Below are 57671 nucleotides of genomic sequence, written 5' to 3' on the forward strand. Positions count from 1 at the left end.
GAAAAGCAATATTTCAAAGCTTCACAGAAAACTAAGGTCATATAATTAAACCCTTTTAACCTCACAAAAAATTTAAGGGTTACGCCCCTTAAATTATTTGTGAGGCGAGCAAGCGATAGCGCGCTTAGATTTAAAGCAAAATCTCAATTTCCCCTGTCCATTTTCTTGACATAGTATCAGACCGATAAAAGGATTCCGACAAATATACCCAATTTCCCAAACAATCCAAAACCGTAACCATAAAAAATAATTGAACAGATTACCGATTGCATTAAATAGTTTGTGAGCGATAATTTTCCGATTGGAGCAAAATAATAGTTCATTTGCGTTTGATAGCGGCAATATAGCCATGCAAATAAGGCAATATAACCAATCGCTAACACATATGTCCCTATCGAATAAATAAATAAGCTATACGGCGTGTCAAAAATAATGATTCCCTTTAGCAAGAACCCGACTGGTACAAGCAGCGCCACTTTTTTATATGTCCCAGTGCTATTTTCTAGCTGTAATAATGCGCCACTTTTCGCCATGCCCATCCCGAACAATATAAATGGACCTACTGCAAGAAAACTTATGCCAACATAGAAAAGCCAGCCAATTGGTAGGATAAATAATAGTGTAAAGCCACCCTCTACAATAAATTCACCTAATCGTTGCGTCAGTATTTCTGCATATGTACCATCCTGATAAATCATGATTTCCGCTGCCGTTAAAGGCTTTACGAGCTGTATAAAACTGCTGCCAAGTAAGGCTCCTACACAGAGGATTACTATCAAAATGAAGCCCCAGACAAAATACGTTTTCACATGGCGCTTTAAGAAAAATATTAATAAAATGAAAAGAGTCGAACCATATGTTAATAAAACGTCTCCTTCCCATACAAGTGCAATATGTATAGCCCCTAATACGGATAAGCCAACTGCCCGTCGAAACTAACTACATTTTAAAAAGAGTGTGTTTTTAATATAAATATTTCTTAAGAAATTAGTCTTGAAATAGTCAGAAGAAATCAGATTACTGTAAATTCATAGATTAGATTGTTAATTTATTGGTATATAAAACAATTTATTGCAATAATTATGAAACTATTCTTCATTACATTCGTATAGTAATAATGACATAAAAGAAGGTGAGAAATTGACAGTAGAACGTGTGGAACTGATGGACGCATTAAGGGGATTTTCGCTAATCGGAATTTTAATAGCAAATATGCTTTATTTCCAATTTGGTTCATCAGGAGTAGAAATTATAGAATCGGCGAATGGGCTTAATAAAGTGAGTTATTATTTTGTGAAAATTGTTGTGGAAGGGTCATTTTATCCGATTTTTGGTTTTGTATTTGGTTATGTTTTGATAAAAATGATTGAATCACGAGAGGCTTCGGGAGTAAAGTCGATTTATCCCCCACCAATCTGAAATTATTTCTTTGACTAGATCAAGATACTTTCTATTTCTCTCTTATGCTTATTCCTTAGAGAAAAGGAGATTATATGAGAGGAACAATATGAAAACATGTTAATCGTTGATATTACTCATTTGGACTACCTAAAAATTGCCCTTTGCAAAGATTTCAAACTTGTGCCTTAGTCTAAGCCACTTCATTGATTGAACATAGCCTATAGTATATCAATTGAAGGGAGCTAAAAAATGGTAAATCCAATGCGTTTTAATGAAGGACGCCGATTTTCTCCAGGTATGAGGCCATTTTTTCCAGGTGTAAACCCGTTTTTTCCAGTAGGGAGCCCATTTTTTCCAGGTATTAACCCGTTTTTCCCAGTAGGAAGCCCATTTTTTCCGGGTATTAACCCGTTTTTCCCAGTAGGGAGCCCATTTTTTCCGGGTATTAACCCGTTTTTCCCAGGTATGAGGCCATTTTCCCCTGGTTTTGGGAATCAAAGGTTTCCACGTTTCCCTAGATAGCTATCTCTATCCTTTAACCAATTATATAAAGGTACTGGGAGTTATTTAAATGATGTTCTTAACACTAAAGAAAAAAGCATCCTCAAAAGAGAACACTTTTATATTGTTTGCCATTAAATTACTCGCTGAATTTAGTAAGTCTTAGAAACCTTTTTCACTTAATCTTGGAACTACATGATTTTTTAGATGCGCTAGAGAAAATAGGGAAAATCGATATCATTGTTATTAACCACACTATCTGCATTTTCTTGAGGGCTATGCTCCTTTAAATAAAGGTCTGAGGCAACGTGATACCTATTCAAGAACATTGCCTCTGCTTTTTCATAGCTTCCAAATGCAATCGTCTCTCGTTTAGCGCCTCTTTTTCTAGCTATCTCAAAATCTGTTTGTACAAAAATCTTATAATCCCAAAGTGATACTAGCTCTTTTTTTAATACAAACGTTCCATCAATAATGAATATGGAATGTTTATTTGCAATCTGCTGTTCAGGATTAACATACTCATCTTTTTCTAAATCTAGTGATATTGTTTGATAATAAAGATTACCTGTCGGCCCTAAAGGAGTTAAAAGTTTCTCTTTAAATGCTTGATAATCATGAGCATCCTCATAGTACCCTACAGCTGAATCATTGCCTTTTCTGTATCGAAGGGCTCTAGGGTTATGAAAATTATCAATACTCGTCCGTATTACTTCCTTGTTATTTGAACGAAGTTCTAGTGCTAGTTCGTTTGCCAGTGTTGTTTTACCAGATGCTGTGATACCACTTACGGCTACTCTTATGGGATGATTTAGATTTAATTTTAAGATTCTATTAGCTAATTCATTAATAATTTCACTTCTTCTCATATATGGACCTCACCATTCTAGGTATTGTTTTAATTCACATTTATTATATCTGTCTCACATATTATTTCCAACTTATTCGTTGTATCGCCTATTTTACCTTTCGTTGTTAACTGATGATGTCAATTCTCTTAAATTAACCGTGAATGCCGATGATTCACTGTTAGTAATTTATTCTAACAATTGTGGTGCCAGTTGTTTCTGCGAAAAACGTATTAGAAAATAATCTAAATATGGTGAGTTTTATCAGAAAGACCCAGAACATAACTATGTATGTTGTAAAAAAGAAAATAGCGAATATTGTACGCCCAGTTTGATCAAATATAATACTAGAAAAATTAAATATCAGTTTTAACTATCATTCCTTGCGCCATACACATCCAACAAACTTTAATCTATACTGGTACAAATGCAAAAAATAAGGACATAGCAGATCAGGAAGATTGCTATGTCCATTTAGCTCAAAAGATGGTAAGAGATGCTGCAGCTATTTTTGATTCCATCGTAAAAACACTATAAATTGCTTACATAATTTTAAAGTTGTGGAAATTTCCGCCGCTCTGATATAAACACACACAATTAAAATTCGTAATTAAACGTTGTTATATCAACGTTACTTCGAATCATCCATCTTCAACACAGCAGCCATAAACGCTTTCTAATTCATAATCGAATTTTATTATATTTTCTTAACTTCTAAAAACTCTCATAAACTATGAATTTATAAGGTTTCTCTAACTTATTTTGCATTAATTCAAATTTTCACAAAACAAAGTAATTTTTTATCTTTCGTAAGCAAAATGTCAGCAAGATATTATTTTTTATTAATTGTACAAGCATTGTTACTGATAATTAAAATTCGATGCTTTTTACTCGCGTTATGATATCGATTTTTTTCCACCCAATCTGAACTTCGCCCCAATTGTAAAACAACGTTGTACAATTGGAGGTGCAGTTCATTTTGGAGTGGTCTTTTAGTGTATTCAATTAGCCGCTGTTGAATTTTTCTTGTATACCTTGATGTCTTTTTTAAAGGTCATTTTTCCTGTTTGCCCGGGTGCTCAAGCCCTTTGAAAGTTTAAATAATATTCCCATTTAATTCATTTTGTGAACGAATTAAATTATGTTCAAGGTATATGATTCATCCTCTAATCTTTGGTAATTTCGCAACCATTTAAGTTTAAAAAACTAAATGTCTTGTATGAAGGATATTTCGGCCTTTCTGCTAAATTGAAATTATTTTTCTGGTTTACAGATTTTACCCTTAAGTTCAACTATTACTTCTTGAATGGTCTTTATGTTTTTACAAATAGATAGAATTATTACAACCTCTAAACAAGTATTAATATTAAAAGTTGAAGGAATTATATGTGCTCTACAATCAACATTGGTTATTTCACATTTAATGTCGGTTTCATCTGGGGCACATATGACCACTGTTTCTATTTCTGAAAAAGGAAAAATTCGTTTAAAACATAATTCCTCTTTTTGATTAATAAATTCAACGCAAACATAACCTTCTGTTAAAATATCTACTCTTTTTAGCAAAATTATATTTCCCAAATCGTTTACAAATTGGATATTTTCTCTCTTATCTGAACATGTCAATTCTTTACAGGTAACTAAACATTTCCCCAAAAAAGAGTTGCCATGACAATCTGATAAATAACATTTCGTCTTCTTTATATCCTTAAATAAATTTAAATTACATTCATCATTTGGGTAAAAATGAAGCATTATTTTCAAATCTCCACAACAACTACCCTCATCGTCATTTTTTCTATTACATTGAACTTCTATCGACTCAAGGTGTTTAAATGTGGCTGAAAATGAGCCTCCTTCGAATATTTCTGCTTGTTTTTCTCCATTCACAAATACAGATAATCTTTTCACATTTCCCATATTAAAATTTATGCAGATGGAGCCTCCAATTTGTTTAATCCCGTAGGATGACCACAAAGTAGATTTTTCTCCATACGGTATACAAAAATCACAACAAATAAAATCGTCAAATCGATTTTTGTTCCTCATTTTTATAATTTCCTTTAATTTTATAACAGTAGATTTACATATCCAATCAAATACTCGTGGTACTTTGACACAATGATTTTCGTGGTCTTTATTTAAATGCATCTTCTTTAGTCCCTTTCTTAAATGGATACTTTTTATATCCTATGTCTTCGCTTTTAAGAAGGAAACAAATGTGTTCAGATTTAAACTAATCCTTTCGTACTTAATCAAGTATTCTAAAAAATTACAATTTGCTATCCCTCTAAAAAATCTCTCCATTCTTCAACTACAGGAGTCCAAACAATTATAAAGATATAGCATTAAATATAATGAAAGTTCATATTATGATAGGTTGGAGGTGAAATGATTTAATGTGTCAAAATTCAATTTCAAATGGATCTTTCAGTTGTTGTGACTCTAAAAATTTTGTACAGGATCAAGTCTGTAATACTTTCACAGTTGCTGGTGACGATGTAGCAGGGGCAGAAATTATTTATGCTACAAATTCAAATGAAGTTATTTATTCATCTGGATTTATAAAAAACATCGGTAACTTTCCCATTACTGTACAATTTGTAAAAGGGGCAGACCCTGTTAATGGAACAGGTGGTACTATTGTAAGACAATCGGTTGTCCCAATTGGAGGAGCCTTTACTTTTACTATCTCACGTTTTGATACAATCCGGGCATTTGCCACTGGAGCTACACCAGCTCTTCCAGCTGCTGGAGAATTTTGTATTACTCCTCGTTATGAAATTGGTTAAAAGAATTAGTAAACATAAAACAATTATTTTGACTAGGGTCACTTCCAACAATGTGACCCTTCAATGTTTTTTCAACCCAGTGTTCAATAACTACTCAGCCTGATGAATAAATTTCTTAGCTCATCTAAGTTACAATACTTCTGTTGAATATCTGATACTTTCTAAGTTTAAATACAATTGAATTAATCACTAATTTCTCTGCATGATTACCTCGTATTAATAATTTTTTTCTTTTCATTTTTTTAAAGTGAAGCATATGATGCAATAATGGACTTATCTAGAAGGAGGGATGGAAAATAAATAACAGTAAATGGAATTCGAGTCAACCAAATGATTCCCTTGAGATTTATGCAGCCAAGTTGGCCTATGTAGGCTTAGCTATTACTACACTAGGAAATGGAATTCAAACAATAGCTGCTGGTCTAACGTTAGAGGCTTTAAGAAAATCCAATACCTCAAATTCTCAAAATGACATGGATCAATCCATGCAGAAAGATAATATGCAAAAACAGATCAATTATCTTATTAACGAATTAAAACAAGTAAAAAAAATTATCAACTAATGTACATACAATATTTCTACAGCTTAACTGACATACAAGAAATAATTACACATGGTCTAACTATCATTAATGAAGCTTTATGAAGTATTAATTTAGGTGAGATGCAAAGTAACTATTTTTTAATGATTGACCTGCAACCAAAAATGACCAAACTTCAAATGAAATTAGATAAAATAAGTTTTTAAAGTCTTTAGAAACAGAAAGTGATCCTTTTTTTACAGAGTTTTAATATTTTAAATCTACTTCAAAGGCAATACACTTGATAAACATGACTTTGACGTCATATAAATAGTAATGTAAAGCTAAATCTTTACTCCTCCAAAATCCTTTCTAAGGGTCACTCCGCCTAAGTGACCCTGTTTTATATCATTTTCACCTCTTACTGAAACTCTTTCGAAAAACCTCGAACTTTTCATCAACTTCAATATATATTTTGAAACTTTTCATTACTTAAAAACGTAAATGAAACTAATATTAAGGAGGTTATTATCTTGTACGAACATAAATTCGTGAAAATTCAATTATCTTCATTCAAACTAGCTCCTGAGGAAGATTATCATAAAGTTGTTTATGATTATGAAAAAGAAGGTTGGGAGTTAGTACAAATTTTTGCGCCAGGAACAAAAGGTACCGGCTTTCCTTCTTTTTTTGAACTAATATTTAAACGTAAGAAAGATTAGGGGAATAAGGTTTCACTACCTTATTCCTTCTCTTTATTACACACTTTCTTTCGTATGTGTTTGCGGCTTATTATGGCAAGATATTGATTTTAACGAAAGTACACTCACAGTTGAGCGTGCAATGGTGAATTCTAAGGGGAAATGGATACTCGATTCAACAAGAACGAAATCAAGTGAACGAACTATTCCACTTGGTCCAACAATTATTAAATTGCTAAAAGAGCATCATTTTTGGATTAAGAAAAATAAATTATTTTATGGACCAAATTATATTGATAGTAATCATGTTTGTGTAAAAGAAAGTGGCGAACTTCTTACGCCCAGTAGCATGAAATATAACACAAGAAAATTACAAGAATCACTCGAAATCCCGTTTAACTTCCATTCATTACGACTTACGCACGCCACAATGTTAATGGAAAACGGAGCAAAAATAAAAGACATCTAGGCTCTTCTTGGTCATAGCCGATCCGTAATTACTATCGACACTTATCCGCACCACACAGAAAAGATGCAAAAAGAATCCGTCGATATTTTCGAACAAGCACTGGATGATATTCAATAAAAACTTGCCGATCAGTTGTCACTGATCGGCAAGTTTTTTTGCAAGCAAAATCGTTTCGCTGGCAAAACAGGTGTTGGATTTTCTTTCCAATCGCTCAACCCGTTGATATGCCTACTATTTGCTATCGTCCATCTTCAATACCGCCATAAACGCTTCTTGTGGGACTTCGACTGAGCCTACTTGTTTCATACGTTTTTTACCTTCTTTTTGTTTATCAAGAAGTTTACGTTTACGAGAAATATCCCCACCGTAACATTTTGCTAAAACGTTTTTACGAATGGCTTTAATCGTAGAACGTGCTACAATTTTTTGTCCAATTGCTGCTTGAATTGGTACTTCAAATTGTTGGCGTGGGATTAATTCTTTTAATTTTTCAACGATGACTTTACCACGATCGTACGCAAAATCACGGTGAACGATAAAGCTCAGTGCATCAACTTGCTCTGCGTTTAATAAAATATCCATCTTCACAAGTTTTGAAGGCTGATAGCCAATAAGTTCATAATCGAATGAAGCGTAGCCTTTTGTATTCGATTTTAAATAGTCAAAGAAATCATAAACGATTTCTGATAAAGGCATTTCATAAATAATGCTCACACGTGATGTATCAATATAATCCATTGTCATGAAATTACCACGCTTCAATTGACATAGCTCCATAACAGCACCTACATAATCGTTCGGTACCATAATTGTTGCTTTTACATATGGCTCTTCCACTCGGTCAATTTTTTGAGGATCTGGCATAAATGAAGGGTTATCAACGTTAATTGATGTACCATCCGTCATATGCACATGATAAATAACGGAAGGTGCTGTTGTTATAAGATCAATGTTAAATTCACGCTCAATACGCTCTTGAATAATTTCCATATGGAGAAGCCCTAAGAAGCCACAACGGAAACCGAAGCCAAGTGCTTGTGATGTCTCTGGTTCATATTGTAATGCAGAGTCATTAAGCTCTAGTTTTTCTAATGCTTCACGTAAATCATTATATTTAGCTGTATCGATAGGGTATAAACCACAATAAACCATTGGATTTAAACGGCGATAACCAGCTAATGGTTCAGCGGCTGGACGATTAGCAAATGTAACTGTATCCCCTACTCGAGTATCGCCCACATTTTTAATGGAAGCTGTTAAATAACCTACGTCACCAACTGTTAACTCATCCTGTGACACAACCTTTGGTGTATGTACCCCAACTTCCACTACTTCAAAGTCTGCTCCTGTCGCCATCATACGAATCTTATCGCCAGCTTTGACAGTACCATTGACCACTCTAATAGAAATGATAACACCTTTGTATGCATCATAAACTGAGTCAAATATAAGGGCTTGTAGCGGTGCGTCGGGATCACCCGTTGGTGCAGGTACCTTTTCTACAATCTGCTCTAAAATATCCTCAATACCGATTCCCGCTTTGGCAGAAGCTAATACCGCTTCAGATGCATCTAAACCGATTACATCTTCCACTTCTTGACGTACGCGTTCTGGATCTGCTGCTGGTAAATCAATTTTATTGATAACTGGTAAAATTTCTAGATCATTATCAAGTGCTAAATAAACGTTTGCTAGTGTTTGTGCTTCAATACCTTGCGCTGCGTCCACAACTAAAATGGCACCCTCACAAGCAGCTAAACTACGTGATACCTCATATGTGAAATCGACGTGTCCTGGAGTGTCGATTAAATGGAATGTATACACTTCGCCATCTTTCGCTTCGTACTTTAATTGGACTGCATTTAATTTAATCGTAATGCCTCGCTCACGCTCTAAATCCATTGAGTCAAGGAGCTGTGCTTTCATTTCGCGGGAAGTTAATGATTTCGTTTGCTCTAAAATACGGTCAGCAAGCGTTGATTTCCCGTGGTCAATATGTGCAATAATAGAGAAATTTCGTATATTCTCTTGTCGTTTTAAACGTGCTTCTCGGTTCATCTTTTCCACTCCTAATTAAACTATAATGCATTATACTATGAACGTTATGCAAAGTACAACAACAGATAGAAGGCAAATCCCATCATATCAACACTTTATAGGTTTTATCGTATTTTTGAACTGTGCGAGGTAATGCTAAACTTGGGGCGAATTGAGGCTAAAAAATATTGCTTGTCAGCATGTAGTTTGGATTAGATAATCTTGAAAATGTAATGTAAATTAACTAAGAAAGTCCTTTAACATTACAAGCTCATAATACTTAAAGGTTAAAGGACCCGCTGAGAAAACGATGCACATTAAAAAGAAGAGGCTGTCGGGAAAGAATAAATTCTCGATAGCCCTATTCTTTTATAGTATATATTTACTGTAAATATGTTCTTTTATTGGGTCTCATCAAAATGCCATTCTTCTTATCACAAAAGAATTATCGTAAAAAGACTTTCTGACACCTCTACAGCTTAAGACTTAATTAACCATCATATTCGATTATATTTTTAAAATACAATATTTCACAAAGATATTAACTATTTTGTTTCAAAGGCTTATTGTAATATACCATATTTATTTTTTATTCGATCTAGTTTTTCTCTGATCGGTTTAGCAAGCATTAGAAGAAAAATCACATTAGAAATAGCGTAGATTATCATAAAGGGGACTGCTGAAGTTAGTGCCAGTGCGTAGGCTTCCCAGCTGAAAACACCGTACATGGATATTGTTCCCCAAATGTCCATACCAAACGAAAAGAAGATACCTGCAAAAATACCAAACAAAATAAGGGGAATTTTTTTATGCATCATACCCGTTTTACCTAATAATCCAGCAATAAAACCTATCATTCCCCACATAAACATTTGAAACGGTGTCCAAGGGCCTTGTCCAAAAAACATATTCGAAACTAATGCAGACATTGCCCCTGTTAAAAATCCTGCTTCCGCTCCAAGTGAAAACCCGGTAATAGCTGTAATAGCTGCCACAGGCTTAAAGCCAGGAGTAACAACAAATAAGGCACGACCTGCCACTGAAATAGCTGACATCACTGCTATTACTAAAATTTCGCGTGGCTGTGGCTTCCTACGCTCAAATGACAGGAAGAATGGGACACAAGCTAAAATCATAATAACAATTGAAATAAAATAATATTTTCGATCAGCAAATATTGTAATACCAGCATATAAAGTAAGTGGAATTAAAACTAGGATGACAATAAGTGACATAATTAAATGAATGTTTCTTTGCATAGAAATACTACATCCTCACATGTAATGGCATTGCTTAATAGATCTCTTGATATTCGATGCGCAGCAGTTGTATAAAAATTGTTACCACTATAAAATGCACGGGGCTCTCCCTCAGATACGATACTACCATCGAAAAATAGGGCACATCTATTGCTGTATTGTGCAGAAAATTCAATATCATGTGTCACCATAATAATTGTCATACCTTTAGCTTGTAAATCTTTTAATATTACTGCGAGTTCTTCCTTTGCATGTGCATCAAGACCTTTTGTCGGTTCATCTAACAGCAAAATTTTAGGCTCTATTAATAAAAGCTTTGCAAGTGCTAGCTTTTGCTGCTCACCACCACTTAAATCATACGGGTGTCGATTGAATAAATGAGTTAAATTAAACAATTGAACAGTTTCTTGGATTTTTGCTTCTGATACCTTATGTAAATGAGCCATATCATCTAGCTCTTGACGCACCGTTTTTTGTACAAATAATGTTTTCGGATTCTGTGGTAATAATGTTAAATATTGTTGATATAATTGTTTATTACTGTAGCTTTTTATTGGCTTACTAAATAAAAATACTTTGCCATGATAAGGCTTTTGTAATCCAGATAAAATAGCAAGAACTGTGGATTTTCCAGTGCCATTTCCACCGATTATCGTTATAAATTCCTGCTCCTTCACCTGCAAATTAAAATGATGGACAATATCCATACCGTTCTTTTCATAACGAAAAGCAATATCCTTTGCCTCTAAAACAATATCTGTTTTAGTTTGAGATTTTGTAGTAAGTGTATGCGAAGAAGAAAAGTTATATTGCTGATTACTAAGCCAGCGTTGTCCCTCACGAATAGTAAGAGGAATCGGTCCTATACCGTTCAGTTGGTGGTAAATTTTCGTAGCTGTTGGTAGTGCCGTAATCATGGCGTGATTTGCTGGTAAAGTCTTTAAAATTTCCTTAGGCGGACCATCAAATAATATACTGCCCTCATCCATAATAAGTACACGATCTGCAAGTGTGAGTACTTCCTCGAGACGATGCTCAATTAAAATAATCGTAATACCTAATTCTTTATTTAAACGATGCAGTGTTTGAATGAACTCCAATGCCGCTATTGGATCTAATTGCGATGTTGGCTCATCTAGCAACAGCAATTTTGGTTGCATCACCATAATAGATGCTAAATTTAATAATTGCTTTTGACCACCAGAAAGCTCGGTTGTTTTATGATGAAACCATTTTTGAATACCGAAGAAATTGGCCATTTCTGCAACCTTGCGTCGAATTATTGGTGAATCTATCCCTAGGCTTTCTAGTCCAAAAGCTAGCTCATGCCATACTTTATCTGTAACAATTTGGTTATCAGGATTTTGAAATACATAACCAATGTCTGCAGCAGCAACTTCAGCATTTAGCTGCTCCAAGTCACAGTCTTTGTAGAAAATAGTACCTGTCATCTCTCCATGTGGACGCAATTCTCGCTTGAAATGGCGCAGTAATGTACTTTTTCCACAGCCTGATTGTCCTATTAGTACTATAAACTCACCTTGATGAATATTGAGATTAATATTTTTTAATATTGGATTTACTTCATTAGGATAAGTAAAGCTTATATTGTTGATTTTAACGATCGCCATTTTAACGCCCCCCTGATTTCGATTGCTAATGGAATAGAGAGTAGGATGAAATAGCTGCTATAAAAAAGAATGCTTACGATATCCCATTTAACCGCTCCAAAAGTTGGATAAAAATAAAATGTTGTTGTGCCCATAAAACTCGCAGCTAAATTACTCAGAAAAAGCAATATAATGATAGCTAAAACGTAGCCGTCCCGACGCTCAAAAATAAAAAGAGAAAAGGTGGTTCGCTTTTTAACACCGTAGCCACGAGCTTTCATAGAATCGGCCGTATCAATGGCATTATCCAATGCCCAAGTAATCAAAATAGATAAAATACGCACTGTACATTTGATACGATGCCATAATGAGCCAGATGTATAATCCATTCCGATTACCTTTTGCGCTTGAACAATTTGTGCAAGCTGATGCTTAAAGCGCGGAACTAAACGTAATGAAATCGACAATGTTAGCGATAATGCTGGTGACACTTTTCCAAACAAATAAATAAACTTATCTGATGTCATCATGACATTATAGCAGCTAAACCATAGCATAATAGCTACAATCATTGTGGCTATTGCGATTCCGTACATAATTGCCTCTACAGTAAGCGCATTGCCATTTATATAAAGCAATACAAGCTGCCCGTTATGACTAATCAATGGATTAATAATCGCCATTAAGAAAAACAGAGGTACATATAGCTTCCAGTCTTTTAAAAAATGCTGTCTGCGTAATGCTATATTTAAGCTTAACGCTGAAAAAATGGTAATAGCTAAATAGACTGGGTGCATAAAAAACATGGATAGACCGATAGCAGCAACAAAAAACGAAAAAAGTACAGTAGGGTGAAACGTTTCAAATGCCTTCATTAGTTACCATCCCAATAATGTCCTAAGTCACGACCTAAATCGACTGTATAGTTCCATTCAATGACATCGCCATCTTTTAATACATATTGGCTACAGCCATAATTCGGATAAACACCGTTTACTTTATACATCCAACCACTTAATTCACCAGCACTAAATTCATACAAATGATTAATCCCCTCAACATAAACACTGTTATAAATATTTTCGTTGGCTCCTTGATATTCCATTTGAATTTTATGCTCCTTCGTTGCACGCTGCAGCACATCCCAAACAGTTTCCTTCTCTGATAGCAGCTCGTATTTTGTTGCCTTTAAAATAATCCCGTTCTTCGGTACATATTTTTCGCTTTGTAAGGAGGGGTCTAACTTATCCCAATGCTTTAGTAATGTATCAACACGTATCGCAATTGTTACAGTACGTTTTAGAGGTGCTGGCTGTTGCTGCTTTTCGGTTTTTGGAACTGTATTTGTTGTTTGTTTATCATCAGCTTGCTTAGGTGTTGTTTTTTCAGTTTTTGAACTTGGTGATTTAGTGACTTCTTGCTTTTTCTCATCTTCTTGTTTTGGTTTTTGCTTTACTTCATTTGTTTCTTGCTGTGTTTTTTGCTCTTCTATTGTTTGCTGGAGCTCTTTGTCATTTTCCTTGAGTAGAGCCTTGTCATCTACTTCTGTCTCCTGTAATTTCTGCTTTTCCTCAGTAGTCTCATTTTCTACTGAGGAATTTTGTTCTTGTGCAGAAGTAGGTCGAGGGTTAACGCTTCGTTCCTGCTCCTGCATTTGCTCAAATTTCTCAACTGTTTGAATATTACATGCTGTTAAAAATATAGCTAACAGCGCTACTAATAAGAAATGTAAACTTTTTTTCATATTATTCCTCAACTACCTTTAAGAAGTTGACATACATTTTAGATGCATGTGCACGTGTAATAAAATTAGTGGGATTAAACAAACCGTTTGAGCCCTGTGCAATTTCAAAATCATATAAGAAAGTAATTGCTTGCTGAGATTCCTTTGATAGCTCCGCAATATCATTCAAGGGTGCAATAGTTTTTGATGTATAAGGCTTGCCTGTTTTATGTGTATAGGCATTTGCTAGCATAACTGCTAATTCCTCACGTGAAATAGGTGAGGAGGGTGAAAATTTATTGGACTTTACTACTAATATATCGGCATCGTAAGCAGCAGCAATTTCTTGTTTTGTTTCCTCTTTATATGAGCTAATGTCCATAAAAGGTGCATTTCCGGAACTTGTTAAATGAAGAGCTCGCACTAAAATCGATACAGCCTGTACACGACTTAAATTGTTATCTGGCTTAAATGTATTGTCCTCATAGCCCTTTAATAAACCTTTAGCTACTGCAGCCTCAATATCAGACTTTGCCCAATGAGATTGTGTATCCTTAAAGCTCACTTTAGCAGGCGGAACTGTAGGTTGATTTGGCTGAACTGGTGTTGATGGATTATTATTATTTGGCTTTTTATCAGATGTATCATATAGCTTTGTTTTACCTGTAAGCAGCCGGTTATATGCTACTAATGTATAAGAAGCCTGCTCTGTTGCCATGCCGTTAGCTACAGTTTCAGTTAATACATGCTTGAAGCCGCCATCTTTTGCATTATAGAAGGTGAAAAAGCTTTCAAATAACTTATTAAAACGCTGATCTTTGTTGACATCAATATTTAAGCTAGCAAGTGCTGTAATAATTTGTGCAACACTTTCTAGGTTTGTTGTTCCCCAGCTTTTGTAGCTACCATTAGCTCCTTGCAAGTTTTCTAATGTATTAAGTGCTTTATTAATAGATGCCTTAACATCCGCCCTATCTTTATATGTTGAAAGAGCTTGAATAGCCATTGCTGTCATATCGGGATCGGCTTTCACTCCTGATAAATCCCATCCACCGTCAGGCAATTGCTTTGAGAGAATGTGCTGAATAAGCTTTTCACGTGTCGTTGTTGCTGTTTTAGGAAGCTCGAAGCTCCATGTATCTAAAGCGATTAATGCAAAATAAGCACCATTCGGACCTTGCCATACTACTTTGTCAAAATCACTTAATTTTTCGATTAAATTGTAGCCGCCTACATTTGTGGGGTCTTTTCCAATAGCAGTGAGCGCAATAATTAAACGTGAGTATTCAGTATATTTACGATTGTGTAATTCACCTTTTACTGATTGTACATGCTTCACAACATTTTCATAATATTTGTCATAATAGCCTTTTGGAACATTGTATTCACCACGTGCAAGGGCAATAATAAACCACTCATCACCAAAAGAGGGATTTGGAGCTTTGCTTACAATAAACTGCCCTGTTGTATGATAAGCATCTACAGTTGATACTTGCTGTGCAGAAACTGGAGCCGCAATAAGCAACAATGTAAGTAGCATGATAAGCATTGATAATCTTTGTTTCATTTGAACAACCTCCAATCTATAAAAAGCTACTAACCCAAATGCGTTGAGCATCTAGGTTAGTATGGAAAGTCACATGATGTCTGCGATATTTAACGTACGTTTTAAAATTTTTGCTGTTTGCCCACGCGTTAACGAAGCACGTGGATCGAATAAACCATTTGGCTTTCCAGTCATAATATCCAGACTATTTAATAGCTCAATATAAGGTAAATATTCAGCACTAATATTATTAGCATCATTGAAGTTAACCTTTCCAGTAGCTTTTACATCCGTATTTAAATATTCTAAAATGCGCGCCATAAATGCTGCGCCTTGCTGACGTGTAATTGGTGCCTCCGGATTAAATGTTGAAGCCGTTGTCCCCTTCGTAATACCCGCTTCGTACAGAGCTTGGATATCTGCCGCATACCATTTGCCGTCAGTATCATTGAATGGATTGTCACCTGTAGCTCGTAGACCTAGTGCACGGCTTATTAATACCGCAAATTGTGCACGAGTAATTGGTTTATTTGGCTCAAATGTTTCTGGAGTTGTGCCTTGAATTATAGAACGGCTCGCTAAAAACTCAATTTCTTCTTTGTTTGCTAAATGTGCAATATCATTAAATGTGACTGTTCTTTCAGTTACAATAAATGTGCCACTTGCTCTTAAGAATAGAACAATCTTGCCGTTCACGATTTTATGTGGTACAGGTTTGTATTCACCATCAATAAGCTGTAGAACAACAGTGTTAGGTTTTACTTCGAAAGTTGCTAAAGTAACCTTTAAGTAATCTTGCTTTATTGATAATGGTTTTAATTCCCCATTAGAAGCTTCGATTGCAAAGCTAATAGTAAATTGGTTATTTTCAGCATGTGTTGTAACAGAGGCAATAATTTTTTCATTTTTTGCAAGTTCAACGTCCGATAGACCAGATATCGGAATGTCTATTTTGTTGCCTTTTTCATCTTCAACAACAATTGTTTTACTTTGATTTTCAAGATGCTTCTGAATATCTTCAAGTGTCAATGTTATCTCAGTTTTACCATTTTTAGAACTTTCTTCGGTTACATCAGTTACTGTCTTGTCATTAATTGCTTCCTTGTCAGTGTTTTCTTTTTCAACTTCCTTTTTTTCTTCATCCACTTTGTCTTGTTCAGGGGTTTTCTCTACATCCTCAACATAACCGCCAATATCTTTTCCTAAGTCACGTGTGTATATCCACTCAACGGAGTCGTTTGGAGCCAACGCGTAATTCGCTGCTGAAAATGAAGGGAATACTCCATTCACACGGTACATCCAACCACTTAAAGGTCCACGGTCAAATTCAAAAACACCAGCAATTCCATCAATATATGTTCCGTATTCTGTTTGACGATAGCTCAATGCAACACCGTTTTCTGCTGTTACTCGCTTTAAAACATCAAAAACAGTTTCACCAGTAAATAATTTAGTGGCTATTGGTTTTAATGGCACTTCAGAGGACGAAATTTGAATTGAAAATGTTGTATAGCCAATTTCCTCTTTTTCAGTAGGAATAGATGGCTGATTACCATTGTCACCAGGTGAGGTATGCTCATCATCATCACTACCATCCTCGTCCCCAGGCTTAGTCTGTTTGTTTTTCGTGTCTGACATATCATAGAGCGGTGTTTGTCCGCTTAAAAGACGGTTGTAAGCTGCTAGTGTATAGCCAACTTGAACTGTCGCCATACCATCTGCTTTTGATTGGCTTTGAACATGTTTAAAGCCACCGTCACCAGAGCTAAATGTCATAATATTAGCAATAACTTTATCGAATCGTTTATCTTTATTTGCATCAATGCCTAAGCTGGCAAGTGCTGTTATAACTTGGGCGGCACTTTCAGCAGCTTCCGGGCTGCCCGCTGTCGAAATATAGCCACCTTTAGCTGTTTGGATGGCTAATAATTTAGCTATTGAGCGATCAGTTACAGCCTTTACTTGAGGATTACTTTGATATGGTGCTAATGCTTGAAGTACCATCCCTGTCATATCAGGATCAGGATCAGTACCGCTCCATGCAAATCCGCCACCATTTTTTATTTCCTTTGATAAAATATTTTGAATTAATTTATCCCGTGTTGTTGTCGCAGTTTTAGGTAATTCAAATCCCCAAGTATCCAGTGCAATTAATGAAAAGATAGTTGAGTTGACACCAGGGCTCGTAGCAAAATTCAAATCTGATAACTTTTCAACTAGATTGTAGCCAGCTACATCTTTCGGATCTTTCCCAATTGCTGTGAGAGCAATTATAACTCGAGCCCAGTCCGTTGCTTGAGTCCCTATTTCCCCATTTGTTGCTTTTACATGACTAACGAGATTGCGATAATATTTATCATAATACGTTGCATATTTTGCAGTATTATCACCACGAGCTAATGTTAATATAGTCCATTCAGACCCATAAACGGGCTCATATGCACCTTTCGTCAAGTAGTTAGCAACAGCAGTGTATATTTCAACTGTTGTCGGTTGTAGTTCAACTAAGCGCTTTTGTAAAGCTTCCAGTTGCTTGTAATTTGTTACTCTGCTTTTATGTGCAAATAATAACTTATCATAAGCTTGCTGTGCTTCAAGAACTTTTAATTGGTCAGCCCAAGTAAGTGCTTCTACAGTAGGAAGTGCACCGATTTTTTCGATAACTTGTTTAATATCATCCTCTGCATTAATCATTTTCTCCTTATCGAGGAGATCATTATAGTTTGATACCCCTTTGGAGACACCAGGTATATTGTTTGGATTAGCTAACTTTTTCAAAGCTTCTTTTGCAGTTTTTAATTGTTCTTCTGCTAATGGGCTATTAATATCAATAGCATCAATTAATAGTTCAACATATTTAACTTCCTTGGCAAAAAGGTCTCCCTTATTTGCTACCTTTTTTTGTTCTGCTGTAGGTATAACAGCATATTTTTTTCTTGCATAATCAAGTTGCTCTTTTATTGCTGAATCAATTGTTAAATCTTCTAGTTTAGGAAGCGCATCAATAGCAAGGAATGTATATTTAACTTCTTTTGCTGCAAGTTCTTGATTAAATGCTAGTATATCTGCTGGATCTGTTACTTTTTTTGGATCACGATAACCAGATGGTTTAATCAGAGAATTATATTTTCCACGAACTGCCTCTAACTTCTTATCCAATTCATCGCTTAAAGAAATAATCTCTTCAGGTGCAGGTATGGCGTTGTTCGGATCTTGCATATAATATCTAAAATACGTAATTTCTTTTTCTAGTAAATTGAAAATATAAGGTAGTTTATTTTCTGATCTTAATAGAGTACGAGCAGGCTCTTTTACTTTAATTTCTAGCTCGCGAGCTTCTAGTAGCAACTGATATGTTGATTCATCGGCTCTTTCGATTGTAGGGAGAGCGATAATAAAATCTATTGCCTCACGAGCTTCTGGTGAAATAACATATACTTTAACTTCTTTAGTTCCACTATCTAATTGAGCGGTAATGACTGTCTCTCCGATTGCCTGAGCTATTACGTTCCCATTAGTGTCAACTGTTGCAATTCCAGAGTTACCTGAAGACCACATAACTGTGGCACTGTCACCTGTTGTTGAGTTAGTTGCAGTAAGTTGAAATGTTTCTCCCACTAATAATAGTAAAGGTTCCTCCGTGTTTAGCTGAACGTCGCTAATAGCTAGGGGCGCAACTTCTACGTAAGGAGCTACCTCCGTTGCATCCCCTAATTGTGTAAGATTATCGGATTCAATTTCATCAACAGATTGCAGTGCATTTTCCTGTTCTGCTGAATGCTCTACTTCTTTTTCATTATCCGACCCTGTAGCATTATCCTGCTTTCCTGAATCATCAGGTTCAATACCATTTATGTTTGTAGTAGGGTCGAGTAAATCCCCTTCAAAATCCTGTGCCTTAATTGCAGTGACTGGAGAAAATAGCGATACGATCAAAATAAAAATAATTGCTATATGTAGCTTTTTTTTCCACATCGTCATATAAAATTCACTTCCTTTATAAATAATTAAATACTGACAAGCTGAATTAATTCATCTTGTCAGTATCAATTTATCTAGCTATTGTACTTTCACTTCAACTGGCTCACTTGCTGAGCTACCGAACAAAGCATTGGCAGAAGCTGTAATAGTAATAGTGCCTGCCTGCGCTGTACCCGCAAATGTAATAACAGCTTGTTGGTTTGTATTCACAGTAATAGACTGAGCTGTTAATGCTGTTGTCCCTGTGTTAATTGTCCAGTTTGCTAAATTAGAGGCATCTGGTGTTATAAATAAATCACCAGTTAAATTTACCGTAACGGATGGATTATTATCATTTACAGCAATTGAACTTGTCGTTTCTAATTTAGCCCATGTAGTGTAATAAATATGAACCACATCATCAGCCTCTAATTGATACTCAGCTAATCCATAATTGGGGCTAACGCCATTTACAGTGTATACCCAGCCATCCCAACCATTTAAACTGCCTGCAGCACGTCCATCAATTGATTGAAGATATGGACCATATTGAGTAGAAACTACTACATAAGGAATACCCTCAGCATCAAATACTTGCTCTACAAGCTCTAACGCTGTTGTCCCTTCTTGAACATTTACAGTTGTTCCTGCTAAAATTTCATCACATGAACCAGTACCGCATAAACCAGTCACTGATAACTGAACATCAAAATCTGCTGTTTGTGCTTCCTGACTTATGGGCTGTAATACTGCTGCACTTGCTGTTGGTGCTACGAGCGAAAATGCTAAAAGCATGACTAACGCTAATTGCCACCATTTTTTGAAATGGACCATTTGTAAAACCTCCTATTTTTATTATTTCGTGAATGTTCTTGCAATTAACTCGAAAACAAAAAGATGCTTCTCCAAAAAGGGGAAGCATCTAATGGAAAACAGAAAAAAGGCGCAAAAACATAGTTTGCCTGTCCGTCTATTTGCCGTAGGTTCTCCTAGCTTCCGAAGAGAGTTAATACGATAAAATAAAGGTAGGTCTCCTGGCTTGTGCATCCTATTCAGAACCTTCCCATCTACTGGAGGCATTTTTCCTCGTTTGACAGTGGTATTTTCTGTAGTCATCTACACTTACAGTTGCGGAAACAGCTTCGGCTTTGTACCGAATTCCCTATTAAGCTCTTAAAAGAGCACCTTTATTCTGCAATTCTTATTCACTTACTGTTAAGTTTAGCATATATTTCTATTTTTCAAAATAGTTAAATAAAAAAGAAGTATATTTTTTAGATATAGTAAGCTTTAAATAGTGTCAATATTATTATTTCACTGCTCATTAAAAAAGCAGTATTAAAAGCTATAGTTCAACGTTGCGGGGTGAAACAAAAAAATAGAAAATGATAACCTAACTTTCACACAATGGCTAGAAAATTTAAATCGAATTATAAAGAATGAAAGGAACAAATACGTATAGAATATATTATTCGATTGCATTTAACGCTGTATATAGATCATTATGAGAGCTTCAAAATTTAGATTGATAGAACTTGTTCAAATAAATTTTTTGAACCGTGTAAACGGCAAATACAAGCCAAATATGTTATAAGCTTAGCATCATCTTATTAACATTTCCATTACTAGGGCTGAAATATTACTACGAAATCGAGGAACTTCAGTTTATTACTACTCAGAGATTTGCAGAGTGTTGGCATTGGGAATATATGTACTAAGTTAGCCCATTTACTATATTACACAAAACAAAAAAGATGCAGTTAATTGCAGCTTTTTGTTTCATCTGTTTTCAGCAACGTACACGGTGATTGTGATAATTGATAAACGGTAATTTCCGCGTGTATTTGCGTTTATCGCTTAATCTATTCACAAGAGCTTTATAAAGATGGGCTTTTTCTTTGATATTCTTAGTGCTCTGCAGAAATTGAAGTATAAAAGTCTTCAAGCTTTTTGCTGTACGTTTCTTTTTATAAGGTTTGCTACCGCACTTGAACGGTTGTCATTGCAGATGCTTTAATCGTCTGATGCTGTGGGGGCCCTTTTGGTTCAATAAATAACGTTGAGTAATATGCCTCAGCAATCGTAATTAGGTAAATGACAAAAAGTAATTGTTTAGTTCAATGATTCAAAAATATATTTCTCCTTTTTAGTGCAATCAATCAATTACGCCCTAGCGTAATTGAGTCTGGATTTTTTTCGAGCTCGCTCGAAAAGCTCCTCTTCAAAATCCGTGACATCCGCCAGGGGCTTTGGGCCAACGTGATGTTGGTCACTCAGTCATTGCCACAGGACGTGGCGTTCTTAGTCTGAGTTCCTCTATTTCAGCGGGCGTTTGTACCCCACTGAATAGGAAATAAATCGCATTCATCTCGCCACCTATAGAGGTGGAGTATTCTGCTGAATCAAGATAAAAAATGTATAGTATTAATACGAGCAGTCATAAAAAAAGTTTCACCTAAACTAAATTTTTTGAAAAAAAGTTACCTCGCATTAAAATATCCGGCTACTGTATGCCGGATATTTAGGGCCTTTATTATGAATCAATGGATAGTATCTATAGCTTGTTGAATTAGATTTGATAAAGAAGCAATCCCCTTTTGCTCTAAATGAACGCCATCTGGAGCGAAAAACTCTGGATGATTGATTGCAGCAGCATGCCAATCAATCAACGTAATATTTTCATGTTCCTGCGCTTTCTTTTGTAATGCTTGATTTACTTTTCCCTCCCATGAACGGGGTACACGTGTATTTACTAAATAAATATCAGCATTGGAAAAAGTCTTTAATAGGGTATCAATTTGTGTATTTGTAAAATAGCCGTTTGTTCCGAGCTGAATGATGACTGCTTTATCTGGTTGATTAAAGCTTGCATAATTAGGTGCTAATTTAACGGCTTGTGAAACTTGGCGACCAATTTTTGCATCTATGGTAATGCTAGGATAGATGTTATGTAAGCTCTTAGCAATATCTATCATTACAGAATCGCCAATGGCCAATATTCCATTATATGATTCATGAACTTCTGTCTCATTTTCCTCCTGCTCAGGCTCTACTGCATATTGATCCGTATTTGAATCAACATTCTCTTCTCCATCAATTAACGACTCCTGCTGAGATGTTCCCTGCTCCTTTTCGGAATCATGATTGGTTGAAGGCTGCTGTTTTCCACCATCTATTTTAATATTCGTAGGCCGTGACTCAATAGATTCTATTTTCTCTTCACCTACAACCCCTGTCATTCCAGTAAAAAATACTAGAAGGAAAAGTGGAATGAGCGTGGTTGAAATTTTTCTAGCAAGCGTGAAGCTTCCCCATTTGTGTTTATTGAATATAAAATACTGTCTAAAATAACAGCGGAACCCATCCTTACGAATCGGCATTTCAATAAAACGATAGGATAGTTCTGCAATTATAAAGATAAGCATCAGCTGTAGAGCAATTCGCCAATAAGCTGGATTGCCTATTTCGTATACTGGAGTACCTAAAACAATAATTGGATAATGCCATAGATAAATCCCGTACGATCTTGAACCAATCCAACGCAAAGGCTTCCAAGAAAGGATTTTTCCTAAAAAGCTAACTGGGTGACATACGCAACCTATTAAGATGGCTGCATTTAAGCAAAATACGAACATCCCTCCTCGATATAGGAAAGATTGATATTCATCCACCAACAAAATACTGATAATGAAAATACTAAAAGTTACTAAGCTTACACTATTTAGCTGATAGACATGATTAGTAGAGATTTTTTGTGTTGAAAGTCTTTTCATCGGCCAGATAAGAGCCAACCAGCAACCTATTAATAATTCAAAAGAACGCGTATCTGTTCCATAATATACACGACTAGGATCTGCTCCTGGTTGATATAGTATAGCCATTAGCACCGCGGAACTGAATGCCCCCAGAAAAACAAAAATAGCGAGCTTATTTTGCTTTTTGGCAATAAGAAGCCCAAGCATTAAAAGAATTGGCCATAATAAATAAAATTGTTCCTCAATAGCTAGCGACCATAAATTCTTTAATGGCGAAGGGGAACCAAAACTATCAAAATAGGAGAGTTTGTGAAAAATAAACCACCAATTACTTGAATAAAAAATAGAGGAAATCGCATCACCACGTAGTGTATGAAGTAGCTCCTTATGAAATAAAGTCGCCCATGTAAATGTTACAATAATCATGACATAGGCAGCTGGAAGTAAACGTCTAAATCGTCCTAGCCAAAATTTCTTCAATCCAACAGACAACTGACTTCCTTTTAAAGGTAAAATAGTTGAGGTAATTAAATACCCTGATAAAACAAAAAAGATATCGACTCCTAAAAATCCCCCACTGGCCCATCTGAAATTAAAATGATAAGCAATAACAGCTAATACTGCTAATGCTCTAATCCCATCGAGTCCAGGGATATAACGATGATTGAATGACTTGCCTGACATAATATTCCTTCTCCCAATAATTTATAAACCTTTTCACCATGTATAATGTAAAAAAATATTAAAGCCAACATCGTCTCCTTTTGTATGTTCACTTATATAATGACGAATAAGGCACTTTAAAAGTTAATAATAAGTGCTATCTTCGTAAAATTTTTATTATATATGTATGTGCATTCAAAAAAAGAGGCTGGGACAAAAAGAAAAAATGTTAGATCGATTGTATCTCGGTCTAACATTTTTTTGATTTAAGAAGAATCAATCAACTCAGTGAAACGGAAAATTTATTATCCATTTTCGTTATTTTTCAAAATAATTAAGTTCTGTCCCAGCCTCTTTAAAAGCGTGATCGCCTAGCGCATATGCCTTAATTTTCTGCCCTAATATAAGAGCTAACTCGAAAATTATAAGACAAGAAATAAACAATTTAAAGGCTTTTCATTATGTTTTTGTAAATAAATTTTTGGTAATTTTGTTAACAGCCGTTCATTTTTCATACTTTGTCCAAAACATGATTTTTGCCTTCTTTTAAATTAGCAAAAAGAAGGCAAATCATTTCTCTACTATACTATTATGAATCCTGTTTTTCTGTAATAAAGGATTTGGCAATGGCTTTCCCAATTATAGCAATTGTACGATTCAATTCATCTTCTGTATTATCTATTCCACCTAGTTCTATTAAAATCATTTCTTTCGTTAAATCCTGATTATAGCGTCCATCTACATTGTCACCGCTTTTAGAGATCACACCTCTAGAAATTTTCGGCACAATTTCATTCATAGCAGCTGATAAGCTTTCTGCATAAGCAGTATTCCATCTATAATTTTTATGCTCTGCTCCTACAACGATGGCAATTCGAGCATAGGACTCATTGTTGTGTGTGATCGTTGTAGCATTTTTCTTGGCAGAATCTCGATGCAAATCAATAACTAAATCATAGGTTTGCTCTTGCAAACGTTTAGATAAATAAGGACGCACCGTATTATAAGCATCTGGAAAAGTTTTTCCCTCAAGCTTCATTACCTTCATAACATCAACATCTAAAACATCCGTTTGAATACCATTCATACTAAAATGCTTAGAAATAGCTCCTTGTAAATTATAAATATTTGTTTTCTCATCATAAACATCCGCTTTTCCACTGACAGCTTTCACCATTGGTTGATAGGATTCTTGGGAATGGGTAAATAATAATAATACTTTAAAAGGATTAGTTTCTTTTGTCTGCTCTAGTGCACTTTGTTCAGCTAGATTCGTAGCGGCAAACACGACTTGCTTATCCTCGGGTTGTTTAATCGGAGTCGATGCTTGCTTGTTGAACGGAAGTTGCCCAGCAATGACAGGTAATACGAAGAAGAACAATAATAAACCAAATGACCACTGTAGTTTTTTTAGCAAAGTCACACCCTCCTCCACTTATCGTATGGAGGGGGTGCATCTTTTAGAACGAAAAAAATTAGAGTTTATTTGCCCACTTCATCAGCATAGATGAAACGAGTTTTGCATAGCTATCTATCCAATAATCGGCTTCCTTTGGCGTCACCATCAGCTGTGTATGTGAGCCTGCAAACGTCTCTTCAAACAATTGTTGACGCTCCTCCTTTGACCAAGTAGCCCACTCACCAAAGATTGGTTTTACTAAAGACATATCTACTTCTTTATTGATATCTGGCTGCCAGGACGACAAGGACAATTTGGATGATGGCTTACTCCGTTCTGCAACCCGTGCAGCTATTGAACGAAGCATGAGCTCTACAGCATCCGCAATTAATACTGGCGCATCGACAACTGTAGGAATACCAATTGCTGTTACAGGAATCCCCAGCATTTCATAGGAAATTTCCTTACGCTGATTTCCTACACCAGAACCTGGATGGATACCTGTATTCGTTAACTGAATTGTTTTACATAATCGAGTGCTGGCTCTTGTTGCCAATGCATCGACAACAATAATTAATTTAGGCTTTAGTCGCTCTGCTATTGCAGCTACAAATTCTCCTGTTTCATAACCTGTTTGTCCTGTTACACCAGGCGCATACATGACAAATTTTTCATCAATCACATCTAGGCTATGCAAATGATCAATAAGATATGGTCCTATTGCATCAGGTGTAATGGTGCGATTACCCAAACCAATAATTAAAATTTTGTCATCCTTATTCCAAGATAATGCTTCATGCATTTTTTTAAAATTCTCAAGCAACTCATTTTCAAGCTGCTCAAATCCATCGTGATCATCTAGCCTCAAGGTTGGTACAGAGAGGGTAATATATTGACCTTCCTTTTTACCAATTTGCTTTTCACCTTCTGCATTCACTAACACATCTGTAATTTTTACTCGACCAGCAGTTCGATCTTCAACTTGAATCCCGCTCGATTGTTCAAGTGTTTCTTTCTGCTCTTTCGTTTGGTGTAACACTACTTCTTCAGATTCGTCAATTAAATCTGTACGTTGCCAATTTAAATTTTGCATACAGTTCACCTCAATCTGTAGTTTGTTCAAACTGTCAAGTAAATATTCTTTGCATAAATCTATTGCAATTTGGTCAAGCGTTTGTTAAAATGATTTTTGTTGTATTGACACAAGAAATCAATGAGAAGATATCATCTCGTACCTAATTTAGGAGGTGAAAGATATGCCAAACATTAAATCTGCAATTAAACGCGTAAAAGTTAACGCTAAAGCTAACGCTGCTAACTCTCAAGCTAAATCTGCAATGCGTACTACAGTGAAAAAAGCTGAAAACGCTGTTGCTGCTAATGCTGAAAACGCACAAGAACTTTTACAAGCAGCTTACAAATCTTTAGATAAAGCAGCTTCAAAAGGACTTATCCACAAAAACGCGGCGGCTCGTAAAAAGTCTCGCCTTGCTAAAAAAGCGTAATTGTTTAAAGGATCAGTATACTCTTTAAGAGTAGCTGGTCTTTTTTATTTATAGAGACAAATAAGAGCTGTCCTTTAATGCTAGACAGCTCTTCTATCATATTATTAGAGTTGACGCAATAAGAAAAGCTCTAAATAACGCTCACGATTACCCCCAGTCGACTTTAACTGTAAATCGACTTCTGCTAATTGATACAATGCTTTCAACAGGCTCTCCTCCGATGGACGATGACGCTGCTCTACCATTAACTTAACACGATATGGATGTATCTTTAAATTTTTTGCAATTTGCTGTGGATGGTAGCCTTTTTTCAATAAATAAAATACATTGGACATCGTACGTACATTTGATGCAAGCAATCCAACAAGCATGATAGGCTCTTGCTTTTGACGCAATAAATCATGATAAATAGTCAAAGCCGCAACAGAGTCATTTGCAAAATAAGCATTTAACATTTTAAAGGCATCCTGCTCTAATGTTTTTGCGACTAAATCCTCGACTAACGAAGTTGTAATCTCTCCTCCATCACCTAAATATAGACTTAACTTCTCAATCTCCATTTGTAGCTGTAACATATTTGGTCCAACCATCGCCACAAGCTGCTCAATAGCATTCTGTGTAATACTATTGCCCTCTGCTTTAACAACACTTTGAATCCACACGGCTAAATCCTGTTCTTTTGGAGTTTCAGCTTGTACTAATAGTGCGTGTTCCTTCATCATTTTTGTTACTTTTTTACGTTCGTCTAATTTTTCATAGGGTGCGATAAATACAGTTATCGAAAAATCAGAGGGATTCGCCAGCCATGCCTCTAATCGCTTAACGTCATGGTCAATTTTTTCCTTCTCCTTTTCAGTCGCCTTTAAAAAAGAGGCATTTTTGGCTATAATAAGCTTTCGCTCAGAGAAAAAAGGAATTGTATCTGCTTCATCCATCACAGCATCGACTGGCAATTCCTCTAAATCAAATGTAGACAATTCTAGCTCCTCTTCGGGTCCCATTGCCTCTTTTATTCGTTTAACCGTTTCATCTATAAAATAGTTTTCTTCTCCAACAAGTAAATATACAGGCGAGAGCTGTGCTTTTTTGATATTGTTCCAAACCGTTGAAATCATACTTTTCCCTCCATCTAGCAATACTATTAGTATACATCATTTATTTTTCCTATGTGACTTTGACTGAATTGTGTCGATTCCTTGCCACGGCGTGAATTCTCCTTTTCGATATAGCTTTTATGAAAATGATGTCTTATAATAAATAACAGAATTGGAGGGATAACAATGAATCCATTTGAAGGAAAAAACATACAATGTCGCCGTAATGATGCAATCGATTCTGGCGTTGGTTTCGGTGTATCATTCGGAGTGTTTGCAGTTATGTTTATCATCGCAACAATAGTAGAATTCGTATCTAAATAATCGAACATAATGTACGAAGGAAAAAGACCCTGCTCATTGGACAAGGTCTTTTTCCTTTTGCACTGACCATTTACTTCCATGAACACGCACTTCAATCGTACCATCTATACCAGTAATCAAAGTAGGTAGATTTCGGTTGAAGAAACGATTCATCACTTCTTCATGTGGATGTCCATATCGATTATGAAGCCCTGCACTAAAAATAGTTATTTCAGGCCGCAGTAGCTCCACGAACTGTTCAATGCTAGATGTTTTACTACCATGATGTCCAGCCTTCAGTAACGTTATATTCGCCAATTGGCTTTTATATAGCTTGATCAGCTGATGTTCACCAGGCTCCTCTAAATCACCAGTTAACAATGCTCGAAAGCTTCCCTGCTGCACAAATAGAACAATTGAATCATCATTTCCCTCATAGTGAGTATCGCGGGGCCACAAATAGTGGAAGCTAGTATTTCCCACTTGCCAAGCTGTCCCTTGCATTTTTTCTTTCACTGGAATTTTTCGCTTTTTGACCTCGATTAATAAATCATACATCACGGGCTTATCAAGTGAACCAGGAGTAACGTGAATTTCTTGCATATTAATTTCCTGCAAAATCTCCTCAGCTCCCTCTACATGATCCGCATCTGCATGTGTAACGATAAAAATATCTATGTCACGTATTCCTTTTCCCTTTAAAAATGGTACAACAATCTGCCTCCCAACTTCATATGGACTATCTGTTCTCTTCCATGCTACCTGATCGAAGCGCAGTAAACCTCCTGAATCAATGACATAGACTGCCTTTCTAAACGGTAATTCAATCACTGTACAATCTCCTTGCCCAACGTTTAAAAATGTAAACTTAGTTTCTGTAAACAGCATTGGAGACAGATGAATAGCAAATGCAGGTAACAGAATCACAGCTGCAAATTTACCATAATGCTTCTTCTCTAAAAAATAAAAGCCCACTAATACACTACCCATTGCCGCACAACTTAGCCAAAAGGAAGGCTTTCCTGGTGACCATAATTGAAACGGCCACTGCTGGCTATAAAGGATAAACTCTGTAAGCCAAACTCGAAGCGGCTCGTAGATAGCAAAGAAGAGTTTTGTGACAGGTAAGGATATAAACGTTAGTACAAGAAGAACAATATTAATGGGTAAAATAACAAATGAAAATAATGGAACAAAAATAATATTTGCAATAAATGAAGAAATGGATATTTCATAAAAATGATGGAGTAATAAAGGATAAACCAGCAGCTGACAAACAAGCGTAATGAAAAAGGAACGAATCAGCGTAGTTGCTGATTGCCTAAAGATGACACCTGAATAAATAAGGCTAATAGCAGCTAAATAGGATAATTGAAAGCCAATTTGAAAAATAACACCTGGCTCAAAAAGGACAAAGCCTATAAAACTTATAGCAAGCGCATCATCGATAGGAAGCTGCAACTTAGCATGGCGCATTAGTAGAATTAATTCAACGACAGATACAGCACGCCAAACAGAGGGTGCTCCCCCTGCTAATACACCGTATATGGGTAAAATGATGACAAGCACTATAGTAGCTATCTCTCTCCGTACACCTATCCGTAAGAGACCTTCAAATAATAACCATGACACAAGAGCCACATGTAGTCCAGAAATCGCAAAAAGATGTGTAATTCCAAGCTTTTGATAGGCTCGTTGAAGCTCAGTATCTACTTGATCCTGTAAACCAATTAGAAGTGCCTGTGCCTCTGCAACGAGTGATGGTGGAAACGTTCTCTCGATATGGTTTTTTATAGTGTGTCTCTGCTTTGCAAGGAAAGATTGAATAGATTTTTTCTCTTCTACAAACGTCCAGCCTGAAATCTCAACTATTCCAACTGCACCTTTGCTTAGCAGGTATTTCTCCATCGAGAATGCATATTGATGGGCTGGAGGTAGAGGTGTAACTAATTCCCCCTGTACAAGGTAGGTGAAGCCTGTTATTGAGGTTTTTTCATAATAGGTTTTCTCTTGCTCAGAAGAAAACGTATACACGACATACAGTTTGTCACCTGTCTTGGTTTTTGCAAAGCCTCGAAGGTTTTGACCATTTATTTTATATTCACTTGTCCAAGTAATTTGAAATGTTGACGGTAGCGGGGAAGGTTCCGTCAGTTGAAATGTAACAAGGAAGAGATAGCTAAGTAATCCCGTGCCGATTACCAAACCTGAGGTGAAATGTGTTTCACCTTTCAAGTAAAGCCAGACAACAACAAGGAGGAGAATAGACAGTAGCCAAGCTGACTTGTGTGCCGCTATTGAGGCTGCAAGTACAGCTAATGCTACGTGAATCCATTTATGCTTTAAAGATTTTTGCCAAATAATGCACTCACCTTCTGTTCATATGGGCGCAATTTTTCAGCAGACATTCCATTCTCACGAAGCTCATTTAGCATGTCTATGTACAAGGCTAATTTTTCGTCGCTTAAAAAGTCGATTTTACGTTCATCAAATGGTACGTGAACGACCTCCACACCTGCTTTTTCAAATAATTCCTGTGCATACGGGTTATTTTTATAATCTGTCGCATAGTACACACGCTCAATACCCGCTTGAATTATAGATTTTGTGCATGGGAGACATGGAAAATGAGTCACATATAGATCTGCCCCCCTCGTAGGCGTGCCATATTTAGCACATTGTAGAAGTGCATTCATCTCAGCATGTACTGTACGTACACAATGATTGTCTACAACATAGCACCCCTTCTCAATACAATGTTCATCACCTGTAATTGAGCCATTATAGCCTCCAGCAATAATTCGTTTATCCCGCACAACGGTTGCGCCAACGGCCAGTCTTGTACATGTACTACGCAACGCAAGAAGATGGCTTTGTGCCATAAAAAATTGGTTCCAAGTAATTCGCTCCATATGACTACCTCCAAAAAAATTATTTTAAAATCTAACTTTCTATCATATCACTTTTCTACTATAGTGTAGCCCTTTTAGAAAAGAGTCGTCAATATGACTAAATTTTCAGCTATTCCTTTACTGTAATAGAATCCTTCAGCTTCTCAAAGGTTTTTTCACCAATTCCATTTACTTTTTTTAAATCCTCAATGGTTATAAAGCTTCCATTCTCCTCACGATAGGAAATTATACTTTGGGCCTTAGACGGGCCAATCCCTGATAAAGTTGACAGGGCTGCTTCATCTGCTTTATTTAAATTGACCTTTTGACTTTTTGGATTACTTTCACTGGGTGATATTCCACTAGTAGGCATCGACACAATGGAAGCCGTGATTTCGTCTAGCTTTTCACCCCTAACAGGGATATAAATAACCATTTCGTCCTGAACTTTCTGGGCATGGTTAATAAGTTGGGGAGCAGCTTCCTGCGTATAGCCGCCAGCCAGCTGCACAACATCCATAATACGTTGGTCGGCTTGTAGCTCATAAACACCAGGATACATAACAGCACCCTTTATATCCACAAACACCTGCTGTATGACCGCTTCTTTAGCAGGTTCATCTTGTTCAATTGGTTCAATTGGTTGGATTGTTTCGACGAGCTCTTTCTGGGGAGATGAAGAGTCGGAACTCGAAAAAAAGAAGTAACAAAGTCCACTGATTACAAGTATGGCGGGGAGCAGCATACTCTTTTTATACTTTTGCCATAAGGATTGGAGCATTCTCTACATCCTTTCTTTGCAAAAGGTAATCATATGGAGTCTATTTCATCTTACAATATCATCCTTGTATTGAAAAGGTAGTTTAACAATAAAATGATATATCTTTTTGATTGACGGAACCTTATATGACTCTGACATTATTATGCAAAATTATGTTATGCTTTGAAAGAGACACTTCAAACCTTTGCGTACTGAAATGGAGGATGACAATGCAGCTAACAATACGGGCAAAGGGAGAAAATGTGAAAGCTATCTCCTATTTACTTTCAAAAAATCCGAATAATCTATATGAACGAAGAGTCAAGGGGCATTTAGTTCGACTTGTCTATCATGAGTTCACTGAAACAAATTTATCTGTAACAATCTTTGTTACACCAAATCCGCTTGCACTTGTCCAAAATGACAATGCACTTGATATAACACACTATATTAATGATCGCGAATTCGCCGCAAGCAGTATTTTTTTATCCCTTATCCGTTCTGCTTTAGGCACAGCATTAAATGGTAAGCCAAACGAAGAGTATTCAGAATGGGTCTTACATTCATTTGCATTTGAATTTGAAGTGGGACCCATCGCATCCACAATGACAAATGAGGAGATAAATGGTTTATTTGAGCCTCTAGGGTATACAGTCAGCATTGAAGCTATACATTATCAGCAACGTGCACGTTTTCTAACATTATCAGCGGACATCACGCTTCAACAAGCACTGCAGCATCTTTTTGTGCTCATCCCAGTGTTAGATGATTACAAGCACTATTTTATTGACCAATTAGAGGTAGATAAGCTTAATCGCTATGGAGAGGGCTGGTTAGCTATACATCCTATGCAAGAGGTTATTTATAAAAAAGCACTTCGTTTCTCACATCTATATAATAAGAGCACAACAGCAAAAACTTCTACTAGTTCTCTAAATACATTACGTTATGAAAAAATAGTGGAAACGATTAAGCAACTGCCACGAAAATCGACTATTGTGGATTTAGGCTCTGGTGAGGGCAAGCTTTCAAGTTTACTCGCCTATGTAAAAGGCATTGAGGAGCTGCTTGCGGTTGAACCAAGTGAAATAGCTATGAAAAAAGCGCTTAAGCGTTTTGAAGCGCTAGAGGGAGTGTATGTATCCCCTACACCTACATGGGGTTCTTTATTCTACTATGATGCACGTTTACAGCATAAGGATGTCATCATATTATGTGAAGTCATTGAACATATTGATGAGGAACGTCTTCCTAAGATTATGACATTATTGCTAACTCATTACAGTCCTCATACGTTAATTCTAACAACCCCAAATGCGGAATATAACAAAGTTTATGAACTGGATGCTATGCGTCATAATGATCACCGATTTGAATGGACTCGAGAACAATTCCAAAAATGGTGTCATGCGATGAATAATCATGAACAATATGAGCTTTCATTTACAGGCATTGGTGATCAACACGAGCTATATGGACAACCTACTCAAATGTGTATTTTTAGGAAAAAGGAGATGTGTATATGAACATCACGATACCAAGCACTGGGATTGTACTGCTAATTGGTCCATCCAATAGTGGGAAATCTACACTTTTACAGCATTGGGTAAATACAGGCATACTTTCTCCTTCAGAAATCATTAGTTCTGATACATATCGGACAATTGTTTCAGATACAAATTATATTGATTTTCAAGGTCATTCACAGGAAGAAGCAGAGCTTTTATATGAACAATATTTCGCAATCTCGTCACAAGCATTTGCCGTTATGGAGCGCGTCTTAGAGGCACGATGTAAGTTAAATAAATGTACCTTTGTTGATGCTACTCACTTAAAATCGGAAGAACGTCAGCAATATATATTACTAGGTAAAAAACTACATGTCCCTGTTTGTGCGATTGTATTGGATATTCCTTTAGAAGAATTACTACGTCGTGATACGTTGCGTAATGAACCTAGAGGGAGTAAACGTATTAAACAGCAGGCCCGATTATTGAATTCAGAAAAACGATTGATAAAAAAAGAGTCGTTTTTGAAAACGTATTTTGTAAAAGAAATAGAAGAGCTAACACTGACTAGACAAAAGTCCCTATTGTATCTAAAGGTAGAGGCAGGGCTTGATATTATTGGTGATATTCATGGCTGCTTTGACGAATTACTTGAATTACTTCAAAAGCTCGATTACGAAGTAAATAAGGATGGTTACTATATTCACCCACAAGGTCGACGCTTTGTTTCAGTTGGCGATATTATGAGTAGAGGGCCAAAATCAATCGAAACCATGGACTTTATTGAACGTCATATCTTGCGCGGGCTTGCCTATATGACTGATAGTAATCATGGCTGGAAAATCGCTCGCTGGTTAGATGGACGCCATGTTTCATTACAGCATGGGGATGAACTGGTAGAAGCAGAATTTTTGGACTATGAAAATACCTATGGAGCGGAGCAAACGGCAGCCTTAAAAGCTCGACTAGCAAAATGTTTACTATCCGCACCCTCCCATTATGTGCTGGTGAATAATGGTCTTGCATCCGCTGTTGTCACACATGCAGGAATCCGTGATCATTATATAGGCAAGCAATCAGCTAGAATTTCTGATTTCTGTCGATATGGAGATGTACAAGAGTTAGATATTTCTGGCAAGCCTATACGCAATGATTGGTTTACAGAGCATCAAACATCCCAGCTAATTATTTGGGGGCATGACCCAAAAATCAATCCCCTTAAACAAAATCGTACTTTGAATATTGATCAGGGTGTTGTCTTTGGTGGTCAATTAACAGCATTTCGGTATCCCGAACAAACAATTACCACTGTAAATGCCTATAAAAACTATGCTGGAACGCAAAACAATCCCTTAATCGAAGCGAAAGCAAAGCGGTTCGAGCCACCAAACATTGCGACATTTTTAGCAGGATTCGCTGTTGAAACCCCATACTTTGGTACAATACAAATTGACGGTCCACAGGCAAAAGCAGCTATCGACAGCGTTTCACACTACACAGTGCCCTTAGAGCAGCTTTTTTATATACCACCAACTATGAGTCCCACTCCACAAACTTCTGCTCTTGACAATACTTTAGAGCATCCTGCTGAAGCATTTGCTTATTATAAAAAACATGGCGTTCAAACAATGATTGCCGAGAAGAAGCATATGGGGAGCCGTGCAGTAGTTTTATTATTTAAGGATGCACATCTTGCCAAAGAATATATGGACACGGAAATGCTCGGTATTTTGACTACTAGAACAGGCAGACGCTTTTTTGATAAAGAGATGGAACATAAAATTGTTCAACAGCTTCATTCTGAACTACTTGAGAAAAACTACTTTGAACACTTTAATACGAATTTTGTTCTGCTAGATGCGGAGATTCTACCTTGGAACTTAAAAGCACAACAGCTAATTGATCAGCAATATGCACATGTCGCTGAACAAGCTCTGATGGACCGTTCAAAGCTTGTAGAGAAATTACAAAATACAACACAAATCAATGTGTCAGAATGGCTTCAAGACTATCAGCACTTACTTAACAATGCACAACAATTTTCAACGGTTTATCAAAACTACTGCTGGGAGGTTCAAGACACGTCAGCTATTCAAATAGCACCTTTCCATATATTAGCACATAGCTCAGAAACATATTTCCACAAACCGCATACATGGCATATGGAAATGAATCGATTCTTTGCCAAAAATTCTACGATCTTCATTGAAACAGACTATAAAATTATACATGACGAAGCCTCTGAACAGGAGGTCATTGCATGGTGGGAGGAAATGACTGCTGCTGGTCATGAAGGAATTGTGATTAAACCTGAACTATTTGTAACAACATATAAAGGCAAATTAATTCAGCCAGCAATTAAAGTTCGTGGGCGGGAGTATTTGCGCATTATCTATGGCATGGATTATTTACAAGCTTCAAATTTAGCAAAACTTAGGGAACGCAATCCAAGTAAAAAAATGAGGCATGCATTACGTGAATTCGCACTTGGACTAGAAGGAATTGAACGTTTTGTAAGAGGCGAATCAACCTCCCGCATACATGAATGTGTGCTTGGTACATTAGCACTTGAAAGCGACCCTGTCGACCCAAGACTTTAAAAATTCATAAGTATGTGAACTCTATCCATCATTTTGACTGTTCTATCCGCTGATTCGTGGATTCTATCCATCACTTTTACTCTTCTATCCACCGATACGCGATTTTTCTTAGACTGTAATAAAGCAAAACAGCTTGCTGGATAAATACCAACAAGCTGTTTTTTATTTAACTGCACGTATAAAAATGCGTTCACTTTCGTATTCAGGGGCATCATTTGTAAAATCTGCGGTTACCTCCACATGCTTGAAGCCAATTGTATGAAGCCATGTCATATATTGCTCAATTGGGAATGTACGTTGAATATGCTCCTCATCAAAGCGTTCATACAGATCACTTGCTGCATCTCTGACAAAAAACGTCATTTGATGGATAACAGAGTGCTCTAAATCACCTGGCTCTGTATGCCATACATAGCTAATATCGCCGTCGTCATACGTAAATGGACTATCTAAAAAAATATCATTCATTTTATATAGTGAATGAACATCAAAAAATAGTTGGCCGTCATCTTTTAGAGCATCATAAATTCGTTCCAATGTGGCATATACTGCTTTTTCTTGTATGACATAATTTATTGAATCAATAGCAATCGTTACAACGTCAAGCGCCTCAAAACCCTCTAATTCATCCATTGACATACAAAATAGGGGCACATGTAATCCTTCATCAGCAAATCGCTCTGCGGCAATTGAGAGCATATTTTCAGATAGATCAATTCCACTCACCCTGTAACCAGCCTTGGCAAACAACAGACTCAGCACACCTGTACCACAGCCAATGTCTAAAAGCTTAGGAAATTGATTACATGGTGCATGCTGCAAAACCCATTCCACATACTTATCGTAGGGGATATCGACTTGCAGCTCATCATACACGTGGGCAAAGCGTTCGTAACTACTCACTTAAGCCTCTGGCATGTCTAGCTGCGGTGCATCGCCCCATAGACGCTCTAAATTATAATAAGCACGCTCATCCTTATGGAATACGTGCGCCACTACATCTCCTAAGTCTACAAGAATCCAGCGAGCTGCATCGAAACCTTCGACACGACGAATTTCATAGCCCTCTTTTTCAGCTACATCCTGTAATTCACGCGCAATAGCTTGCACTTGTCGATCTGAGTTACCATGAGCGATGATAAAGTAATCCGCTAAAAGTGAAATACCTTGCATATTTAAAACGACAATGTCCTCCCCATGTTTGTCGTCAATTGCTTTGTAAGCTGCTTGTAATAAAGTTGAATTCATCCTTCACTGTCCTCTCTTTTCATCATATCGTTATAACATTCTATTGATAATGGATAAATTGGCTGTTTTGTATCGATTAGAAAAGCCAATGTATGGCGCACACAAGCACTCATTACTTTATCCAAACCCTTTTCCGCCTTTTTGCGAAGACGATCCACACCATCAAATTTACGGTTAGGCTCAATCATATCTGCTACAAAAATTATTTTTTCTAAACGGCTCATACCAGCACGCCCTGTTGTATGAAAACGAATAGCATTAAGCATATCCTCATCTGTTAATTCAAATTCACTTTCAGCGATATATGCACCTACTGGACCATGTAACAGTTCACTGCCCCAGCCAAGCAAATGAGCGTCTAATCTTTCAGTTCGAACAATGTTCTCCATCCATTCAATATCAGCATATTTTGCAATATCATGGAGGATAGCTGCTGTTTCTGCTTTTTTCTCATCCTCGCCATACTTTTTGGCTAATTCAATAGCTGTTTCCATAACCCCAATGGTATGAATATAGCGCTTTTCAGGCATACGAGGCTTAATCGCCGCTAAATACTGTTCGCGTTCCATAAAGACCTTCCTCTCGTATATACGTCTCTACCGCTTCAGGCAATAAAAAGGTAACTGTTCCACCAGTGGCAAGACGTTCACGAATTAGTGTGGACGATAAATCGATTTGAGGAACTTCCACCATTAGAATAGGGTACTCTGAAATAGCCTCTGTTCTCGGACGCTTGACCCCTACAAACTGCACAAGATTCATTAGCTCATTAATACAGTGCCACGTATGAAGGGAATCAATCATATCGCCTCCAATGATAAAGTAAAATTTTACATTTGGCTCTCTTATGCACAATGCAGAAAGTGTCTCATATGAATAGGATACGCCGCCCCTCTCAACCTCATACGACTCCACAGAAAAATGTGGATATGGACTTATAGCATGCTTGACCATTTCAAGTCTCTCTCCATCGCTTGCATCATGCCGAGCAAACTTATGTGGCGGTAGCGCATTGGGCATAAAGCGTACTTCATCTAAATCCAATGCATGAAGTACTTCATTTGCCATCATTAAATGTCCATTATGTGGCGGATTAAATGTTCCTCCCAATAAACCGATCCGTTTCATCATCTCACCTTACTTCGCTGCTTTCGGTAGTACAATCTTTTTTTGATTGCGGGATTCTTTATATAAAACAACTGTTAATCCAATTAATTGCACAAGCTCTGCATGCGCACCCTTTGCTAGTGCTTCTGCAACCTCATGCTTGTCCTCCTCACAGTTATCTAAAATGCGGACCTTAATGAGTTCTCGTACTTCTAATGCCTCACGAATTTGCTTCGTCATTTCGTCATTAACGCCACCTTTTCCTACTTGGAAAATTGGTGTTAAGTGATGTGCTTCCGCACGTAAAAAACGCTTTTGTTTACCTGTTAACATAAAAATTAGTATCCTCCTAATTGCGCCTTTAATTGCGCAATCATTGAATTTGTATTTGGGGATTCACCTAGCCAATACTCAAAGGCAATGGCCCCTTGATGAACAAACATTCCAAGTCCTGTGACAACGGTTGCTCCTTTTACTTCAGCTGCTTTAAGAAAAGGTGTCATTAATGGATTATACACAATATCCGCAACAATTGCGCCCTTTGTAAGATGTTCCAGTGAAAATGGCATAGAAAAATTGCCCGTAGCAAGCCCAGCCGATGTCATTTGCACCAAAATGCCGAAATCAGCTAGGGTTGCCTCAGCCTCTGTTAAGGATATAGCTTGACCAGAACCCATTTCATCAACAATCGCCTGTGCATTTGCTACTGTACGATTGGCAATGGTTAAATTTTCATAGCCCTGCTGCTGCATCGCAAAAGCAATACCTCGGGCAGCACCGCCAGCACCGATTAACAGAACTGGCTTGTCTTTATGTGACTTGCCAACAGCTTCCTCTAACGAGCGGACAAATCCAACACCATCAGTATTATACCCTTTTAATGTACCTTCCTTTGTTCGAACAACCGTATTTACAGCACCCATTTTTTCGGCTAGCTCATCTAGCTCATCTAAATAGGGAATGATCGCTGTTTTATGTGGAATTGTAACGTTCCAGCCACTTGCGCCTAACGTTTTCATACCAGCAATTGCAGACTCGAGGTTTTCAGATGATACATGCACTGGAATATATGTTGCATCTATCGACATTCCCTCAAACCAAGCATTGTGCATCGCTGGTGATTTTGAGTGCTCAATAGGATCACCTATAACCGCAAACCATTTCTTCATTTCCTAGTCCCTCTTCTCTACTTATCTTACTACATTATCAATTATGCCTTGGCATAATTGCGCCTGGAATCGGCTTTGTGCTTAGGTCTGCGTGATGCAGGTCAGTTAGCCGTTATCGCATGGATACGATGATTTTAGGCTAACATCCTTTATTAACTCCTTTTCGATTCCGTGACATATATCTGCCGCTGCCGCTATGCTTTCGATACAAAAAATACTTGCTGAAAGAAGTTAAATTAGTGATGGGCGAATAGAAACTTGTACTCCCTTTGGTGCATAAGCTGCCACAACTACATTTGCATGCTGTACCGTGATCCAACCAAGACCCGAAAATACAACATCTGTTTTCGCTTCTTTTATCGAAAACTCATGACGCACTAATGGTGGCAACTGATCAATAAAATTCTTAGTTGGCGGTGTAAGTAATTCACCCTTATGCTCTGCATATAATGTATCTGCCTTCTCCAGCTTTGTACGGTGAATTGGTAAATCATTAGCTACATGGACCGTAAATGCTGAACGTTCTCCTTGAATAAAATCAAAACGTGCAAGTGCACCAATAAATAAAGTTTGCCCAGCGTTTTGTTGATATACTTTCGGCTTTATTTCTTTTTTCGGCATAATATATTTCAATTCACTTGCATCGATATGGTGTGCCATCTGATGATGATTAATAATCCCTGGTGTATCATATAATGCACTACCATCATCTAATGGAATTTCAATCATGTCCAAAGTCGTTCCCGGGAAATGAGATGTAGTAATCACCTCACCCTCACCTGTAGCCTGTTTAATGATGCGATTAATGAACGTGGATTTCCCAACATTTGTACAACCTACAACATACACATTTTTCCCATTTCGGTACTCGTCAATGGCTTCCATCGCTTCAGCCATTCCTTTGCCTTTATGGGCACTTACTAAAAGCACATCGATAGGTTGCAGACCAAGAGCCTTTGCCTCACGTTTTAACCAATTAATTACTTTTTTCGGCTTTACTGATTTCGGTAATAGGTCAGCCTTATTCGCAACCAATAACACAGGATTTTTCCCAACGAAACGGTGAAGTCCTGGTAGCCAGCTCCCATTGAAGTCAAAAATATCAACAATTTTTACGATTAAGCCTTGCTGTGTTCCAAGACCATTAAGAATGCGTAAAAAGTCGTCATCTGTTAATGACACTGGTTGAATTTCATTATAATTTTTCAAACGGAAGCAGCGTTGGCAAATGACCGCGTCTTTTTCTAATGATGATGGAGGGGCATACCCAACTGCTGTTTTATCTTCTGTTTGGATTGTTGTACCACAGCCAATACAATTTGGCATTTCGTTCATTCTTTTTCCTCCCAAGTTATAATTCCTTTTCGTTTTAAATCATTGAACACGCGTCGTTCAATGAATCGATTGAATTTTGTTACGAGCCCATCAGATTGTGCAACAGGTTTTACAAGTACCGTATGCAAGCCTAAACGATTGGCACCCATGACATCCGTTAAGAGTTGATCTCCTACCATAACCACTTCATTTGGACGTAGCCCTAATTGAACAATGGCACTATAAAAGGCATTACGAAATGGTTTTTTTGCCTTATGGATATAAGGAATACCTAATGGCTCAGCAAAATGCTTAACACGCGCTTCATTGTTATTTGACGCAATAATAACACGAATACCTGATTCCTTCATGATACGAAGCCAAATAATCAGCTCTTCCGTTGCATCAGCACGGTCCCATTCCACAAGGGTATTATCTAAATCTGTAATAATTCCTTTAATGCCTAAGTCTTGAAGCTTTTCTGGTGTAATTTCAAAAATACTCGTCACAAATTCATCTGGTAATAAAAAATTATACAAAATAGCGACCCCTAATCTAAACGTATTATTCGACCATTATAGCATATTTGCAAATGCTTCACCCATTCGAATTGGGCTTCCTTGCACGACATTGTCCGTAAATTCAATTGCTCCTTTTTCAAATAACATAACGACCGTTGAGCCAAATGAAAAATAACCTACTTCTTCACCTTTATGCCACTTTGTTGTAGTATTTGTAAGGACAATCGAGTTGACAAAAGTAGCACCTACTTTAATAAACGCTATCTGCTGATGATTAGCCACCTTCAACTCTGTTACTTGACGATAATTATGGGAAATCGGTTTTTTTCCATAGGAAAGGCCAAGCTGATTCACAGGATAGGATTTTTGTCCAAGTGTATATTGTCTTAGCACTAATCCATCAATAGGACTATGAATACGGTGATAGTCAGCAGGACTTAGGTAAAACACAATAAAATGACCATCAGTATATTGTGCAGCACGTTCGTTGTTGCCAAGTAAATCTTGTAATGCATACGGCTTCCCCTTTACAAGAAATGTCATATCCCATTCGATACGACCAAAGGATTCCACTTTTGCATCAACAGGACTTGTATAAGTAGTCGGGTTTTGTTCAATTGGTCTAACATGCTCCAAAAGCTCTCTTGTAAAAAAATCATGTAAACTTGAAAATTGTTGTGGTTTTTTTGAAACTTCTTCAAGGTTAATATCGTATACCTTCATATAGCTAGGGATTATTCGTTTACTCCACTTAGCTTTTGCAATCGTTTGTAAAAGTTGAGAGGATTGCTTGCCATTTGTTAATTCAATCAAGCGTTGATATAATTTTTCTTTCATAAAACAAAACCCCTATCGATTAATTTAGACTGTCAATTTTTTCGCATTCGAAGTATAATGGTACAATATCTTAAGTGTAAAGGAGTGATCCCCCTTGTTTTTTTATCACAAGTTGGTGGATACCACGGTTAAGAAAATGAAATCGCAAGCAGCAAACTTCATTACAATCAGTAATATGTCCTTTGGTGGCGCAGCCATTATGGCTACATTACATGAATACTATAGCTACAGTGTCTTATTTATCTTTATTGCTGCCCTTCTTGATCGTTACGATGGGAAGGTAGCCAGAGCTCTCGGACAAGTGTCTGATTTAGGTAAACAGTTAGACTCTATGAGTGATATTATATCATTTGGTGTAGCGCCTGCATTATTAATGTATGAAGTGGTCTTAGTAGACTTTGGTTACGTCGGCATGATGATGACCGTACTGTATATCATCTGTGGTGCGATGAGATTAGCTCGCTTTAATATTAGTGAACCAAACGGCTATTTTACAGGGTTACCAATTACAGCTGCAGGTACTCTCTTAACTTTAACGTATTTTGCATCTACTGCGTTCCACCCGGCATTTTATCTTTTCCTTTTTCCAATACTAGCTCTATTGATGATTAGTACATTCACGTTAAAAAAAGTGTAACAGCGCATTTGCTGTTGCACTTTTTTTCATTTAACACAGTTTCAAAACATATACTGTCGAAAAATGGGGAAAGGATGAAATCATTCAATGAGCGGAATTTTTACATCTATGTTGCAGTTATGGCTTGAGATCCCAGCGTTACTTGGCTATTTAAAGGGGCAAACCTTCCATAAACCCTTTTCAAAAGAAGAGGAAGCTGCTTGTATTGAACGATTTTTAGGCGGTGATGAGCAGGCGCGTCTTGATTTAATAGAGCGCAATATGCGACTCGTTGCACACGTTGTAAAAAAATTCCATCCAAAACACGAGCAACTTGATGACTATATTTCTATTGGTACTATCGGTCTTATGAAAGCTGTAGAAAGCTATACACCTGACAAAAAAACTCGTCTGGCCACTTATGCTGCCCGCTGTATTGAAAATGAAATATTAATGCATCTGCGGACACAGAAAAAGGTGCAAAAGGATGTTTCCTTATTCGAGCCAATCGGCACTGATAAAGATGGCAATGCGCTACAAATTCGCGATCTTTTACAATGTGATGAGGAAAGCGCCACAGAAAAAATTGAGCATAAGGAGCATGTTGCGCAGCTCTATCATTATTTGCACATGCTTGACGAACGTGAACTCGAAATTGTGACTCTCCGCTATGGCTTAAACCAGCAGGATGCTCTTACACAAAAGGAAATTGCAGCACGCTTAAATATTTCGCGTAGCTATGTGTCGCGCATTGAAAAGCGGGCACTAATCAAGCTCTATCAATTATATAAACGAGACCAAAAGACTATTGAATAATTTATTGTAAATTGATGTTTCGAAAATAGCAATAAAATCTACAATATGCTCGGCTAGTATTCTTGTATTTTTTGTTACAATTACCAAACATAAATTGAGTTTTAGCAATCGTATCACGAAAGAAGGAAAATATATGTATGTAAACCTTCCGAGTATTTTTCGCACCCTTATACTGAAAAAACTTCCTTGCGATAAAAATATCGCAAGGAAGCTTTTTTCACGTTCCTATACAGTTTCTGAGAGCTCTGCTGAAATAAGTGAACCAAGTAAAGTTGTAATAATAACTACACCAGCTGTTAAAAATAACATCATGAATACCTCCCAATCAAATATGAAGAGATTTAATTAATGACAGTGTAGCATCCATTAAATTTTTTAACTGTGATTTTTCTCACACTACTAATTGTACATTGTGTCGATTATGTGTAATTTATCTCATTTTGAGTCTACTCAGTCAGTAAAGTAACTTATATCATTTCAATTGCTTTTAAGACGATTTGTGTTGAATGTTTTGCCGCTACAGGTAAAAATTCATCGAAGCTAATATTGGATTCTTTCCCTGCGATATCTGATAAAGCACGGATCACAACAAATGGTGTTCCGAATTGATAGCATACTTGCGCAACAGCCGCTGCTTCCATTTCAACTGCCTTCATTTGTGGGAAATGATGACGCACGGCTTCTACACGCACTGGATCATTCATAAAAGCATCTCCTGAGCAAATTAACCCAATACCAAATTGATGCTCCCCAACTGCCTTTACAGCCTCTTCAGCCACTTTCATAAGCTTCTCATCTGATTTGTAAGCTGCTGGCATTCCAGCCATCTGTCCAATCTCATAGCCGAATATTGTCACATCAACATCATGGTGTCGAACCTCGTCTGAAATGACAACTGCTCCTACTTCAAGTGCCTCATCATAGCCTCCAGCTGAGCCAGTATTAATGACTACATCTGGTTTGAATTCATGTAAGAGAATCGTAGTTGACATCGCAGCATTTACTTTACCAATGCCGCTTTTTAATAACACAACCTCTTTGCCATCATAGATTCCTGTTGTATATTCACTACCTGCAATTGTTGTACTTTTTCCATCTTCTAATGATGCTCGTAGTAGCTCTACTTCTTCTTCCATTGCGCCAATTACTGCAATTTTCATAGATATATTTCTTCCCTTCTTTATACTCTATTAAAAATAAACAAAAGAGTTATTTTCGTCAATAGGCGCCCTTTAATGTATTTAACTGCTCAAGCTTTACTGGTAACCAGCCCTCTTGGTCAACCCATTCCATACTAACTCTATACATTGCTGTTTTATCATTCGTTGAAACAGTTGCTATAGCCGTATTAGCGCTACCGTTATTTTGAATACGCCAAATAATCATATTGTCCTTTTCAATGCCTGTTGCAGCTGTAATTGTTGCCACCTTTTCTGCCCAGTCTACAGATTTATCATCGTATGAAGACACATGCTGACCTGCTTGTGTCGTAGGTGTAGGCTTCCAATTTTTATTGGTAACAACCTTGTCTACAATTGGATTATCAGATTTAGTTTCCTGAGCTTTGTCCTGTTCAGATGTTGGTTCTTCTTCCGCAGGTTCTTCCTTTGCGGGTTCGTTATCATCTGTGGTAGCATCCTTATTATCCTCTTTAGAAGGCTCTTCCTCAACCTCTCTATCATCATTCTTTTGCTCTTGTGCCGGCTCGTCTTTCACGGCTTTTTCTGCATCATCTTGCCATTTAAACACATAGGTAGCCGTGATAATAATTAATACTACAACAATACCAATTAATACATTCAATAGTTTATCTAGCTTTTTATTATGAGATGGCTGCAAATGACGACTGCTTCGAGTTTGTCGTTCACTCATGAATTCTCCCCCTCTCTAGCCAATATTTTATCAATTTCGACAGCACATGCAAAATATTTGTGTCTATTTCTTGCTTTCCATATATTGTGAAACACTAATCTTTATAAAATAAAAGCAGTTAACTTTCTTTTAGAAGAGAAGTTAACTGCTTGTACATATATAATTATTTTATAGAAAGAATCTTAACTTTCATTTCGCCGCCTGGTGTTTGTACAGCAACCTCTTCACCCTCAGCACGGCCAAGTAGACCTTTTGCGATTGGTGATTCATTAGAGATACGGAATTCCATTGGATCCGCTTCAGCTGAACCTACAATAGTATATGATTCCTCTTCAGTTGATGGTTTACCATTAATGATTTCTACAAATGTAACCGTTTTCCCAAGTGATACTACACTGTTGTCAGTTTCATCCTCAGAAATAATTACCGCGTTACGAATCATTGATTTTAATGTAGAAATGCGTCCTTCTAAAAAGGCTTGTTCTTCTTTTGCTGAATCATACTCAGCATTTTCAGAAAGATCTCCGAAATCACGTGCAATTTTAATACGTTCTACGATTTCCTTACGTGTTTCCGTTTCTAATTTCACTAATTCTTCTTCTAATTTTCGTTTACCCTCAGCAGTCATTGGGTATTGTTTTTCATTTGCCAAAGTCCTTCACTCCTTATTTCATCAATATAAAAACATAAAACTCGACTAAATGCCTATAACAAGCATTTAATCGAATTTTATTATTTTTAAACGTTTTTCAAATTACGCTTTGACCTAATAGTATGCATGCTTTTCAGAAATATGCACCGATAAGCATGTAAATATTGTCAATACCACTCTATCTTATTACAATACGTTGCCGGTTTCAAGAATAGTTTTAATTTTCGTTACCATTAAATCGATGGCTACTTCATTATCTCCGCCTTCTGGAATAATGATATCAGCATAACGTTTTGTTGGTTCAATAAATAGATTATGCATTGGACGAACGGCCGTTAAATATTGGTCGATGACAGAATCTGTTGTACGTCCACGCTCCTTTATATCACGCATAATACGACGGATAATTCGTAAATCTGAGTCCGTATCAACAAATAGCTTTATGTCCATTAGATCACGTAAATCTGCGTCCTCTAGCACTAAAATACCTTCTAGTATAATAACATCTACAGGCTCAACATGAATAACCTCTTTTGCTCTTGTATGCTGTACATAATCGTATACTGGCTTTTCGATGGATTGACGAGCCAACAATTTTTTTATGTGTTTAATTAACAAATCATTATCGAATGCTAACGGATGGTCATAGTTTGTACCTAAACGCTCCTCAAACGTTAAATGACTTTGATCCTTATAATAAAAATCTTGTTCAATTACAACCACTGAATGATCTCGGAAAACATCATAAATAGCATGTGTCACACTCGTTTTACCTGAACATGAGCCACCAGCGATTCCGATGACGACTGGACGCTTTGCTGCCATTAATTATTCTCCTTTCGCATCATGTTATGCGGTTTTAATGGTGTATCACATTTAAATTTAACAATTTGTAATGGATGACGGGCTGCATCTAAGCTATTACCGTCCTCATCCCATATTTCTCCCATTGTTAAACAGAAGTTTTCGATTTCAGGACCAAAGAACTCTACTTCATCACCAGGCTTAAAATAATTTCGTTGCTGCATTGTGACAATTTTTGACTCTTGGTCATGGTCTAAAATTAAACCAGCAAATTCATAGGTTGTTTTACGGCCATGAACACCAAACATTTGCTCCTCTAAGCCAGGTGCATCGTGGAAGAATGCTTCAGCCGTATCACGATTTGCACATTTGTCTAGCTCCTCTAGCCATTCACGTTTAATGTTGAAATTATCAGGATCTGCACAATAGGCATCTATTACCTTACGATACACGGAAACAACTGTAGCCACGTAGTGAATGGATTTCATGCGACCTTCAACCTTTAACGAATCAATGCCAAGCTCAATCATATGAGGAATAGCTTCAATTAACTTTAAATCTTTTGGACTCATAGCAAAAGGTGCATGATTGTCATCAAATAGCGCTTTTTCTTCGCCATCTTCTAATTCATATAAATCGTAGTCCCAGCGACAAGATTGGCAGCAGCCACCGCGGTTGGAGTCACGAGCAGTCATATGATTGGAAAGCACACAACGACCAGAATAAGCGATACACATCGCTCCATGTACGAATGCCTCAATTTCAATATCAACCTTTTCCTTCATCAGCTGCATTTCTTCGCCGCCTACTTCACGGGCTAACACTACTCGATGTAAGCCTTCCTCTTTCCAATACTGTACCGCCTTCCAGTTTGAAAGCGATTGCTGTGTAGAAAGGTGAATTTCAAGCTTGGGTGCAGCTGTGCGGCATGTTTCAATGATCAGAGGGTCCGCTACGATAATGCCTGTAACACCTGCAGATTCAATATCCTTTAAATATTGCTCTAAGCCGCCCATATTTTCATTATGAGCAAAAATATTTGTCGTAACATAAATTTTCGCACCGTATTTATTGGCGAATGTTACTCCCTCGCGCATTTCCTCAATAGAAAAATTATCTGCATTTGAACGTAAACCAAATTCCTGCCCGCCAATAAATACAGCATCTGCTCCATAATGAACAGCTATTTTTAATTTCTCTAAGCTACCTGCTGGGGCAAGCAGCTCTGGTTTTTTTGTAATGACACGTTTACCGTCAACAATCTCACGGATTTTGTCATTTTGTACTAACGCTAATGCCATGTCTTGCCCCCCTCTTAGTAAACTGTTTCTTTGAAGATAAAGCCTGTGTCCAGTGGTCTGATGGCTGACTGAATCTCTTCAATTTTTGCTAATAAATCATCTTTTATATCTTCATATGCTTCTTCTGACTCATCAAAATAAGCGTCGATGGCTTTGCGATAGGCTTCTGTTACTGTCACCACATATTCTGGTGTTTGCAGTACACCCTCAATTTTCAGAGCATCAATGCCACCCTCAAATAATTCACTTAGTTCATCAATAATACACATATCATTTGGACTGAAAATATGTGTTCCATTAACATCCTCATAAATTGGGTATTTATTATTTCGCTCATCGTCATGTAGGAACATGTTACGATTTTCATTACGATTTTCAATTTCCATTACTTTATCTTGATATAAGAAGTAATGCCCCAATAATGGACGCTTTGATTGGAACATACATGTCATACCATGAACTTGTACTTCAATCTCTAGTTCAGCATTTTCTTTTATTTCCAACACTTCATCTAGTGAAAGTTCACGTGCAAGTACTGCGCGAGTTGCGCCGCGTTTCCCCCAATAGTTTGCCGTAAACCAGTTTGTAGCAGTCGTTTCTGGATTCCAATGTAATGGAATTGTTACTCCTTGCTCACGACGAATAATTAATATCGCTGGGTCGCCGAAAATTAAACGATCCACACCGATACGCTGCATTTCTTTTAAATAGTCAGCAAGGGCGTCTATCTTTTCATTATGGAAAAGTGCATTGACTGCAACATAAACCTTTTTACCTGCTGCGTGTATAAGCTTCGTTGCTTCTTCCACTTCAACAACAGAGAATTCTCCTGCTAGACGTAGACCAAATTGTTGTTCACCAATTACAAAAGCATCTGCTCCAGCTTCTAAAAGTGCTTTTATATGTTCTAATGATTGTGGTGTTACAAGCAATTCTGGTTTTTTCATAGTAGTCACCTCTTCAAACATAGTAATAAACCGTCACCGACTGGTAAAAAAGCACTTGTATAATCAGGGTGCTCCATTATCCATTCCGTGAAGTTTTTTAAATTGCGAATCATTGTACGCTTACGACGCGGGACATCCTTCAAATCTAAATCAGATAAGCCATGCATATACATATTATCGATATACAAGACTCCCCCTGATTTCACTAGTGGGGCGTACTTTTCAAAAAAGCGCTGATATTGTCCCTTAGCTGCATCGATAAAAACTGCATCAAATGCTGTTTGAATAGCCTCATCGTCTACCTCTAAAGCATCGCCTTCAATGACCGTAATTCGATCTGATACGGTTGAACGTTTAATATAAGCTTTGGCACTTGTCACACGCTCTGGATCACGCTCTATTGTAACGATATTCACATTTGGCAAAGCCTCTGCCATTCTTAGTGCAGAATAGCCGATAGCAGTACCAATTTCTAAAATTTTTGACGGATTTTGAATACGTAGCAGTTGATTCAGTGCATCGATAGCTGCAAGCTGCATAATCGGTACATGATTCTCCTCCGCGAATGCTTCCATTTCTAAAAGCAGTTCATTACGTGGTTGAATAAATGATTGTATATATGCATCTGATAATTCCATTGTTAAATCCACCCTCATTTAAAAGGCAACAAGCATTTCGCCGTTGTCTGTACTTCATCATTTACACCAAAAAGAAAAAGACCAAACGTGATGTCTTGGTACTTCGCCATACAAAAATGAGCAATTGTTTGTTTATGCTCAAAACAATTGCCACCACGTATACTATATCCAGCATGAAAGTTCTGACCGTATGCGGATTTATCAAAAATCACAATTTATAATAGCACGAAAATAGAAGGAAAGCTATTTTTCTTTCCTTCTATCCATATGCATACTATATACTTTTTCTATTTACTCTGCCTTACGTAAATATTTTTCCACTTTTTGCAAATGCTCATCATAGGTTTTAGAGAAGTGGTTTACGCCCTCTTTATCCGCTAAGAAGTATAGATAATCTGTACTGCTTGGATTCAATGCTGCTTCAATAGAAGACTTCCCTGCCCCCGCAATTGGACCAGGCGGTAGGCCTTTGTTTTTGTAAGTATTGTAAGCATTTTCTACCTCTAAATCTTCATATAGCACACGGTTTTTATGAGAGCCAAGTGCATATAAAACAGTTGGATCAGTTTGAAGCGGCATTCCCTGATCAAGACGATTATAGAATACACTCGCTATAGTTTCTCGATCAGTTTGGGCAGTAGCTTCTTCTTCTAGTAGCGAAGCAAATGTTACTAATTGATGAACAGACATCTGTTTTTCTGCAAGTAAATCACTATAATTCTTCACAACCTTATTCATCGCCCCCACCATTTCTTCTACGATGGCTTCTAATGATGGCTTCTCTTCAAAATAAGAATAAGTTGCGGGGAAAAGATATCCCTCTAAATCATAGCGAATATTGTCAGCTAAAACTGCATCTGTCACAAGCTCAGGATAGTTTGCCATCATCTGTTGAACAAATGCTTCACTTGTTACTAAGTCCATAAATTCCTTTTGCGTATATGGCGTTTTCTTCTCCACAATATTACCGATTTGTTCAAGCGTTAAGCCTTCAGGAATTGTCATCGTAAAGACTGGCTTACGATATACCTTTCCTGTTTTTAAACTTTTGATTAGCTCATCTAGCGTCATTGCCTTTGTTAAATCATAATTCCCTGCCTGGAACTGAGATTCATTTTTAAACTTTGCATAATATTTAAATACCCGGGCATCTTTAATAACGCCTTTTTTCTCTAATAAGGCAGAAATAGAGCTTAAACTTGAGCCAATTGGTACTTCAACGGCAATTATTTTTGTTGCATCTGGATCCACTGGTTTGAGGGCACTCTTGACATAATTGTAGCCAAGGAAACCAACAATCACTAATAGTAGAACAAAAACAATAGCTATAATAGCAACGATTTTTCTCACGATTTTTACCTCAGATTTTCTTTCTTGCATTTTTGAAAACATTTCTTGTTTTTTTGAACCGTTATTCACGGGTTTCCCCCCTATCACTATCCAATATCATACTAGAAATCAACTTTCACGACAAACAGAAATCGACAATTCAGTAGAAATGGCTCACGCAAAAAATCTGCCAACTATTTTTGCTGGCAGATAATCTCTATGGAAGTCTTTCAGGGTTCATACTATAATTGAAAAGTTTCTTGCTTCTTATCAATCAGTAATCCCATCGCAAGTTGAGTAATAACCACATCATCTGCTGGAGGATTAAAGCGGCTGCATTGAACATCTCTAAATAGGCGCTGTATTTTGTTTTCCTTCGATAAACTTCGTCCACCTACAACCTGCATAGCTTTTGTTACAATATCTATCGCGTGGTTGCAAATAATATACTTCGCAATACTAACAGACTCCGATAGCTGCTCCTTAAGGGCTGGATTTTGTTCTACCTGCGCTGCAATACTATATAGAGTTCTTCGTGCAGTTTGATAAAGTACTTCTATTTCACCGATTTTTTGTTGAACATGGCTGGCATGAGCGATTGTATTTTCTAAGCTATGTGAATACGTATTTTTAGCAAAATCAATGGCATAATCTCTTGCTGCACCTGCTACTCCTAAGTAAACGGCTGGAATTTCTAACGAATAGACACGACCATCCGCTAAGAAACGATTGACTTCATTTAGGCGATGTCTGTATAGCAATGCTTCTTCTGGTACAAACGTATCATGAAAAATAATATCATGGCTGCCTGTCGCCCTCATGCCCATCGCATCCCATGTCTCAACAATTTCCACCTGTTCATTTTTAGTAATTAGAAACTCTGCTGTTAGATTTTCTTCTTCAAGATAAGCAATAATGGTGAATTGTTTTAAAATTGGTGCTAAGGAAGCAAATGCCTTTTCACCTGTAATACGATATCCCCCTGGCACCTTTTTAGCAATCGTACCAGGTAAACTTCCTCGAGAAATATTCCCTTTTCCACGTTCACTATTAATAATATTCAGTAGAGAGCCTTCTTCAACGGCTTTTCGGCTTAATTCTGCAAATATAGGCTCTGGCCATGTTTTCGCCTCACGAACATTCAAAAACGTTAATAAATGCCAGCCAACAGACAATGCAGTAGAAGCATCACCTCTAGCTAATTGCTCCTGTACTAATAACATTTCGTAGAGAGAAATTTCTTCTCCACCATATTTTTTTGGCACTGTTAATCGAAAATAACCTGCATCCTCTAAAATCTGAAAGTGCTCAAAAGGAAATTCACCACTCTCATCATATTGATTAGCTGTCTTCTCAATTTGTTTTGCTAAATTCTGAGCATACTGAACGAGTTTTTGCTCCCGTTCATTACGAATAAAAACATCAATCATCACTGTGTCACCTTACTTTTAGCAAATCGATTCAGCGGCTTTTTCAATCCTAAATGCTCTCTTAACGTTGTGCCTGTATAATCTTTACGATAAATGCCTCGCTCTTGTAGAATTGGTATAACTTTGTCAACAAAATCCTCTAAATCGCGTGGTAATAATGGAAATTGCAGCATAAAGCCATCTGCTGCTCGCTCTGAAATCCAACGCTCCATCTCATCTGCAATTTGAGTTGGTGTTCCGACAAAAGCATCACGCTTTGCAGGTCCAAATAGGCGCGCATATAAATCGCCAACCTTTAAATTTTCCTTTTTAATAATCTCTAAGTGCTCATAAAAGTGACTTTGTATACTATTGACTTCTGGAAATTCCACTTCGATAGCCGGTGTATCGAGTGAGTACTTTGAAAAGTCAACATTCCCCATGTACCCAGAAACAAATTTTAAGCTTTCATATGGATCAATCAACGACTGTAATTCATTAAATTTACGGATCGCCTCCTCCTCTGTATCACCTACGATTGGAGAAATTCCCTGTAAAACGAGAAGCTCTTCCTCTGTACGTCCAAATGGAGCAAGCTGTGCCTTTAATTGACGATAGTGTTCTTTCGATTTTTCAATTTCATCCCAATGGACAAATACAACCTCTGCCGTACGTGCTGCTAATTGTTGTCCCGGTTTAGATGCACCAGCCTCTACAATAACAGGCTGCCCCTGTACAGAACGTGCAATATTTAATGGACCTTTGACAGTTAAATAGTTGCCCTTAAACGAGGTTTCGTGCACTTTATGACGATCATAAAAGATATTATTGTCTCGATCATAGAGAAAAGCATCGTCCTCCCATGAATCCCATAATGATTGAACAACATCGATAAATTCCTCTGCACGTTCATAGCGATGATCATGCTCCCAATGCTTGTCACGACTGAAATTTAAGGCCGTTTCACCTGTAGCATCTGCTGTTGTCACTAAATTCCAAGCAACTCTCCCATCACTTATATGATCGATGGACATCAACTGTCTTGCTAGCACATATGGCTCACTGTATGTAGTTGAAGCTGTTGCACCAAGTCCAATTTTAGTGGTCGCTGTTGCTAAAGCCGTAATTTGAATTAATGGATCGAAGCGATTTAAAATATGCGGATGGGATTCATGATTAATAGCTAAACTGTCTGCCACAAATGCTATATCAAACTTTCCTTTTTCCGCAATCTGGGCTGCTTTTTGTAATGCTTTAATATCGATGCTTGCATTTGCTTGTGCAGACGGGTGCTTCCATGCAGCAACGTGCATACCTGCTCCAATTAAATATAGTGCTAGCTTTAATTCTCTTTTCTTAGTCATTATTAACATCCTTTCTAATATGAATAGAAATCCTTCCATGTTGCTAATTCATCCAGTGACATTTTCACCGGAATATAGTTTCCATTTGATATTTCTTTAATAAACTTAGCCGTTTCATCACGCTGATAAATTTCCACTATTTTTTTCAATGTTTCATTATTTTTGTCTTCTGCCTTTGCCACAATAACATTAATAAATGGCTTAGCTGTTTCACTCTCATGAATGATCGCATCTTTCAATAAAAGACCAGCTTCTACAGCCACACCATTATTTATAATGGCAAAATCAGCATCCTCCATTACCCTTGGCGTTGTAGCACCGTCAACAGGCAAAATTGTTAAATTTTTTGGATTATCTTTAATTCGATCTTCTCCGCCATTACCATCAAAATTGTCCGTTACTGTTAGTAATCCATTCTCCTGAAGTAGCAGTAAAGCTCTGCCCCAGTTGGAAGGATCATTCGGTACAGCGATCTTTGCACCTTCTTTTAATTCATCTAACGATTTATATTTGTTTGAATATAAGCCAATAGGTGCCATTATTGTTGTGCCAATTGCCTGTAAATCTGAGTTGTTGTTCGTATTAAATAAATTTAAATAGGCAACATGTTGAAAAGCATTAATATCTACTTCTCCCTCTGCCAGTGCTTGATTTGGATCATATTGCGCAGAGAATGTTACTAAATCGAGGTTAATATCTTCCTTGCTAGCCTGTTCCTTAATATACTCCCAGGTTTTCAATTCTGAGCTACGAATACCGACCTTCACAGTATCGTTTTCATCTGCTTCTGCACATGCCACTAGTAAAAATAGTAATGTAAAAAGTCCTAATAAATAGTTAAGTTTTTTCATGTTGACATTCTCCCTTAAGAAACTCTGCGTATTTTTCGTTCAAGACTGTTGCCGATGCTTTGAATAATCTGTACAAGTACTACTAAAATAACCACTGTTACCAAAATCGTCGCATTATCAAAGCGTTGATAGCCGTAAGTAATGGCAACATCACCTAGGCCTCCGCCTCCAACAGCTCCTGCCATGGCCGTCGCACCAATAAGCCCTATTGTTGCAGTCGTGACACTTAGAATTAAAGATGGAAAAGCTTCAGGCAATAGAAACTTTCGTATAATTTGAAATGGGGAGGCTCCCATTGCTTTTGCTGCTTCAATAATGCCCTCATCCACCTCTAATAATGAATTTTCTATTAATCTTGATATATATGGTCCAATATGCAAGACTAGCGGCACAATGGCAGCTGTCGTTCCAATTGCAGTTCCAACGAGTAATCGTGTAAATGGAATAATTGCAACAAGTAAAATAATGAACGGAATTGAGCGCAGTGTATTGACAATCGGATTGACAATCGAGAAGATTAATTTATTTTCAAGAATATGTCCCTTTCTCGTTACAACTAAGACCACTCCTAAAACGAAGCCTAAAATGGCACCAAAAAATAACGAAATGCTAACCATGTACAGCGTATCTAGAACCGCATCGATAATGATTTGAGTGCTCACTTTCACGTGCAACAACCTCCTCTATTTGAATATTTTTAGCCTGAATAAATAGAAATGCTTTTTGTATTTCCTTATCAGAACCAACGAGCTCTACGATTAAATGGCCGAATGGAATCCCTTGTAGCTCTGTGATATTGCCAAATAAAACATTGACATCAACAGCAAATTTCTTCGCTACCTGTGAGACAATTGGCTGACCAACATCTACTCCGATAAATTTTAAATTGTAAATTTTCTTAGAAGCATCTATACCTTTTAATTGCTCATAAACAGAAGACGGGATTTCATCACGAACAACCGATTGGACAAAGTTTTTGGTTGTCTCCTCTTTTGGTGTAGAAAAAATTTCAAGTACATTACCTGTCTCAATAATTCTTCCATTTTCCATGACAGCCACACGATTACAAATATCCCGAATAACCTCCATTTCATGAGTAATCATCAAAATCGTAATACCATATTCTATATTGACCTTCTTTAGTAACGCTAAAATCGATTTGGTCGTTTGTGGGTCGAGAGCAGAAGTTGCCTCATCACATAATAGGATAGTCGGTTTGGTAACGAGTGCCCTAGCGATGCCGACTCTTTGTTTTTGCCCGCCTGATAGCTCGTCAATATAGCGATCAGTTTTGTCCGTTAAGCCAACAAATGCTAATACCTCTTTCACTTGACCTTCCAAGTTCGATTTTTTTACACCACTTATGATTAAAGGCATTGCCACATTTTCAAATACAGTTTTAGAATGGAGGAGATTAAAATGTTGAAAAATCATGCCGATATTTTTCTTCTCATCTCGAAGCTGCCTTTTAGTAAGCGTAGTTAACTCTTTTCCATTTACAAGCACCCGCCCAGACGTTGGCTCCTCCAGTAAATTTACTGTTCGAATTAAAGTACTTTTACCAGCACCGCTAAAGCCGATAACACCAAAAATATCCCCCTTCTGAATCGTTAAATTGATATGATTTAGGGCCGTCACTGTTGATGTTCCTATCTGAAATTCTTTTGTTGTTTCAATAAATTCAATCATGCACGTTTACCTCCTTAGCATGTATGTTGTTTACAAAGCTTTAAAATGCGGGAACAACAGCACCTTTATACTGATCTTCAAAGAAAGAACGTGCCTTTTCACTTGTTAGCCACTTAACGACTGTCTGTATAGCTGGATCATCCTTTTTCTCCTTTGTCGAAGCTATAATATTGACATAAGGTGATTCAGAACCCTCTATAATCAGTGCATCCTTCATAGGGTTATAGCCCCCCTCTAAGGCATAATTCGTATTAATAGCAGATGCGTCTACATCATCTAATGAACGAACAAGTAATGGAGAATCCACACCGATAAATTGAATTTTTTTCTCATTTTTCGTAATATCTTCGACTGTATAATCACCTTTCTTCGCTTTATCTAATTCAATCAATCCATTATTTTGAAATAGTAGTAACGCACGAGAGAAATTAACAACATCATTTGGTACAGCTACCTTTGCATTTTGTGGCAAATCATTAATATCTTTTAGTTTTTTGGAATACACACCAAATGGCTCAATATGAATTCCTTTTACACTGACTAAATCCAAATGACTTTCTTTATTCGTCTGTTCTAAAAACGGAACATGTTGAAAATAATTAAAATCCAACTCACCATCTGCCGTTTGTTGGTTTGTTTGAACAGCATCTTTTATAATGGAAATATCTAGTTTCACTCCATCCTTTTCAATATCTTTTGCTAAATACTCCAATACTTCCGCATGAGGTACATTGGCAGCTCCTACCTTTAACGTTACAACCTCCTCTTTATCTTCCTCTCCTTTGCTTGTGCAGCCAGCCAACAAGCCTATTACCATTGCTCCTATTAACAATTTCCAACCTTTTCTCATACTATTACCTCCTTAATTAATCAACTTACTTGGTTTAATGTAAGACAAATCTTATCTATTTACTTCGAATTGGTCAATGCCTTATTTATTCTGTTTATTCAAAAATTCAGAAATTTAAATCTTAAAAAGCATAATTTCTCTCTTAAAATCACTTTATTCAATCGAAAGTGCAAAAATTTTATTTGCAGATAGAATACTTTTAGAGCATTGATAGAAAATTTCTATTAAATCAATTTTGCCTCGGCATAATTGATTCCAGAATCGGCTTTGTTCTGCTGAAAGTAGTTAAAAAATAAAAAAACTCTGAGTGGCTCACAACCACCCAGAGATTTTACAATTCGTTCAATACATCTTCAACAAATGCCCATTCTTCATCACTTTCAATTGGTAATAATTCTTCTATAGAACCGTCTTTGTCCGATAGGTATTGAGCCGCAAAAATATCTCGTTCCTCAATAGGTTCGTCTGTTGCAGGTACATATAAAACATAG

Annotated in this window: 52 protein-coding genes and 1 riboswitch (1 of these 53 running past the window's edge); of the genes, 10 read left to right on the forward strand and 42 right to left on the reverse strand. The window is 37.0% G+C overall.

What is annotated here, in order from left to right:
- Positions 1-176: 176 nt before the first annotated feature.
- Positions 177-779 carry a DUF418 domain-containing protein gene (locus ACQKIM_RS12415; RefSeq protein WP_427544168.1) on the reverse strand — a complete coding sequence of 201 codons (603 nt, stop codon included), beginning with the start codon at positions 777-779 and terminating at the stop codon, positions 177-179.
- A 361-nt stretch (positions 780-1140) separates the two neighbouring features.
- Between ACQKIM_RS12415 and ACQKIM_RS12420 the strand changes: the two genes are divergently transcribed.
- On the forward strand, positions 1141-1419 hold the full coding sequence (locus ACQKIM_RS12420) for a hypothetical protein (RefSeq protein WP_427544171.1): 279 nt from the start codon (positions 1141-1143) through the stop codon (positions 1417-1419).
- Between the two features lie 695 nt (positions 1420-2114).
- Here ACQKIM_RS12420 and ACQKIM_RS12425 read toward each other — a convergent pair.
- On the reverse strand, positions 2115-2771 hold the full coding sequence (locus ACQKIM_RS12425; protein WP_427544173.1) for a hypothetical protein: 657 nt from the start codon (positions 2769-2771) through the stop codon (positions 2115-2117).
- 1233 nt (positions 2772-4004) lie between these two features.
- Positions 4005-4901: an S-Ena type endospore appendage gene (locus ACQKIM_RS12430; protein ID WP_427544176.1), complete on the reverse strand. Its 897-nt coding sequence runs from the start codon at positions 4899-4901 to the stop codon at positions 4005-4007.
- Positions 4902-5149: 248 nt separating this feature from the next.
- Between ACQKIM_RS12430 and ACQKIM_RS12435 the strand changes: the two genes are divergently transcribed.
- From ACQKIM_RS12435 to ACQKIM_RS12445, 3 genes are all read left to right on the forward strand, one after another.
- Positions 5150-5542 carry a DUF3992 domain-containing protein gene (locus ACQKIM_RS12435; protein ID WP_427544179.1) on the forward strand — a complete coding sequence of 131 codons (393 nt, stop codon included), beginning with the start codon at positions 5150-5152 and terminating at the stop codon, positions 5540-5542.
- A gap of 1054 nt (positions 5543-6596) precedes the next feature.
- On the forward strand, positions 6597-6785 hold the full coding sequence (locus ACQKIM_RS12440; RefSeq protein ID WP_427544182.1) for a DUF4177 domain-containing protein: 189 nt from the start codon (positions 6597-6599) through the stop codon (positions 6783-6785).
- 22 nt (positions 6786-6807) lie between these two features.
- The gene (locus ACQKIM_RS12445; RefSeq protein WP_427544329.1) at positions 6808-7233 is read left to right on the forward strand and encodes a tyrosine-type recombinase/integrase; all 426 of its coding nucleotides are present in this window, start codon (positions 6808-6810) and stop codon (positions 7231-7233) included.
- Between the two features lie 231 nt (positions 7234-7464).
- Here ACQKIM_RS12445 and lepA read toward each other — a convergent pair whose 3' ends face one another.
- The 11 genes from lepA to gpr form a co-directional block, all read right to left on the reverse strand.
- Positions 7465-9291, reverse strand: a complete 1827-nt coding sequence (gene lepA, locus ACQKIM_RS12450; RefSeq protein WP_427544185.1) for a translation elongation factor 4 — start codon at positions 9289-9291, stop codon at positions 7465-7467.
- Positions 9292-9833: 542 nt separating this feature from the next.
- A complete protein-coding gene (locus ACQKIM_RS12455) occupies positions 9834-10529 on the reverse strand; it encodes an ECF transporter S component (protein WP_427544188.1) in 696 nt (231 codons plus the stop codon).
- On the reverse strand, positions 10508-12160 hold the full coding sequence (locus ACQKIM_RS12460) for an ABC transporter ATP-binding protein (protein WP_427544191.1): 1653 nt from the start codon (positions 12158-12160) through the stop codon (positions 10508-10510). Before ACQKIM_RS12460 ends, ACQKIM_RS12455 begins: the two co-directional genes overlap by 22 nt.
- Complete coding sequence (locus tag ACQKIM_RS12465) at positions 12133-13014, reverse strand: energy-coupling factor transporter transmembrane component T (protein WP_427544194.1); 882 nt, start codon at positions 13012-13014, stop codon at positions 12133-12135. The genes ACQKIM_RS12460 and ACQKIM_RS12465 overlap by 28 nt, the downstream gene beginning before the upstream one ends.
- Positions 13014-13883, reverse strand: a complete 870-nt coding sequence (locus tag ACQKIM_RS12470; RefSeq protein WP_427544197.1) for a DUF4430 domain-containing protein — start codon at positions 13881-13883, stop codon at positions 13014-13016. Before ACQKIM_RS12470 ends, ACQKIM_RS12465 begins: the two co-directional genes overlap by 1 nt.
- A 1-nt stretch (position 13884) precedes the next feature.
- Complete coding sequence (locus ACQKIM_RS12475; protein WP_427544200.1) at positions 13885-15429, reverse strand: S-layer homology domain-containing protein; 1545 nt, start codon at positions 15427-15429, stop codon at positions 13885-13887.
- A 69-nt stretch (positions 15430-15498) separates the two neighbouring features.
- On the reverse strand, positions 15499-19389 hold the full coding sequence (locus tag ACQKIM_RS12480) for an S-layer homology domain-containing protein (RefSeq protein ID WP_427544203.1): 3891 nt from the start codon (positions 19387-19389) through the stop codon (positions 15499-15501).
- Between the two features lie 78 nt (positions 19390-19467).
- A complete protein-coding gene (locus ACQKIM_RS12485; RefSeq protein ID WP_427544206.1) occupies positions 19468-20202 on the reverse strand; it encodes a DUF4430 domain-containing protein in 735 nt (244 codons plus the stop codon).
- 173 nt (positions 20203-20375) lie between these two features.
- Positions 20376-20572, reverse strand: a riboswitch (cobalamin riboswitch).
- A 1336-nt stretch (positions 20573-21908) separates the two neighbouring features.
- Positions 21909-23807 (reverse strand): acyltransferase family protein, encoded by a 1899-nt coding sequence (locus ACQKIM_RS12490; protein ID WP_427544209.1) that lies wholly within the window; start codon positions 23805-23807, stop codon positions 21909-21911.
- 568 nt (positions 23808-24375) lie between these two features.
- Entirely contained in the window at positions 24376-25209 is an 834-nt protein-coding gene (gene spoIIP, locus ACQKIM_RS12495) for a stage II sporulation protein P (protein WP_427544212.1), read from the reverse strand.
- Between the two features lie 52 nt (positions 25210-25261).
- Positions 25262-26278: a GPR endopeptidase gene (gene gpr, locus ACQKIM_RS12500; RefSeq protein ID WP_427544215.1), complete on the reverse strand. Its 1017-nt coding sequence runs from the start codon at positions 26276-26278 to the stop codon at positions 25262-25264.
- Between the two features lie 163 nt (positions 26279-26441).
- Here gpr and rpsT point away from each other — a divergent pair, with 163 nt between their 5' ends.
- The gene (rpsT, locus tag ACQKIM_RS12505) at positions 26442-26690 is read left to right on the forward strand and encodes a 30S ribosomal protein S20 (RefSeq protein WP_283868823.1); all 249 of its coding nucleotides are present in this window, start codon (positions 26442-26444) and stop codon (positions 26688-26690) included.
- A 104-nt stretch (positions 26691-26794) separates the two neighbouring features.
- Here the strand turns inward: rpsT and holA are convergent, their stop codons facing one another.
- Positions 26795-27805: a DNA polymerase III subunit delta gene (gene holA, locus ACQKIM_RS12510; RefSeq protein WP_427544218.1), complete on the reverse strand. Its 1011-nt coding sequence runs from the start codon at positions 27803-27805 to the stop codon at positions 26795-26797.
- Positions 27806-27970: 165 nt separating this feature from the next.
- Here holA and ACQKIM_RS12515 point away from each other — a divergent pair, with 165 nt between their 5' ends.
- Positions 27971-28108 (forward strand): YqzM family protein, encoded by a 138-nt coding sequence (locus ACQKIM_RS12515; RefSeq protein ID WP_427544221.1) that lies wholly within the window; start codon positions 27971-27973, stop codon positions 28106-28108.
- A 33-nt stretch (positions 28109-28141) separates the two neighbouring features.
- On the opposite strand, the gene ACQKIM_RS12520 is transcribed toward ACQKIM_RS12515, so the two are convergent.
- The 3 genes from ACQKIM_RS12520 to ACQKIM_RS12530 all read right to left on the reverse strand — a co-directional run bounded on the left by ACQKIM_RS12520 (position 28142) and on the right by ACQKIM_RS12530 (position 31759).
- Complete coding sequence (locus ACQKIM_RS12520) at positions 28142-30322, reverse strand: DNA internalization-related competence protein ComEC/Rec2 (RefSeq protein WP_427544224.1); 2181 nt, start codon at positions 30320-30322, stop codon at positions 28142-28144.
- Between the two features lie 107 nt (positions 30323-30429).
- Positions 30430-30999 (reverse strand): ComE operon protein 2, encoded by a 570-nt coding sequence (locus tag ACQKIM_RS12525; RefSeq protein WP_427544227.1) that lies wholly within the window; start codon positions 30997-30999, stop codon positions 30430-30432.
- A 109-nt stretch (positions 31000-31108) separates the two neighbouring features.
- Complete coding sequence (locus ACQKIM_RS12530; protein WP_427544230.1) at positions 31109-31759, reverse strand: helix-hairpin-helix domain-containing protein; 651 nt, start codon at positions 31757-31759, stop codon at positions 31109-31111.
- Between the two features lie 209 nt (positions 31760-31968).
- On the opposite strand from ACQKIM_RS12530, the gene ACQKIM_RS12535 reads away from it, so the two are divergent.
- Positions 31969-33264, forward strand: coding sequence for a methyltransferase domain-containing protein (locus tag ACQKIM_RS12535; RefSeq protein ID WP_427544233.1), 1296 nt, complete (start codon positions 31969-31971; stop codon positions 33262-33264).
- Positions 33261-35846 (forward strand): polynucleotide kinase-phosphatase, encoded by a 2586-nt coding sequence (locus ACQKIM_RS12540; protein ID WP_427544236.1) that lies wholly within the window; start codon positions 33261-33263, stop codon positions 35844-35846. Before ACQKIM_RS12535 ends, ACQKIM_RS12540 begins: the two co-directional genes overlap by 4 nt.
- Positions 35847-36008: 162 nt before the next feature.
- On the opposite strand, the gene ACQKIM_RS12545 is transcribed toward ACQKIM_RS12540, so the two are convergent.
- The 9 genes from ACQKIM_RS12545 to ACQKIM_RS12585 form a co-directional block, all read right to left on the reverse strand.
- Positions 36009-36749: a class I SAM-dependent DNA methyltransferase gene (locus ACQKIM_RS12545; RefSeq protein ID WP_427544239.1), complete on the reverse strand. Its 741-nt coding sequence runs from the start codon at positions 36747-36749 to the stop codon at positions 36009-36011.
- A complete protein-coding gene (gene rsfS / locus ACQKIM_RS12550) occupies positions 36750-37094 on the reverse strand; it encodes a ribosome silencing factor (protein ID WP_427544242.1) in 345 nt (114 codons plus the stop codon).
- Positions 37091-37663: a bis(5'-nucleosyl)-tetraphosphatase (symmetrical) YqeK gene (yqeK, locus tag ACQKIM_RS12555; RefSeq protein WP_427544245.1), complete on the reverse strand. Its 573-nt coding sequence runs from the start codon at positions 37661-37663 to the stop codon at positions 37091-37093. Before yqeK ends, rsfS begins: the two co-directional genes overlap by 4 nt.
- Positions 37632-38222, reverse strand: a complete 591-nt coding sequence (locus ACQKIM_RS12560; protein WP_427544332.1) for a nicotinate-nucleotide adenylyltransferase — start codon at positions 38220-38222, stop codon at positions 37632-37634. Before ACQKIM_RS12560 ends, yqeK begins: the two co-directional genes overlap by 32 nt.
- A gap of 9 nt (positions 38223-38231) precedes the next feature.
- Positions 38232-38534, reverse strand: coding sequence for a ribosome assembly RNA-binding protein YhbY (yhbY, locus tag ACQKIM_RS12565; RefSeq protein WP_427544248.1), 303 nt, complete (start codon positions 38532-38534; stop codon positions 38232-38234).
- Between the two features lie 5 nt (positions 38535-38539).
- Entirely contained in the window at positions 38540-39370 is an 831-nt protein-coding gene (gene aroE, locus ACQKIM_RS12570; protein WP_427544251.1) for a shikimate dehydrogenase, read from the reverse strand.
- A gap of 231 nt (positions 39371-39601) precedes the next feature.
- The gene (gene yqeH, locus ACQKIM_RS12575; RefSeq protein WP_427544254.1) at positions 39602-40705 is read right to left on the reverse strand and encodes a ribosome biogenesis GTPase YqeH; all 1104 of its coding nucleotides are present in this window, start codon (positions 40703-40705) and stop codon (positions 39602-39604) included.
- A complete protein-coding gene (locus ACQKIM_RS12580; protein ID WP_427544257.1) occupies positions 40702-41223 on the reverse strand; it encodes a YqeG family HAD IIIA-type phosphatase in 522 nt (173 codons plus the stop codon). Before ACQKIM_RS12580 ends, yqeH begins: the two co-directional genes overlap by 4 nt.
- Before the next feature lie 36 nt (positions 41224-41259).
- Positions 41260-42042 carry a phosphatidylserine decarboxylase gene (locus ACQKIM_RS12585; protein WP_427544260.1) on the reverse strand — a complete coding sequence of 261 codons (783 nt, stop codon included), beginning with the start codon at positions 42040-42042 and terminating at the stop codon, positions 41260-41262.
- A 136-nt stretch (positions 42043-42178) separates the two neighbouring features.
- Between ACQKIM_RS12585 and pssA the strand changes: the two genes are divergently transcribed.
- Together pssA and sigK are read left to right on the forward strand one after the other, a co-directional pair.
- Positions 42179-42679 (forward strand): CDP-diacylglycerol--serine O-phosphatidyltransferase, encoded by a 501-nt coding sequence (gene pssA / locus ACQKIM_RS12590; protein WP_427544335.1) that lies wholly within the window; start codon positions 42179-42181, stop codon positions 42677-42679.
- Positions 42680-42766: 87 nt separating this feature from the next.
- Positions 42767-43474, forward strand: coding sequence for an RNA polymerase sporulation sigma factor SigK (sigK, locus tag ACQKIM_RS12595; RefSeq protein WP_283868838.1), 708 nt, complete (start codon positions 42767-42769; stop codon positions 43472-43474).
- Between the two features lie 467 nt (positions 43475-43941).
- Here the strand turns inward: sigK and mtnN are convergent, their stop codons facing one another.
- From mtnN to ACQKIM_RS12670, 15 genes are all read right to left on the reverse strand, one after another.
- A complete protein-coding gene (gene mtnN, locus ACQKIM_RS12600; protein ID WP_427544263.1) occupies positions 43942-44634 on the reverse strand; it encodes a 5'-methylthioadenosine/S-adenosylhomocysteine nucleosidase in 693 nt (230 codons plus the stop codon).
- A 58-nt stretch (positions 44635-44692) separates the two neighbouring features.
- Positions 44693-45346: a YrrS family protein gene (locus tag ACQKIM_RS12605; protein ID WP_427544266.1), complete on the reverse strand. Its 654-nt coding sequence runs from the start codon at positions 45344-45346 to the stop codon at positions 44693-44695.
- A gap of 163 nt (positions 45347-45509) precedes the next feature.
- Positions 45510-45998: a transcription elongation factor GreA gene (gene greA, locus ACQKIM_RS12610; protein ID WP_427544269.1), complete on the reverse strand. Its 489-nt coding sequence runs from the start codon at positions 45996-45998 to the stop codon at positions 45510-45512.
- A 186-nt stretch (positions 45999-46184) separates the two neighbouring features.
- Positions 46185-46823 carry a uridine kinase gene (udk, locus tag ACQKIM_RS12615; protein WP_427544272.1) on the reverse strand — a complete coding sequence of 213 codons (639 nt, stop codon included), beginning with the start codon at positions 46821-46823 and terminating at the stop codon, positions 46185-46187.
- Positions 46823-48103: a peptidase U32 family protein gene (locus tag ACQKIM_RS12620; protein ID WP_427544275.1), complete on the reverse strand. Its 1281-nt coding sequence runs from the start codon at positions 48101-48103 to the stop codon at positions 46823-46825. Before ACQKIM_RS12620 ends, udk begins: the two co-directional genes overlap by 1 nt.
- Before the next feature lie 14 nt (positions 48104-48117).
- Entirely contained in the window at positions 48118-49050 is a 933-nt protein-coding gene (locus tag ACQKIM_RS12625; RefSeq protein WP_427544278.1) for a peptidase U32 family protein, read from the reverse strand.
- Between the two features lie 5 nt (positions 49051-49055).
- Complete coding sequence (locus ACQKIM_RS12630) at positions 49056-49688, reverse strand: O-methyltransferase (protein ID WP_427544281.1); 633 nt, start codon at positions 49686-49688, stop codon at positions 49056-49058.
- Between the two features lie 291 nt (positions 49689-49979).
- Positions 49980-51107, reverse strand: coding sequence for an endolytic transglycosylase MltG (gene mltG / locus ACQKIM_RS12635; protein WP_427544284.1), 1128 nt, complete (start codon positions 51105-51107; stop codon positions 49980-49982).
- Between the two features lie 152 nt (positions 51108-51259).
- Positions 51260-52447, reverse strand: a complete 1188-nt coding sequence (locus ACQKIM_RS12640; RefSeq protein WP_427544287.1) for an acyl-CoA dehydrogenase family protein — start codon at positions 52445-52447, stop codon at positions 51260-51262.
- Positions 52447-53790, reverse strand: coding sequence for an LLM class flavin-dependent oxidoreductase (locus ACQKIM_RS12645; protein ID WP_427544290.1), 1344 nt, complete (start codon positions 53788-53790; stop codon positions 52447-52449). The genes ACQKIM_RS12640 and ACQKIM_RS12645 overlap by 1 nt, the downstream gene beginning before the upstream one ends.
- Before the next feature lie 14 nt (positions 53791-53804).
- Entirely contained in the window at positions 53805-54641 is an 837-nt protein-coding gene (locus ACQKIM_RS12650) for a MetQ/NlpA family ABC transporter substrate-binding protein (protein WP_427544293.1), read from the reverse strand.
- Positions 54642-54655: 14 nt separating this feature from the next.
- Positions 54656-55258, reverse strand: coding sequence for a methionine ABC transporter permease (locus ACQKIM_RS12655; protein ID WP_427544338.1), 603 nt, complete (start codon positions 55256-55258; stop codon positions 54656-54658).
- On the reverse strand, positions 55251-56330 hold the full coding sequence (locus ACQKIM_RS12660; protein ID WP_427544296.1) for a methionine ABC transporter ATP-binding protein: 1080 nt from the start codon (positions 56328-56330) through the stop codon (positions 55251-55253). Before ACQKIM_RS12660 ends, ACQKIM_RS12655 begins: the two co-directional genes overlap by 8 nt.
- Positions 56331-56370: 40 nt before the next feature.
- A complete protein-coding gene (locus ACQKIM_RS12665) occupies positions 56371-57180 on the reverse strand; it encodes a MetQ/NlpA family ABC transporter substrate-binding protein (RefSeq protein WP_427544299.1) in 810 nt (269 codons plus the stop codon).
- 331 nt (positions 57181-57511) lie between these two features.
- Positions 57512-57671 carry the 3' end of a DUF1292 domain-containing protein gene (locus ACQKIM_RS12670; RefSeq protein WP_427544306.1) on the reverse strand. Its footprint extends 368 nt past the window's final position, so only the last 160 of its 528 coding nucleotides appear in the window; the start codon falls outside the window, past its right edge; it ends in the stop codon at positions 57512-57514.

This window comes from Lysinibacillus sp. NPDC047702 (genome assembly GCF_050272555.1).
Classification (GTDB): domain Bacteria; phylum Bacillota; class Bacilli; order Bacillales_A; family Planococcaceae; genus Lysinibacillus.

Excerpts from the sequence above, each read along its gene's own strand:
- ACQKIM_RS12425 (WP_427544173.1), bottom strand. The coding sequence starts at position 2,771 with ATGAGAAGAAGTGAAATTATTAATGAATTAGCTAATAGAATCTTAAAA.
- ACQKIM_RS12430 (WP_427544176.1), bottom strand. The coding sequence starts at position 4,901 with ATGCATTTAAATAAAGACCACGAAAATCATTGTGTCAAAGTACCACGA.
- ACQKIM_RS12435 (WP_427544179.1), top strand. The coding sequence starts at position 5,150 with ATGTGTCAAAATTCAATTTCAAATGGATCTTTCAGTTGTTGTGACTCT.
- lepA (WP_427544185.1), bottom strand. The coding sequence starts at position 9,291 with ATGAACCGAGAAGCACGTTTAAAACGACAAGAGAATATACGAAATTTC.
- ACQKIM_RS12455 (WP_427544188.1), bottom strand. The coding sequence starts at position 10,529 with ATGCAAAGAAACATTCATTTAATTATGTCACTTATTGTCATCCTAGTT.
- ACQKIM_RS12460 (WP_427544191.1), bottom strand. The coding sequence starts at position 12,160 with ATGGCGATCGTTAAAATCAACAATATAAGCTTTACTTATCCTAATGAA.
- ACQKIM_RS12465 (WP_427544194.1), bottom strand. The coding sequence starts at position 13,014 with ATGAAGGCATTTGAAACGTTTCACCCTACTGTACTTTTTTCGTTTTTT.
- ACQKIM_RS12470 (WP_427544197.1), bottom strand. The coding sequence starts at position 13,883 with ATGAAAAAAAGTTTACATTTCTTATTAGTAGCGCTGTTAGCTATATTT.
- ACQKIM_RS12475 (WP_427544200.1), bottom strand. The coding sequence starts at position 15,429 with ATGAAACAAAGATTATCAATGCTTATCATGCTACTTACATTGTTGCTT.
- ACQKIM_RS12480 (WP_427544203.1), bottom strand. The coding sequence starts at position 19,389 with ATGACGATGTGGAAAAAAAAGCTACATATAGCAATTATTTTTATTTTG.
- ACQKIM_RS12485 (WP_427544206.1), bottom strand. The coding sequence starts at position 20,202 with ATGGTCCATTTCAAAAAATGGTGGCAATTAGCGTTAGTCATGCTTTTA.
- ACQKIM_RS12490 (WP_427544209.1), bottom strand. The coding sequence starts at position 23,807 with ATGTCAGGCAAGTCATTCAATCATCGTTATATCCCTGGACTCGATGGG.
- gpr (WP_427544215.1), bottom strand. The coding sequence starts at position 26,278 with ATGCAAAATTTAAATTGGCAACGTACAGATTTAATTGACGAATCTGAA.
- rpsT (WP_283868823.1), top strand. The coding sequence starts at position 26,442 with ATGCCAAACATTAAATCTGCAATTAAACGCGTAAAAGTTAACGCTAAA.
- holA (WP_427544218.1), bottom strand. The coding sequence starts at position 27,805 with ATGATTTCAACGGTTTGGAACAATATCAAAAAAGCACAGCTCTCGCCT.
- ACQKIM_RS12515 (WP_427544221.1), top strand. The coding sequence starts at position 27,971 with ATGAATCCATTTGAAGGAAAAAACATACAATGTCGCCGTAATGATGCA.
- ACQKIM_RS12525 (WP_427544227.1), bottom strand. The coding sequence starts at position 30,999 with ATGGAGCGAATTACTTGGAACCAATTTTTTATGGCACAAAGCCATCTT.
- ACQKIM_RS12530 (WP_427544230.1), bottom strand. The coding sequence starts at position 31,759 with ATGCTCCAATCCTTATGGCAAAAGTATAAAAAGAGTATGCTGCTCCCC.
- ACQKIM_RS12535 (WP_427544233.1), top strand. The coding sequence starts at position 31,969 with ATGCAGCTAACAATACGGGCAAAGGGAGAAAATGTGAAAGCTATCTCC.
- ACQKIM_RS12540 (WP_427544236.1), top strand. The coding sequence starts at position 33,261 with ATGAACATCACGATACCAAGCACTGGGATTGTACTGCTAATTGGTCCA.
- rsfS (WP_427544242.1), bottom strand. The coding sequence starts at position 37,094 with ATGAATTCAACTTTATTACAAGCAGCTTACAAAGCAATTGACGACAAA.
- yqeK (WP_427544245.1), bottom strand. The coding sequence starts at position 37,663 with ATGGAACGCGAACAGTATTTAGCGGCGATTAAGCCTCGTATGCCTGAA.
- ACQKIM_RS12560 (WP_427544332.1), bottom strand. The coding sequence starts at position 38,222 with ATGAAACGGATCGGTTTATTGGGAGGAACATTTAATCCGCCACATAAT.
- yhbY (WP_427544248.1), bottom strand. The coding sequence starts at position 38,534 with ATGTTAACAGGTAAACAAAAGCGTTTTTTACGTGCGGAAGCACATCAC.
- aroE (WP_427544251.1), bottom strand. The coding sequence starts at position 39,370 with ATGAAGAAATGGTTTGCGGTTATAGGTGATCCTATTGAGCACTCAAAA.
- yqeH (WP_427544254.1), bottom strand. The coding sequence starts at position 40,705 with ATGAACGAAATGCCAAATTGTATTGGCTGTGGTACAACAATCCAAACA.
- ACQKIM_RS12585 (WP_427544260.1), bottom strand. The coding sequence starts at position 42,042 with ATGAAAGAAAAATTATATCAACGCTTGATTGAATTAACAAATGGCAAG.
- pssA (WP_427544335.1), top strand. The coding sequence starts at position 42,179 with ATGAAATCGCAAGCAGCAAACTTCATTACAATCAGTAATATGTCCTTT.
- sigK (WP_283868838.1), top strand. The coding sequence starts at position 42,767 with ATGAGCGGAATTTTTACATCTATGTTGCAGTTATGGCTTGAGATCCCA.
- mtnN (WP_427544263.1), bottom strand. The coding sequence starts at position 44,634 with ATGAAAATTGCAGTAATTGGCGCAATGGAAGAAGAAGTAGAGCTACTA.
- ACQKIM_RS12605 (WP_427544266.1), bottom strand. The coding sequence starts at position 45,346 with ATGAGTGAACGACAAACTCGAAGCAGTCGTCATTTGCAGCCATCTCAT.
- udk (WP_427544272.1), bottom strand. The coding sequence starts at position 46,823 with ATGGCAGCAAAGCGTCCAGTCGTCATCGGAATCGCTGGTGGCTCATGT.
- ACQKIM_RS12620 (WP_427544275.1), bottom strand. The coding sequence starts at position 48,103 with ATGGCATTAGCGTTAGTACAAAATGACAAAATCCGTGAGATTGTTGAC.
- ACQKIM_RS12625 (WP_427544278.1), bottom strand. The coding sequence starts at position 49,050 with ATGAAAAAACCAGAATTGCTTGTAACACCACAATCATTAGAACATATA.
- ACQKIM_RS12630 (WP_427544281.1), bottom strand. The coding sequence starts at position 49,688 with ATGGAATTATCAGATGCATATATACAATCATTTATTCAACCACGTAAT.
- ACQKIM_RS12640 (WP_427544287.1), bottom strand. The coding sequence starts at position 52,447 with ATGATTGATGTTTTTATTCGTAATGAACGGGAGCAAAAACTCGTTCAG.
- ACQKIM_RS12645 (WP_427544290.1), bottom strand. The coding sequence starts at position 53,790 with ATGACTAAGAAAAGAGAATTAAAGCTAGCACTATATTTAATTGGAGCA.
- ACQKIM_RS12650 (WP_427544293.1), bottom strand. The coding sequence starts at position 54,641 with ATGAAAAAACTTAACTATTTATTAGGACTTTTTACATTACTATTTTTA.
- ACQKIM_RS12655 (WP_427544338.1), bottom strand. The coding sequence starts at position 55,258 with ATGGTTAGCATTTCGTTATTTTTTGGTGCCATTTTAGGCTTCGTTTTA.
- ACQKIM_RS12660 (WP_427544296.1), bottom strand. The coding sequence starts at position 56,330 with ATGATTGAATTTATTGAAACAACAAAAGAATTTCAGATAGGAACATCA.
- ACQKIM_RS12665 (WP_427544299.1), bottom strand. The coding sequence starts at position 57,180 with ATGAGAAAAGGTTGGAAATTGTTAATAGGAGCAATGGTAATAGGCTTG.